The organism is Heyndrickxia acidicola (assembly GCF_001636425.1).
Classification (GTDB): domain Bacteria; phylum Bacillota; class Bacilli; order Bacillales; family Bacillaceae_C; genus Bacillus_AE; species Bacillus_AE acidicola.
In genome coordinates this window covers 3,663,505-3,721,175 of record NZ_KV440953.1, presented here as the reverse complement: position 1 = coordinate 3,721,175, position 57,671 = coordinate 3,663,505, and the positions used below count along the sequence as shown (strand labels likewise).

The 57,671-nt window shown below is 42.1% G+C and carries 53 protein-coding genes and 1 riboswitch (1 of these 54 running past the window's edge); of the genes, 18 read left to right on the top strand and 35 right to left on the bottom strand.

Annotation, left to right across the window (positions count from 1 at the left end):
- Window positions 1-18: 18 nt before the first annotated feature.
- A complete protein-coding gene (locus tag A5N88_RS17420; RefSeq protein WP_066268287.1) occupies window positions 19-300 on the top strand; it encodes a hypothetical protein in 282 nt (93 codons plus the stop codon).
- Window positions 301-518: 218 nt separating this feature from the next.
- Here A5N88_RS17420 and A5N88_RS17415 read toward each other — a convergent pair whose 3' ends face one another.
- Window positions 519-824 (bottom strand): hypothetical protein, encoded by a 306-nt coding sequence (locus A5N88_RS17415; protein ID WP_066268286.1) that lies wholly within the window; start codon window positions 822-824, stop codon window positions 519-521.
- Between the two features lie 13 nt (window positions 825-837).
- Window positions 838-2,115, bottom strand: a complete 1,278-nt coding sequence (locus tag A5N88_RS17410) for an ArsB/NhaD family transporter (protein ID WP_066268285.1) — start codon at window positions 2,113-2,115, stop codon at window positions 838-840.
- 213 nt (window positions 2,116-2,328) lie between these two features.
- On the opposite strand from A5N88_RS17410, the gene A5N88_RS17405 reads away from it, so the two are divergent.
- Entirely contained in the window at window positions 2,329-2,673 is a 345-nt protein-coding gene (locus A5N88_RS17405) for a hypothetical protein (RefSeq protein WP_066268283.1), read from the top strand.
- Between the two features lie 107 nt (window positions 2,674-2,780).
- Here the strand turns inward: A5N88_RS17405 and A5N88_RS17400 are convergent, their stop codons facing one another.
- The 3 genes from A5N88_RS17400 to A5N88_RS17390 all read right to left on the bottom strand — a co-directional run bounded on the left by A5N88_RS17400 (window position 2,781) and on the right by A5N88_RS17390 (window position 4,099).
- A complete protein-coding gene (locus A5N88_RS17400; RefSeq protein WP_066268280.1) occupies window positions 2,781-3,101 on the bottom strand; it encodes a nucleoside triphosphate pyrophosphohydrolase in 321 nt (106 codons plus the stop codon).
- 349 nt (window positions 3,102-3,450) lie between these two features.
- Window positions 3,451-3,666, bottom strand: a complete 216-nt coding sequence (locus tag A5N88_RS17395; RefSeq protein WP_066268278.1) for a hypothetical protein — start codon at window positions 3,664-3,666, stop codon at window positions 3,451-3,453.
- Window positions 3,667-3,913: 247 nt separating this feature from the next.
- Window positions 3,914-4,099, bottom strand: coding sequence for a hypothetical protein (locus A5N88_RS17390; RefSeq protein ID WP_157090706.1), 186 nt, complete (start codon window positions 4,097-4,099; stop codon window positions 3,914-3,916).
- A 186-nt stretch (window positions 4,100-4,285) separates the two neighbouring features.
- Here A5N88_RS17390 and A5N88_RS17385 point away from each other — a divergent pair, with 186 nt between their 5' ends.
- Window positions 4,286-5,155 carry a polysaccharide deacetylase family protein gene (locus A5N88_RS17385; protein WP_066268276.1) on the top strand — a complete coding sequence of 290 codons (870 nt, stop codon included), beginning with the start codon at window positions 4,286-4,288 and terminating at the stop codon, window positions 5,153-5,155.
- A gap of 114 nt (window positions 5,156-5,269) precedes the next feature.
- Here A5N88_RS17385 and A5N88_RS17380 read toward each other — a convergent pair whose 3' ends face one another.
- Both A5N88_RS17380 and A5N88_RS17375 read right to left on the bottom strand, forming a co-directional pair.
- A complete protein-coding gene (locus tag A5N88_RS17380; protein ID WP_066268274.1) occupies window positions 5,270-7,444 on the bottom strand; it encodes an alpha-L-rhamnosidase-related protein in 2,175 nt (724 codons plus the stop codon).
- Between the two features lie 423 nt (window positions 7,445-7,867).
- Entirely contained in the window at window positions 7,868-8,383 is a 516-nt protein-coding gene (locus A5N88_RS17375; protein WP_066268272.1) for a DUF6886 family protein, read from the bottom strand.
- Window positions 8,384-8,669: 286 nt separating this feature from the next.
- Between A5N88_RS17375 and A5N88_RS17370 the strand changes: the two genes are divergently transcribed.
- Window positions 8,670-9,506 (top strand): STAS domain-containing protein, encoded by an 837-nt coding sequence (locus tag A5N88_RS17370; protein ID WP_066268270.1) that lies wholly within the window; start codon window positions 8,670-8,672, stop codon window positions 9,504-9,506.
- 382 nt (window positions 9,507-9,888) lie between these two features.
- Here A5N88_RS17370 and A5N88_RS17365 read toward each other — a convergent pair whose 3' ends face one another.
- Complete coding sequence (locus A5N88_RS17365) at window positions 9,889-10,713, bottom strand: MBL fold metallo-hydrolase (protein WP_066268268.1); 825 nt, start codon at window positions 10,711-10,713, stop codon at window positions 9,889-9,891.
- A 459-nt stretch (window positions 10,714-11,172) separates the two neighbouring features.
- On the opposite strand from A5N88_RS17365, the gene A5N88_RS17360 reads away from it, so the two are divergent.
- Together A5N88_RS17360 and A5N88_RS25585 are read left to right on the top strand one after the other, a co-directional pair.
- Window positions 11,173-11,814: an aspartyl-phosphate phosphatase Spo0E family protein gene (locus tag A5N88_RS17360; RefSeq protein WP_066268265.1), complete on the top strand. Its 642-nt coding sequence runs from the start codon at window positions 11,173-11,175 to the stop codon at window positions 11,812-11,814.
- A gap of 255 nt (window positions 11,815-12,069) precedes the next feature.
- Complete coding sequence (locus tag A5N88_RS25585; protein ID WP_198160314.1) at window positions 12,070-12,414, top strand: DUF4181 domain-containing protein; 345 nt, start codon at window positions 12,070-12,072, stop codon at window positions 12,412-12,414.
- Between the two features lie 426 nt (window positions 12,415-12,840).
- Here A5N88_RS25585 and A5N88_RS17350 read toward each other — a convergent pair whose 3' ends face one another.
- The 3 genes from A5N88_RS17350 to A5N88_RS17340 all read right to left on the bottom strand — a co-directional run bounded on the left by A5N88_RS17350 (window position 12,841) and on the right by A5N88_RS17340 (window position 15,247).
- Window positions 12,841-14,061 (bottom strand): MFS transporter, encoded by a 1,221-nt coding sequence (locus A5N88_RS17350; protein WP_066268263.1) that lies wholly within the window; start codon window positions 14,059-14,061, stop codon window positions 12,841-12,843.
- 283 nt (window positions 14,062-14,344) lie between these two features.
- Window positions 14,345-14,482, bottom strand: a complete 138-nt coding sequence (locus tag A5N88_RS25020; RefSeq protein WP_157090704.1) for a hypothetical protein — start codon at window positions 14,480-14,482, stop codon at window positions 14,345-14,347.
- Between the two features lie 279 nt (window positions 14,483-14,761).
- A complete protein-coding gene (locus A5N88_RS17340; RefSeq protein ID WP_066268259.1) occupies window positions 14,762-15,247 on the bottom strand; it encodes a DUF2231 domain-containing protein in 486 nt (161 codons plus the stop codon).
- Window positions 15,248-15,712: 465 nt separating this feature from the next.
- Between A5N88_RS17340 and A5N88_RS24455 the strand changes: the two genes are divergently transcribed.
- Window positions 15,713-16,042 (top strand): cyclic-phosphate processing receiver domain-containing protein, encoded by a 330-nt coding sequence (locus tag A5N88_RS24455; RefSeq protein WP_083953195.1) that lies wholly within the window; start codon window positions 15,713-15,715, stop codon window positions 16,040-16,042.
- A gap of 237 nt (window positions 16,043-16,279) precedes the next feature.
- Here A5N88_RS24455 and A5N88_RS17330 read toward each other — a convergent pair whose 3' ends face one another.
- Complete coding sequence (locus A5N88_RS17330; protein WP_066268253.1) at window positions 16,280-18,514, bottom strand: MMPL family transporter; 2,235 nt, start codon at window positions 18,512-18,514, stop codon at window positions 16,280-16,282.
- 159 nt (window positions 18,515-18,673) lie between these two features.
- On the opposite strand from A5N88_RS17330, the gene A5N88_RS17325 reads away from it, so the two are divergent.
- The gene (locus A5N88_RS17325) at window positions 18,674-19,312 is read left to right on the top strand and encodes a TetR/AcrR family transcriptional regulator (RefSeq protein WP_066268252.1); all 639 of its coding nucleotides are present in this window, start codon (window positions 18,674-18,676) and stop codon (window positions 19,310-19,312) included.
- 124 nt (window positions 19,313-19,436) lie between these two features.
- On the opposite strand, the gene A5N88_RS17320 is transcribed toward A5N88_RS17325, so the two are convergent.
- The 3 genes from A5N88_RS17320 to A5N88_RS17310 all read right to left on the bottom strand — a co-directional run bounded on the left by A5N88_RS17320 (window position 19,437) and on the right by A5N88_RS17310 (window position 21,837).
- Window positions 19,437-20,222, bottom strand: coding sequence for a glucose 1-dehydrogenase (locus A5N88_RS17320; protein WP_066268251.1), 786 nt, complete (start codon window positions 20,220-20,222; stop codon window positions 19,437-19,439).
- Window positions 20,223-20,235: 13 nt separating this feature from the next.
- Window positions 20,236-21,093 (bottom strand): GRP family sugar transporter, encoded by an 858-nt coding sequence (locus A5N88_RS17315; protein WP_066268250.1) that lies wholly within the window; start codon window positions 21,091-21,093, stop codon window positions 20,236-20,238.
- Between the two features lie 150 nt (window positions 21,094-21,243).
- Entirely contained in the window at window positions 21,244-21,837 is a 594-nt protein-coding gene (locus tag A5N88_RS17310; RefSeq protein WP_066268248.1) for a transposase, read from the bottom strand.
- 763 nt (window positions 21,838-22,600) lie between these two features.
- Here A5N88_RS17310 and A5N88_RS17305 point away from each other — a divergent pair.
- The 3 genes from A5N88_RS17305 (at window position 22,601) to A5N88_RS17295 (ending at window position 25,307) form a co-directional block, all read left to right on the top strand.
- The gene (locus A5N88_RS17305) at window positions 22,601-22,786 is read left to right on the top strand and encodes a CsbD family protein (RefSeq protein WP_066268246.1); all 186 of its coding nucleotides are present in this window, start codon (window positions 22,601-22,603) and stop codon (window positions 22,784-22,786) included.
- 286 nt (window positions 22,787-23,072) lie between these two features.
- The gene (locus A5N88_RS17300; RefSeq protein WP_066268244.1) at window positions 23,073-24,371 is read left to right on the top strand and encodes a lysine N(6)-hydroxylase/L-ornithine N(5)-oxygenase family protein; all 1,299 of its coding nucleotides are present in this window, start codon (window positions 23,073-23,075) and stop codon (window positions 24,369-24,371) included.
- A 222-nt stretch (window positions 24,372-24,593) separates the two neighbouring features.
- Window positions 24,594-25,307 carry a TspO/MBR family protein gene (locus tag A5N88_RS17295; RefSeq protein ID WP_066268243.1) on the top strand — a complete coding sequence of 238 codons (714 nt, stop codon included), beginning with the start codon at window positions 24,594-24,596 and terminating at the stop codon, window positions 25,305-25,307.
- 169 nt (window positions 25,308-25,476) lie between these two features.
- On the opposite strand, the gene A5N88_RS17290 is transcribed toward A5N88_RS17295, so the two are convergent.
- A complete protein-coding gene (locus A5N88_RS17290) occupies window positions 25,477-26,586 on the bottom strand; it encodes a citrate synthase/methylcitrate synthase (protein WP_066268241.1) in 1,110 nt (369 codons plus the stop codon).
- A gap of 143 nt (window positions 26,587-26,729) precedes the next feature.
- On the opposite strand from A5N88_RS17290, the gene A5N88_RS17285 reads away from it, so the two are divergent.
- Window positions 26,730-27,608 (top strand): LysR family transcriptional regulator, encoded by an 879-nt coding sequence (locus A5N88_RS17285; RefSeq protein ID WP_066268240.1) that lies wholly within the window; start codon window positions 26,730-26,732, stop codon window positions 27,606-27,608.
- 129 nt (window positions 27,609-27,737) lie between these two features.
- Here A5N88_RS17285 and metH read toward each other — a convergent pair whose 3' ends face one another.
- Both metH and A5N88_RS17275 read right to left on the bottom strand, forming a co-directional pair.
- Window positions 27,738-31,178, bottom strand: a complete 3,441-nt coding sequence (metH, locus tag A5N88_RS17280; protein ID WP_066268238.1) for a methionine synthase — start codon at window positions 31,176-31,178, stop codon at window positions 27,738-27,740.
- The gene (locus A5N88_RS17275; RefSeq protein ID WP_066268237.1) at window positions 31,159-33,000 is read right to left on the bottom strand and encodes a bifunctional homocysteine S-methyltransferase/methylenetetrahydrofolate reductase; all 1,842 of its coding nucleotides are present in this window, start codon (window positions 32,998-33,000) and stop codon (window positions 31,159-31,161) included. Before A5N88_RS17275 ends, metH begins: the two co-directional genes overlap by 20 nt.
- 185 nt (window positions 33,001-33,185) lie before the next feature.
- A riboswitch (SAM riboswitch) is annotated at window positions 33,186-33,291 on the bottom strand.
- A gap of 318 nt (window positions 33,292-33,609) precedes the next feature.
- Here A5N88_RS17275 and A5N88_RS17270 point away from each other — a divergent pair.
- On the top strand, window positions 33,610-34,074 hold the full coding sequence (locus A5N88_RS17270) for a GNAT family N-acetyltransferase (RefSeq protein ID WP_066268235.1): 465 nt from the start codon (window positions 33,610-33,612) through the stop codon (window positions 34,072-34,074).
- 464 nt (window positions 34,075-34,538) lie between these two features.
- Here A5N88_RS17270 and A5N88_RS17265 read toward each other — a convergent pair whose 3' ends face one another.
- The 3 genes from A5N88_RS17265 to A5N88_RS17260 form a co-directional block, all read right to left on the bottom strand.
- Window positions 34,539-35,600, bottom strand: coding sequence for an LCP family protein (locus tag A5N88_RS17265; protein ID WP_066268233.1), 1,062 nt, complete (start codon window positions 35,598-35,600; stop codon window positions 34,539-34,541).
- A 576-nt stretch (window positions 35,601-36,176) separates the two neighbouring features.
- Window positions 36,177-36,317, bottom strand: coding sequence for a hypothetical protein (locus A5N88_RS25015; RefSeq protein WP_157090703.1), 141 nt, complete (start codon window positions 36,315-36,317; stop codon window positions 36,177-36,179).
- A complete protein-coding gene (locus A5N88_RS17260; protein ID WP_066268229.1) occupies window positions 36,318-36,686 on the bottom strand; it encodes a cupin domain-containing protein in 369 nt (122 codons plus the stop codon).
- 175 nt (window positions 36,687-36,861) lie between these two features.
- Here A5N88_RS17260 and A5N88_RS17255 point away from each other — a divergent pair, with 175 nt between their 5' ends.
- The gene (locus A5N88_RS17255) at window positions 36,862-37,371 is read left to right on the top strand and encodes a hypothetical protein (protein WP_198160313.1); all 510 of its coding nucleotides are present in this window, start codon (window positions 36,862-36,864) and stop codon (window positions 37,369-37,371) included.
- A 222-nt stretch (window positions 37,372-37,593) separates the two neighbouring features.
- On the opposite strand, the gene A5N88_RS17250 is transcribed toward A5N88_RS17255, so the two are convergent.
- From A5N88_RS17250 to A5N88_RS17240, 3 genes are all read right to left on the bottom strand, one after another.
- The gene (locus A5N88_RS17250; RefSeq protein ID WP_066268225.1) at window positions 37,594-38,172 is read right to left on the bottom strand and encodes a YdcF family protein; all 579 of its coding nucleotides are present in this window, start codon (window positions 38,170-38,172) and stop codon (window positions 37,594-37,596) included.
- 456 nt (window positions 38,173-38,628) lie between these two features.
- Window positions 38,629-39,225 (bottom strand): undecaprenyl phosphate transporter UptA, encoded by a 597-nt coding sequence (gene uptA, locus A5N88_RS17245; RefSeq protein ID WP_066268219.1) that lies wholly within the window; start codon window positions 39,223-39,225, stop codon window positions 38,629-38,631.
- A gap of 91 nt (window positions 39,226-39,316) precedes the next feature.
- Window positions 39,317-40,591 carry a VTT domain-containing protein gene (locus A5N88_RS17240; RefSeq protein ID WP_066268218.1) on the bottom strand — a complete coding sequence of 425 codons (1,275 nt, stop codon included), beginning with the start codon at window positions 40,589-40,591 and terminating at the stop codon, window positions 39,317-39,319.
- A gap of 275 nt (window positions 40,592-40,866) precedes the next feature.
- On the opposite strand from A5N88_RS17240, the gene A5N88_RS17235 reads away from it, so the two are divergent.
- Window positions 40,867-41,223, top strand: a complete 357-nt coding sequence (locus tag A5N88_RS17235; protein ID WP_066268216.1) for a GNAT family N-acetyltransferase — start codon at window positions 40,867-40,869, stop codon at window positions 41,221-41,223.
- A 205-nt stretch (window positions 41,224-41,428) separates the two neighbouring features.
- On the opposite strand, the gene A5N88_RS17230 is transcribed toward A5N88_RS17235, so the two are convergent.
- The 6 genes from A5N88_RS17230 to A5N88_RS17205 form a co-directional block, all read right to left on the bottom strand.
- Complete coding sequence (locus tag A5N88_RS17230; RefSeq protein ID WP_066270647.1) at window positions 41,429-41,893, bottom strand: DinB family protein; 465 nt, start codon at window positions 41,891-41,893, stop codon at window positions 41,429-41,431.
- Between the two features lie 25 nt (window positions 41,894-41,918).
- On the bottom strand, window positions 41,919-42,182 hold the full coding sequence (locus A5N88_RS17225; protein WP_066268215.1) for a DnaA N-terminal domain-containing protein: 264 nt from the start codon (window positions 42,180-42,182) through the stop codon (window positions 41,919-41,921).
- Between the two features lie 608 nt (window positions 42,183-42,790).
- A complete protein-coding gene (locus tag A5N88_RS17220) occupies window positions 42,791-43,366 on the bottom strand; it encodes a PadR family transcriptional regulator (RefSeq protein WP_066268214.1) in 576 nt (191 codons plus the stop codon).
- Between the two features lie 405 nt (window positions 43,367-43,771).
- The gene (locus A5N88_RS17215; RefSeq protein ID WP_083953191.1) at window positions 43,772-44,314 is read right to left on the bottom strand and encodes a GNAT family N-acetyltransferase; all 543 of its coding nucleotides are present in this window, start codon (window positions 44,312-44,314) and stop codon (window positions 43,772-43,774) included.
- 587 nt (window positions 44,315-44,901) lie between these two features.
- Entirely contained in the window at window positions 44,902-45,570 is a 669-nt protein-coding gene (locus A5N88_RS17210; RefSeq protein ID WP_066268212.1) for a response regulator transcription factor, read from the bottom strand.
- Entirely contained in the window at window positions 45,567-46,688 is a 1,122-nt protein-coding gene (locus A5N88_RS17205) for a sensor histidine kinase (RefSeq protein WP_066268209.1), read from the bottom strand. Before A5N88_RS17205 ends, A5N88_RS17210 begins: the two co-directional genes overlap by 4 nt.
- A 122-nt stretch (window positions 46,689-46,810) precedes the next feature.
- Between A5N88_RS17205 and A5N88_RS17200 the strand changes: the two genes are divergently transcribed.
- From A5N88_RS17200 to A5N88_RS17190, 3 genes are all read left to right on the top strand, one after another.
- Complete coding sequence (locus A5N88_RS17200) at window positions 46,811-47,401, top strand: nitroreductase family protein (protein ID WP_198160312.1); 591 nt, start codon at window positions 46,811-46,813, stop codon at window positions 47,399-47,401.
- A complete protein-coding gene (locus A5N88_RS17195) occupies window positions 47,388-48,017 on the top strand; it encodes a CPBP family glutamic-type intramembrane protease (RefSeq protein ID WP_066268205.1) in 630 nt (209 codons plus the stop codon). The genes A5N88_RS17200 and A5N88_RS17195 overlap by 14 nt, the downstream gene beginning before the upstream one ends.
- A 141-nt stretch (window positions 48,018-48,158) precedes the next feature.
- Window positions 48,159-48,578 (top strand): VOC family protein, encoded by a 420-nt coding sequence (locus A5N88_RS17190; protein ID WP_066268203.1) that lies wholly within the window; start codon window positions 48,159-48,161, stop codon window positions 48,576-48,578.
- A 309-nt stretch (window positions 48,579-48,887) separates the two neighbouring features.
- On the opposite strand, the gene A5N88_RS17185 is transcribed toward A5N88_RS17190, so the two are convergent.
- From A5N88_RS17185 to A5N88_RS17165, 5 genes are all read right to left on the bottom strand, one after another.
- Complete coding sequence (locus A5N88_RS17185) at window positions 48,888-50,030, bottom strand: mannitol-1-phosphate 5-dehydrogenase (protein WP_066268201.1); 1,143 nt, start codon at window positions 50,028-50,030, stop codon at window positions 48,888-48,890.
- Window positions 50,031-50,035: 5 nt separating this feature from the next.
- On the bottom strand, window positions 50,036-52,126 hold the full coding sequence (locus tag A5N88_RS17180) for a BglG family transcription antiterminator (RefSeq protein WP_066268200.1): 2,091 nt from the start codon (window positions 52,124-52,126) through the stop codon (window positions 50,036-50,038).
- Between the two features lie 84 nt (window positions 52,127-52,210).
- A complete protein-coding gene (locus A5N88_RS17175) occupies window positions 52,211-54,121 on the bottom strand; it encodes a PTS mannitol transporter subunit IICBA (RefSeq protein ID WP_066268199.1) in 1,911 nt (636 codons plus the stop codon).
- Between the two features lie 251 nt (window positions 54,122-54,372).
- The gene (locus A5N88_RS17170) at window positions 54,373-55,167 is read right to left on the bottom strand and encodes a formate/nitrite transporter family protein (RefSeq protein WP_066268195.1); all 795 of its coding nucleotides are present in this window, start codon (window positions 55,165-55,167) and stop codon (window positions 54,373-54,375) included.
- 499 nt (window positions 55,168-55,666) lie between these two features.
- Window positions 55,667-57,671, bottom strand: the 3' portion of a protein-coding gene (locus tag A5N88_RS17165; RefSeq protein ID WP_066268193.1) for a DUF4084 domain-containing protein. The gene runs 356 nt beyond the window's last position; the window shows 2,005 of its 2,361 coding nt (coding positions 357-2,361); the start codon falls outside the window, past its right edge; its stop codon occupies window positions 55,667-55,669.

The following is a 57,671-nucleotide window of genomic DNA, read 5'->3' as shown; positions in this document are numbered from 1 at the left end:
AATAAAGGGGGGATTATTATGGTCATTGTTTCCTTTTTGAATGATCAAACTTTACATATTAAAAAGGATACAATCCTAAACGGTTATAAAGTTACTTTTGATGATTCTAAAAAAGAATATTGTCTTGAAAAGGTTTATAGCAATTCCATTAATGGAGGGGCATCAAAATTGTCCACTGAAAATCCTATGATAGGTATTGCAGGCTTCATTGGATCTGTGGATTATTTTTCAGTCGGCAATGATCCAGATAATGCTATTTTATTTAAATCTACATCAATAAAATCGATACAAAATCGATAGCAAAAAAACGTAGCCGCGAGGTATCGACCCCCGAAAGTTAGAGTGAAGAATCTAACTTTCGGGGGTCGATACCACCTGTTGCTACGTTTTTTTGTAAAGTTTATATTATCGTATCCCAATGTTGGTCAGACATATAATAGAAAGAGTAACTCCTTTGTTTCCTGAACATGTCCTAGAGGTCGTAAGCAAGATGCCTTCTTGGAGGGCATAGACATTCTTCACATTGTACCCCCTTCATTTTTCTCATCGACCCATTCCACTTTGTCCAGAAGCTTCCACTTGAATAACCCCAGAAGCAGGGTAATATAGGCTTCTTTTTTCACAATGATCTGGATGTGGTCTTTAAAGGTATAAAAAAGGATATCCGTAAAGATCTCATCACTTTCAAAAAAATGCCTCAGCTCCCGCAGATCTTTTATGATTTCCGAATTCTTCACCCTAATTTCAAATTCTATATCTTCATCGCGCCGATTTTCTTGTAAGTCGATTTTATCAGCCGCAACTGAGTATTTGAGCCTTGTCATACCTCTCCTCCTGTCATAGATACCTTACATAAATATACACCATGGAAATGACGATAGAGACCAGCATTAATGGAAAACCAATTAGCAAATATTTTACGAAGGAAATTTTATAGCCTTCTTTGCCGGCAAGTCCCGCTACAACCAGGTTCGCACTGGCTCCGATTAACGTGCCGTTTCCCCCAAGACAGGCGCCTAAAGATAAGCTCCACCACAACGGTTCTAGATGCTGGACGCCTAATTCACCCATTTGCTTGATTAACGGGATCATCGTTGCGACAAAAGGAATATTGTCCACAAAGGCCGATGCAATCGCGCTTAAGGATAAGACAAGGAACGCGCTTGCTGTCTGGTTCCCCCCTGTTAACCCCACAGCGTAAGAAGCGACTTGCTTTATCACGCCAGTTTCCACAAGTCCCGAGATTAGGACAAACAAGCCGATGAAGAAAAAAATCGTTGTCCATTCCACCTTAGCCAGCGATTTCTCCAGATAGCCTTCGCCTGATAATAAAAGCAGCAGAAAGGCCCCCATTAAAGCAATCGCAGCTGTTTCAACATGTATGATTTGATGCAGAAAAAACCCTGCTATCGTTAACAGCATGACACTCAGCGATTTAATCATGAGAGACGGATTGCTAATTTCATCTTTCTCGTTTAAATCTAAAATTCTCTCTCTGACCCGTTCATCCACTTTTAACTGCTTGCGGTAAATAGCCATAAGCAGCAGAATCGTTACAACTGCAATGATCAGTATGATCGGCGTTAAATTCGTAATAAATTTTCCAAATGTAAGCGACGGAACCGCACTTCCTATCATAATATTAGGCGGATCCCCAATCATAGTAGCCGTCCCACCGATGTTGGACATCAAAATTTCTGATATCAAAAATGGCATGGGCGTCACATTCAGCTGTCTTGTGATACTGAACGTAATCGGAACTATCAGGAGAACCGTTGTAACGTTATCTAAAAAAGCAGATCCAATCACCGTAATAAGAGAGAGAGCTGCGAGAATGGCCAGAGGCTTGCCCTTCACTTTTTTGGCAGACCATATGGCTACATATTTAAAAATTCCCGTTTCTGCCGTAATGCTGACAATCATCATCATGCCAGCCAGCAGTCCCAATGTATTAAAGTCTATGTGCGCAATGGCTGTTTCTTGTTTAACGATCCCAAGCAATACCAGACTGCCGCCGCCGAGCATGGCAATAATGGTTCTATGAATTTTTTCAGAAATAATGAATCCGTATGTAATGATGAAAATCCCTATTGCGAGTAATGCCTCATCCCCCAATTTTACGCCTCCTTTTTCTACCATTGTAACCTAAAACAGGCGCTTCATTCGAAAGACCTGTACACGGAGAAATAGGCATTGGGTATTTACAATGATACTTTTACTCCCTTAAAACTTCACTAATTATTCTAAATAAACAAAAAATATCTTTTCCAACTCTAATACGACCTGATATACTATGTGGTAAGTCTATCATGTGAGGGGGATATCTATTTGGATAAAAAATTTTGGGTTTCAACCTTTATTACGTTAAGTATGGCTACAATTTTTCTTGCCCTATGCTTACTCAGGTTCAGCCTTCAAACTTCAGCCGGAACGATGATCATCTCATCCATAGCCATCCTGCTGGTTTCAAGCAATCTTATTTATTTTAAAATAATCAAATCAAGCAATTTGTTCAATCAATATCTTGAAATAACAAATAATATCAGTTACTTTATATTGTCTTTTATTTTTTATGTCGCTACCAACAACGAATTGCTCGTATTTCTCTTTGTGATTATGGGATTTGGGAGCGCTCTCATCTATAAAAAAGATGCACCTAAAAAGACCTTTTAGAAATGGGAATATACATATAAAAGATGGCCATTAGCCACCGTTTCACGGACATTAAAAGACTCGCACAGAGTCTTTTTTTGTGCTGGTTCATAGTGCAGGACGCTCCTCTATTCGGCTTCCACCAAAAACAACCGTTTTTCAAAACCGCCGCGCTCCTGGACTTTCTTTTTTCTGATTGCTTCCAGCTCTTCAAAACCGCTTCCATGCGCATGAGTCAAAGCATGCAGCACCTCTAGCAGATCACATAGCTCTTCCATCGCCTGATTATCACTCGCTGATTCCAAATATTCCTTCCACTCTTCCTCTGCTTTTGCTTTCAATTCCTGTAGAAAAGCTGCAGAGTCCAGTTCTCTGACCGTTGCTTTTCCACCATTGCTTTCAATGATTTCCGGAATTCTGTCGCGAACAAGCTTATTGTATATTGCCACTCTCTTCCGCCTCGCTTCACATCTATTTAATCCTATCGTAACGCTTGCAGGAGTAAAATCATAGTTTTTACTTTGAATTTCGCTTCAATTCCCTTCAAGTTGAGTACCCATTTCACGCTAGGCGGACCTTACGGGCGAAATTCAATTGAATGCGAGCGAAAACAGTAACCTTACGAGCGTTTTAGGCAAAAAGACCTACCTTTACTCCACTAAAGGGGTCAGACCCCTTCCGTGCGTTACTGCATTAAAGCAGCATCCATACAAAAAAGCCATACCACCTGAAGGGATACGGCCCGTGCAATCAAGATATATGTCCAGCGGCTGATAATACATACGGTTTAAAACCTAATTAAACGATGGTTTTGTTCTCCATGTCCTCGATAATTTCATCGATGGTATTGGAAAAATCGATGGTTTTTCTTGCTACATGAATGCTGAGATCAAGGAGTTCCTTATATTTTTCCATAGGCACACTCTTAACATTGCTGTTGTCATTCAGCTGAAGCCCGATATCATGCAGCCTGACTAAGATTTCCTCAATGGTTCCTTTCTCAAATTCAATCACATTTATTCCCCCGGTAGTCTTATTAGTGTATCTTTATATTTTATGGATCTTCTCCAAAAACTATAACTGACAGAAAATACAATCTACTGTAGAGTATATTATGACAAACGTACCTTGTTTAGTAAAGATACAATAATATCCAATTTTTCAAACTTGAGCTGCTGAGACGATCCCTACATCATGTCAGCTGATTACTAAATACAAGACACCTTTTTTCTGCAACCGTGTCTTTTAAAGTCGACATTTATTACGAAAGATTCTCCCGCCGCAGCATATTATCCATAACAAAGGATGCTAAAACAAGCATAAAAGATATCACCAGGTAGATAGCACCAAAAAACAACAGATTCCTTTCTACCATTAGCATAGTCCCCAGCAGGGCTTTATGAACGGCAATCCCTCTAAAAAATAACACTACCAGAGCTGACAGCAATAAAATTCCCCTTTCCACTATTAGTCAGCTAATGCCGCCATACTTTTCCCCTCTGCTGAGACGTACCAGAGCTTCCTCTCTCCTCCCCATCCCTGCCAAAATCCGACACATTTCAAAGTAAACCCTGTTATTTCCAAATAATCTAGGGTATAGTGATAAAAAAAAGGCTTAGGAGGGATGCAGTACATGAAAGTTAGCATGAAAAAAAATGGGGAAATCCTCTTAATCCTAGTTTTCTTTCTATTGCTGATTACTGTTATTGCGATTTTCCACCATTCAAAGACTGAGAAAAGTGCTTCAAGTAACCTGACGCCAACCAAAACACATACAAATGGAAGCAAAACTCCACAAACGGGCAAGAGTGGATCAGCTGATGGAAGCAACACCCAACAAGGCCAGGCAGGCACAGAGCAAACAAAGCCGGATGGCCGTACCATTTATCTGACATTTGATGACGGCCCAACAAAATATACTCCTCAAATTCTTTCTATATTGAATAAAGATCATGCTCGGGCCACTTTTTTCATGTTAAAACATAACATGGACCGTTATCCCAATGCCCTTCAGGAAATGAAAAACTTTGGCTTCGGAATGGGATGCCACGGGGTGACTCATAAACTTAGACTATTTTATGCAAGCCCTAAAAGTGCAAAAGGTGAAATGACAGAGTGCTCCGACACATTAAAGCAATACACCGGCGAACAGGCTCAGGTCATCCGCGTTCCTTACGGGAGTTTTCCTTTTCTAAGCCCTAAGGAAAGACAGGCACTGAACGGAGCAGGCTTTTCAATCTGGGATTGGAATATTGACAGCAAGGACTGGGCTACCTCCGATCCTAAAGCGGTCGTCAAAAATATCGAAATGCAGCTGAACAGAAAACCCGGTTTTAAAACTCCGGTCATCTTGATGCACGATAAAAAAGATACTGCAGCAGCATTGCCGTACATCATTGAGGAGCTTAAAAAGAAGCATTATCAATTCGGCGTTTTAAGCAAGCAGCTTGCACCTGTTGAATTTCAGCATGCTAAGAAGCCCTATACCTTTAAAAAAACATAGTCAATTGAATGGAGCCGGCGAGGCTTCTTTTTTTTATAGATGTAATACACAATTCCCGTTATTAAACTTCATTTATAATCTCTCATAGATGAAGAGATTATGATAAAAAATCATTCAATTTATCAAACAAGTTTCTGTTGCACCATGAAAAGTCCAACCAGTTTCTTTAGAATGTACAATGACGGAATAACCGTTTTCGGATTTTATATCTCGTTCTACAAGTACGTCCAATTCATTTGTGCCAATCATTAACTTTTGGACTCTAGCTCTTTCCCAATTAGTTGGCAGCTGAGGCTCAAACGTTACTTCTTTAACAGCGGCATTAGGCCTAATACCTATAAAGCCGCAAATAATTGGGCTAAGTAAAGCGTAAGATGTCCAAGCTTGTACAAAGCATCCATAGTCGGGGGACATTTCAGAAATGGACCCAGGAAGATACATACCAAACGTTTTCATTACATTTTGTATTTGTTGATAGGCTGCATCGGTTTGATGATAACGTAAGTTTGCATTAACTTGGACTGCTGTTGAGATTGTCATCATACGATTCTGTTCTAATCCGGATAAATACATACCATATTCTCCAGTAAACTCTTTGCCATTCAATCGCTTAAGTGCCTGTAACGCTGATCCAGTTTCAGATAATCCCATTTCAAGAGGAGTGTTAATCACCCAATTTTTAAAACACCATGCCGTATCATCTTCACTTTCCGCCATTCCATTTGTGATTAGCTCTTCTTTCATTCCTTCGTAATAAGGAATTAAGTGCAAATCATTCCCCAGCCTGGCCTGATGAATAAAATCATCTAAGCGCGGGTACAAGTCCTTGCCTGGGATCCGTATATCCGCATAAAGCCCTTCTTTTTCCAACCACATTTCTTCTGTTATCTTTTTTGTTAATTGTTCCCCTAAATCCTTATATTTCCTTGCTTGTATTTCCTCACCGAAAAGCTCAGCCATTTCAGCAGCATTTTCCAACGCTACTGCAGTATATACAGCAGTGTCAATCAGCTCGCCATTCAAACCCAGGATCTCCATGATGCCATATCCCTCTGGAAACAAATCTTTATCTGTATCCATCTCTTCCAAAAGCCAACGTAACCCGTTTTTTATTTCATCAAAATGACTGCGGAGCCATTCTCTATTCCCGGTCCATTTGTATGTATCGTACACAGCACGAATAAAATGTGAAGTTTCTTGTGTATTACCCGGATTTCCTACAATACCAAATGTATTAATTTCGTGGACAATACGTCCATTTCCATTCTTCCTTAATGACGCTTCAGCTACAACATCCAACGTATCTTCTGCAAGTTTATGAAAACCTGCTGGAACACAACCCGCAAGAGAGTATGCACTATCACAGCCAAACCACCATGGGTATTCTGGTATTCCTGCTGCCAGCCCGCGTCCCACACTAGGAACATCAATCGTTAGCCACTCCATATGGCATTTTACCCAAGCATATTGTTTTGCTAATTCTTCATCAGGAATATCGATAGCCGCTCTATCTAAGATACCTTGATAGTGTTTCTTTTTATGCTCAAAATGTTTTTCAACATTCTTCATGTTGTTTATCGTTTCATAGGTTTCTTTTTCAGATTTTATGGAACCAGCTATATGTACAGTGAATACATAGGATTCCCCAGGTTCAACGGTTGTTCGAAAATTCCATTTCGCTCCAACCCCCTCCCCGTACGTTTGTTCATACCCTTCAATTTGCTCATCAATTTCTATGATTGCGTGAGGGCAATGAGCATAAACTCGTGCAAACCAATTATGATCGCTGTCTTTTACAACAACACAATCATTATCTATCCACGCTTCATCTTTCCCTGGAATAATATTCTCTGTTTCAGAGTACCAAACCGGGCGAAGATCTGACCTAACTACAAAATCTCCTTCAATCAATACTGGATAGTCTTCCTTATTTTCTAAAATATATCGTACAATCAACCCGGGTGTTTCCTGAGGGGCCAATTGAAACCTTGTTATCACGAGTTCATGAGCCTGATAAATATGTTCATTATAAAAAGGGTGATTTCGAAATATCGAAGCTTGTTTTAACCATTCAAACTGTCTGCCGTCTACTTTTAAACCCATCCAAAATCCATCCAAAATTTTAATTGGATGCATCCATATTCCGCCCATTTCATTCTCAATATGATGCCCAAAAGCAGGGAATCCCCCATTCTGAGCCCCAATTAAATGCATACGGGTTCCAGGTGTTAAAAACGAACGTTCATCAGGATTCTTTATTTCTTCTATTAAATCAGTTATTTTTAACATTTCAGATCATCCTTTCATTACGGTCATAAACAGACACCATTAAGCTTCAGTATGGCAACAGTCATTAATGAGGTAAGAGTTACAAAACTCACTCCCCCAAAATGACTTTTCTATCTTTCTGCGATTTTCCTTCAATCAAGTTCTAGCATATGATTAAAACCGTTTTAAAGCAGGTGAAATCCCTATATTTAAAACGGTTTCATTTTCAAACAAAGTATATTCCAAAACGTTTCGGAACGTCAAACTATTTTTATATGAAAATTCAGTTTTTAATTTATGAAGTTTAATAGCTATAATCAAAAAATAATTTCTGCAATGCTCCCTCAAAACCCTCACTTTTCAATCACCTGTTGAGAAACCTTTAACCGAAAGGTCTCTTAAAGTGAACAAAGCTCTTCTCACCATCCATCCAATTCTCCATAACTACCGTTTACTTGCATTCTGAAAGCGAATAATGGAAAAGTTATCTAACGTCGAGGAAATAATTTCATCCCGAAGCGGGTTCAAATCCGGTGTGATCCGAAGCTCCACATCCGCCCTTGTAAGGCAATCCAACAAATTCTCCAGAGGTTCCACAGCAAGAGGTACCGCAGTAAACCTTGAAATATAGTAGCCGGCAATAGCATCATAAAGCTCAAAGCCTGCAGAATCAAATGTATATTGATACAGAGTGGTTTGTTGAATGCGGCTAATCCACCTTGATTCAACTGCTATCACTTTGCTGGCACTTGTTTGTGAAAAAAATAGCCTCTCATCCTCTTTGCTAAGTTTGTCAGATTTTGAAAAAACAACACGGGGACAATCTCTTGGAAAAAAATAATGAGGTGCATGCTCCTCATCGATTGCCCATACAACAGGGGGCATTTCGCTTTTAGTAGGATGGGGTAATGGAACAAACTTTTTAATAGAAGGATCTTCACTAAAATGATAAAGCAGCATGTCCTATCTCCTTTTAATCGTCTGGTAATTTACCTATTCTTACATTCTGTACTTCTCCCAATATTCCTTTTTGTTCCAAGAACCTCATAAACTGTTTTCGTATGAATGCTGCTTTACGTTCGGACAGCTTTTCCCAAGCCAACAACGTTTTGGTTTTACTAGGAAATGATTTTTTTACATTGATATACTACTAATTTACTAGTAAAATTTTAAAGGGAATGACAATTAACTATTAAGATATAAATGTTTCGTTTACCACATTAATATAAAAATGATGGAGGATACTATGGACAAGGAACTACAGCTTTTAGGTGAAATGATTATTAGCCAAAAAGACGCCATCGCCATGGAAGTGCATACGGACAGAATGGCAGGAGTCCCTATGACGGAAGAAGAAAGTAATGAATTTCAAAAATTTGTGCCTTCTTTATTAAAAACGAGAGCCGATTTTATTCAACTGTTTGGCCGTGCCTTAATTGATGTAAACCCTAAAAAAACTGATGAAGCCATTTTGAAATGGGGCAAGGAAAACGGTGAGAGCTTTTTCAAATTAGGCGTCCCCTTAGATGAGGCTTTAAAAGATGCAAGCTTTTATCGAACTTATATATGGAAGGCTGTAGAAAAAGAGGCACTGGCAAACGATGTATCCCTCCCCACTGTCTTTCGGGCGATTTCCATCATTGATCCTCTGCTGGATAAGGCAGCTTATTATTTCAGTCTTGCCTATGTAGAATACCATCAAAAAACGTTAGAAAACGCCAAAAGTGCATTTATCGAGCTATCGGTTCCCGTTATTCCTTTAACCAAAGGCGTTGGAGTGCTGCCGCTAATTGGCAATATTGACACTGAAAGAGCTCAGCTCTTAATGGAAGAAACCTTAAGCAACTCTAGCAAATTAAATTTAAATCATCTTATCTTTGATTTATCCGGAGTTCTGATCGTGGATACAATGGTCGCTCAGCAGCTGTTCCAGGTATTCGATGCCCTTAAACTCACCGGTGTCGAAACCATCCTAACGGGAATTCGCCCGGAGGTTGCGCAAACCATGGTTTCACTCGGCTTAGCACTGCAGGGCATCACAATAAAAAGCAATCTAGAGCAGGCATTAAAATTTATAGGGTAGAAAAGCGGAAGCGCCTTGTTCATCGGCGTACGGATTCCCTAGTCTTCGACTGAGATAAAGGAAACACTGCGAAGTCACTTTTGAGCTGATGTTGACTTATCGCAGGGAGAAGACGAAGAAATCCGATAGCCGATAGGCGCTGGAGCTAGACAGTGAAAAGCGGAAGCGCCTTGTTCATCGGCGTAGAGATTCCGTAGTCTTCCACTGAGATAAAGGAAACACGACGAAGTCACTTTTGAGCTGATATTGACTTATCGCAGGGAAGGGTTATATTGGACGATAAGTGCTGGAGCGGACAGAGATTACAAATTTTATATTCTCAAAAAAACCATCAGGAATGAAAGCCCGATGGTTTTTTAGCAGCTGCAGTAAATCGAGTGATTCAGGTATGAAACAGCGTTCCGCTTAAGGCAGCCACATACCTTTCGGCTGATTTTTGGACAGCTTCCCCAGCGTCTTTTTGCACGATGCGATGAAAGGCGTTATACAGCCGGTCAAACTTCAGCTTTCCGGCAGCATTGGCTATCTCCTGTACCTTAGATGCTTGCAAAGGGATGAGATTAGGGTAGCTGTACATAAAACTGACCCATTGTCGGTCGGCCACCACTTGAATAATGTCTCCTGACAGCAGGACTCCTTTTTGATCATTTCCTTCTTTCCATTCCAGTACGGCCCCGCCTTTAAAATGACCGCCAAAACGATGGAGAATCATTCCTTTTTCCAGCTCAAGCCTGTCTCCTGACCAGTATATAATCCGGTCACTTGGCCTGGTTACCCACGCTTTGTCGTCTTCATGTATGTAGATAGGCGCGTCAAACACCTCTGCCCATTCCACCTGGGTGGAGTAATAATGGGGATGCGACAAGGCAATGGCTTGGATTCCGCCAAGCTCTTTCACCTTATCAATCGTTGTATCGTCCAGATACGTGATACAGTCCCACAAAACATTAAACCCTTCTGACTGAACAAGAAAGGCTGTTTGCCCTATGGCAAAGGACGGTTTGGTCGTCAAACTGTACAACCCTTTTTCATCTTCTACTATTTCATTCTTGTATTCTCTTGATTCACGCATGCTTTCCATAGTCGTCCAAACCTGTCCCGAAGGATGTACGTATTGCCGTTCGTCTGAGCAAATAACACATCTATCCGGTTCCGTTTCGGATTTCGCATACTGAACCCCGCAGGTTTTACAAATAAAGCAGTTCATCTTTTTCTCTCCTTTATTTCTTATTTTCTTCCTTTGCAAAATTCGTCTCCATGCACTTTCTTTGATCCAGCTGTGTCCTTGAGCCTTCAAGTAATATTGGGTGCAAATACAATTGTGGGCTTTTACGGACATGGGTTGAGTTCTGGTCTTCCTGCTGGTTGATTTCCGCTATAGACACTCGCTTCAATCAACTTTGGTTTCAAATCATCATAGGCTTTAACTGAAACATTAGTAGTGCTCTAATCATCCTGCAGGTTGATTTATACACAAGGCACTCGTTCTACAGGCAGCTCGTGAGCCCCCTAGCGCTGCCTGAAGAGTCTCTCGCAAACATTCCCGTAACATTAATCTTTTACTTAGCCATCCAAAAAACCGTATATTCAAAATATTCCACTTACAGTATAATGATGAGTAAAAACAACTTGAGAACTGGCCTCTCATATTAGAAGGATGGTAAGCATGATGAAGAACATTATTGAAGATAAACGTCAGCAATTATATGAAGCAATCGGACTTAGCCATTTGACCTCTGAAGAAACACTGCGTGCGAGCCGAGAGCTGGAAAGGTTTATGAATTTTCATTTCCGGGTGCGTAACAGTCCCGCCAAAGGAACAGTGCGGAAAGCTGCGGTTCATTCGAATGCCATCACCAGCATTTTGGAAGTGGCTTCAAGAGAAAAACTCGAGCTCCCTTTTGAATTTAATCCGGACCTCCTTCGTCATGCTGAGTGGTATTCTATTGATGTCATACATACTTTACTGCTTGCTGTTTCTGAAAAATATGGAAATGAGGCTGTTGAAAGCATAGGAGAAATAGTTCCTGAACGCTGCATTTTTCCCCAAACAGTTCAAAGCTTTGAAGAATCCCTGCAGCAGTTAAATCGTATTTTCCATCTTAATCATAAAAGCTCTGCATACATAGGCGAGTACCTGCCATACACGGATGTAAAAAATGAAATGACCGTTTTCTGCCACACCCCTCATTATCCTGCTGCCTTTAACCGGGGCATTCTTGCAGGCTTTGCTAAAAAGTTTAATCATTCTATAAAACTGAAAGAACTCGATTTGGCAAACGGCGGCCAATTTAAGATTAATGGATAGCCCTCAAAGCATATAGGCAGGCACTTGCTGTCTTTTTATGCTCTGCAAAGCCTCTGTCCATACCTGTTTCTGTACATTGAACACATCGTCTATATGCCTGGCCAATTTAAGGACTTTTATCCGGCATTTCGGTGTACCCAGCAGGCAGCAGAGCATAGAGTGACAGAAGAATTTCCTGCTTATTCAAGCATATACTTTCCTAAGCGCTGCAAAATACATTCGGGGAAGGATTCACCAGGGGAAAGGGGCAGCATCATGACATTTATTATTATATTTGTCTATATTGCTATTACTGCTTTGGGAGAGCTTTGGCTTGGGAAAATCCTGAAGCTTAATAAACACAAGAATTCCTCTTATCGGCTGGATAAAGCCCTCAATTGGATCGAAACCATTTTACTGTTAATGTTTATTGCCATCATGTCCTTTACCCAAAGATTTCAGTTTCATCTCTTCTTATATTTTGGAATATTTGTTATTAGCTTTCGATCCATCCTCGAGTTGCTCTTCAGCAAAAACAAAAACCAATATATTATAAGCCTCTACTCACTGGCAACCTACATCATCTTTATCATCCTCTGCACATGGGTAGGAATCCTTTAACACAATAACGCACAAAAGGGGTCTGACCCCTTTTGTGCGTTAAAGCGCTGATCTAAATAAAAGGGATGCACCGTCTCTTGTGCATCCCTTCCGGACACTTGAGTTAGAAAAAGCATCCGCTTTCATTTTTATTTATATTGCTATGTACTTCCTTCCGCCTGAAGGGAAAGGCCAAAACACCATTTATGCTTTCTTCCTTTGTTTGGAAATCCCATAAAACATGACAACGGATGGAATAAGGCTTAGAACGGATATGGCTGTAAGAAATCCCATAAGCATTTACATCACCCCCTTAAAATACATGGTTTTTTTATCATGTTTCGCTTCTTCTGCTAAAACTATTCTCTTCTTTTCTTTACCGCAACGAGCAGCTCCTTAAACCATTGCAACCCCAGCCTGCAGCCAGCCTCATCCGCGGCTAATTTCTCAGGAAGCAGCCTTCTCCACGCTTTCCTCATCCATAAACGAAAAATACGGAAGGAGGATTCCCAAAACCGATACCAGGCAAATGATGGATCCAATCAAAATATAAAGCGGCCGTATTCCCCAGTGCTCACTAAGGAGACTTCCTGCAGAAACTCCTAATGGAAGGGCGCCTCTTATGATGAACAACCGTACCGAAAACACTTTTCCCATCATCTCATTGGGAACAATTTGCTGGCAAAGCGTCATATTATGGACGCCAAAAATCGCCATTGCCACACCTGCTATGGCTTCTGTCCCAAAGGAGAAATAAATATTTGTATTAAACCCTAAGAAAATATAGGTTAACCCGCCAGTGACAAGCGCCCCAAGCATAAGCATTCTTCTGCTTGCAGATTTCATTTTTCCAATGAGAAGCGCTCCAGCTGCATACCCAAGTGGAAAGCTTGCCATGAAATAACCGTACTGAGCGTACGTCCCAGACAGAACCTTTGTGATATAAGGAAGGGTGACCACCATCGTCACGCCTACGCCAAATTGGACAAAAGCTAAAAAAATTCCCAGCCATACAATCAAACGCTGCTTAAAAAAGTACGTAATGCCTTGACTAAACTGCTGAAGCCAGGTTTTTCGAACAGGCTGTTGAACTCTTCTTTCCTCTATAAATAGCAGCAGTGTTCCGCTTATCAGCAGCATGCTGCATACAAAAATGAGCGTAGGCTTTACTCCGGCCGCCTCGACCGCCATCCCGCCAAGAGCAGGCGCCAGGAAGGTCATGATCCGGACAGTTCCATCAATGGCTGCATTAGCAGACTTAAGCTTCTCTTCAGGAACAATGGAAGGAGTAATCGCTTGATTGGCCGGTGTGTAAAGTGGTGTAATCAGTCCTATCACCATTTGAACCACAAATATATCCCATACATGAAAGCCGCCTGTTGCTAACGCAAGCAGCGGAATGAGGAAAATTACTCCCCTCGCCCATTGTGAGAAAATCATGATCCATTTTCGGCTCCACCGGTCAATAAACGGCCCGATAAACAATTGAAGAATCAGGGAAGGAATCAAATACAACAGCCACATTCCGCCGAGTGCCATCGTGGAGCCGGTCTGCTGATACACTAATATCGAGTTGCAGAACGTCCCAAATGCCCCGCCCAATTCGGATATCCAGTTTCCTGCCCAAACAAAAAGAAATGAACGATTGGTAAAAAGACTTTTGCTCAACCTCTGCCCCTCCTAAAATCCCCCATTATCTTGGTATGACATATTAGACAACAGATCAATCGCGTACCGAATGAATTGAAGGCGTATCAGTTGTCAAGTTGTCGGCTTTCCTCATTTTTCAAAGCTCAAGGAACCATGCGATTCATTTCTACCCGCGCTTTTTTAAAAAAGTTTATTGAGTATACTTCTGTATTGGCTGTAAAAATACCTTTAATTGGCTGAGATCTTTTCCTGGAAAATGGTCAAAAAAAGGATTGCCCAAACCCATTAAAATACTAAGGTTTTATACGCCTGTAGGCTTCCATTCTTCATTTTCCCAAATCTCATACAATGCATCCATTGAAACCAGCTGCCAGGGGTTAACAAAGAAATGTCCATTTATATTAAAAAAAGTAACCTTTTCCCAGATAATAACAAGCATGAAGGAGGAAGCCCTTCTCATTTTTCCACACCAGCACATCTTCTGGTTCCAATGCTCCGTCTGAAAAAGGTATCCATTCGTATTGATGCGTTTTTAATCCCATTCAAAAGCCAGCATTATGCGCCCTATGTGAAATGAGCTAGTTTGTGTCTGCCATGTTCCTTGCTGCCGATTATTCTATATTTTTACTCAACCCTACTTAATTCACTTTCGTTCTTTAGAACTCCTGCCACTAAAAAAAGGATTGCCTCTGCAATCCGTTTTATTTTGACACTCTATTTAATTACCATGATTTCCGAACTTTCCTGGATGCGGGGGATTGACATACTTGCCATGCATTTTAACTCCAACACCCTGGTCGTATACCATTGCACCGCCAAAGTAACCAACAGAAAGAATGGCGATGGCACAGATAATGGAAAGCACACAATAAACAGCCAGCAAGGATTTTAAAAGCTCTTTCCTTTTAATAATAAAGAACAGACGGAAGGCTACTACAACCGCTGCCAGCACCGTTGTTAAATCTGCCAGTGTACTGTGATACTTAAAAAGGTTAGTATTTCCTCTGGCATCCTCCTCAGGGCCTGTCCCTACTGCAATCCAGGCAAAAATAAACGCTGCTGCCCACAGTAAAAAGCCCTGCTTAGGCGAAATTCTTTGTTTTGTGATCGTTAAAAATAAATCATAACCGGCGGCAAGAAGAATGAGGACGATCGGAAAATGAACCATAATGGGATGAATATGCGAGAATACTTCGTTAAACATGATTTCCCCTCCTATTTCGGGCGTCCTTTCATTTGGCCCATGGTGAATAACTCATAATCCACAGGCAAGCTGAAGAGCTTTTTTAAAAATAAACTCTTTTACATATTAAAACAAAACTATCAAAACATTCTACCATGCTATTCTTATACTTTCCTAAGAAACACACTATTACTAGTCACCCTTTTTTCAGCTCAATTAAAGAAATGGTGACTAGCCTTTCGATTAATCTTATCATTCTGTCCGCTGGCGATGTCCTCATTTCAAAAGCTGCAGCGTTCACGATTTTCATAAAAGCTTGGCTCCCAGAGGGACTTTTTTTTAGCAAAAAAATGACTTTCTACCCAACATGCGCTCAGTGCTTAACCTGATCTGCTCTTCGACATGAAGCGGTCCTCTCGTTCGCTAAATATCGCCAGTAAAGTATGTTACACTGGTGTAAATCTAGATTTCAAGAAAGGTAGGACCATGAAAATAAATGTGTTTCTCGATGATATCCGCTCTTGTCCACAAGGCCATATCCTTGTTAAGGACATCGACGCATGTGCCGAGCTTTTGACAAACTTTTCTGTCCATCACCTTTCCCTGGACTATGACCTGGTCGATCAGCAAAAAAACGGTATGACACTTGTACGGTGGATTGTAGAACAGAAGCTGTTCCCTGACCGGATTACCATTCATTCTGCAAATTCTATCGGTGGAAAAGCCATGTATATTTTCTTGAAAGAAGCCCAGGAAAAACTTCTCATGCCAAGATTTATAAAGGTCATTTTGCGTCCTTTGCCCATTAGTCTTTAAAGCTCCTGCATCCACTTCCCAGAAGATTCCCGCTACAATGCAGATTGAAGATTTCCCTCCTGCTAATAAAGATTCTACTATTCCTTTTAACGCAAAGCTCGGTTCAATATGCAGCTTGCAAAAAGACTCCTCAAATCCAGGCAAAATACGGATTTGCCCACTTAAAAAGCGAATGAAGATTTTCTCTTCATTCGCTTTTTTATAGATGCGCGCCAGGACCGTCGAATTGAAAAAATCTTATTCTCTATCTGCCGCTGCCTGAATTTCATCCTGCTTGTTCCATAGCTTTCCTGGCCAGAATGCATAGCGTCCAAGGACGGTTGTGATGGCTGGTACAAGAAGCGGACGAACAACAAACGTATCAAGCAGGACACCAATCGCTGTGACAAGCCCAAATTGCAGCAGCACTTGAATTGGAAGTGTCGCCAGCACCGCAAAGGTTCCGGCAAGAATTAAGCCTGCTGATGTAATAACGCTGCTCGTTTGTGTTACACCATTGGCAATGGCAAGTTTATGCGGCTGGGCGTTCCTATTTTTCCAAATACTCGAGATCATAAAGATATTGTAATCTTCCCCTAAAGCCACTAAGAAAACAAATGCGTAAAGCGGAATAAGTCCCTGGATCGCTGAAATACCGATTCCATAGTGGATCAGAAGCCAGCCTGCGCCCAATGCTGAGAGATACGAAAGTGCCACTGTGGCAATGAGGTACACCATAGCTACAATGGAACGAAGGTAGACAAGCAGCAGTGCGGCAATGATTAAAGTAACCACTGGGACAATCACTTTAAAATCACGGTCTGTTGCATTTTCCGTGTCATACAGATTGGAGGTCTCTCCGCCGATCCAATAATGGCCTTCCGGCTTAACCCCCGCATCATTTAACGCTGCTTTTACCTTATTTTGTATTTTTGGTATATCTTTTACCGATTTATTATCATATGGGTCATCCTTCAGGTTTACATTTAAGGAGATATATTGTTTGTTCTTTGTACTGACAGCAGGATTTGACACTGAATCCACAAATGAAAGTCCGCTGAGAGCTTTTTTAAGATCTGGATTTTTCCCTTCCGTATTGGCGATCACCTGTACCGGTGCCAGTTCTCCCGGAGAGAAATGCTTCGCCATTAGGTCAAAGCCTTCACGTGACGGCATATCCTTCGGAAAAGATGAAATCAGGTTTTGAGTGTACTGTATGCGGGGAACAAAGGCTGCCAGTACCCCAAGTACAATCACACTGATAACAATAACAGTCCAAGGCTTATTTGTAACAAAGACTCCGAGTCTTTTGCTGATTTTCCCATGTGCTTCGCGCCTTTTGATTTTTTTCCCTTTTCTCATTTCCAGTTCCCGGGTCATTTCCTCGGTTCTTGGGATAAATGGGAAGAAGGAAATTCTGCCAAAGATACTTAGCAGGGCCGGCAGAAGCGTTAAGGCGGCAATGCCCATAATGAGAATGACCAAGCTAAATGGTGTTGCAAAGCGCTGGTAGGAGCCGAATTGCGCCAGGAGCAGCGTACACAGGCTCACTACCACGGTAATGGCACTGACCATAATCGCACCGCCGGAATGCTGAATAGCCTGCTGAAGCGCTTTGGTCGGGTTTTTTTCCTCCAAAAGGCATTCCCGGTATTTGGATACTAAGAAGAGACAGTAATCCGTCCCGGCACCGAATAGCAGAACGGTCATGATGGAGACAGCCTGCGAATCAATGGTGATAATGCCTTGCTTTGCGAGCATGCCCAGAATCGGGCCTGTTACACCGTAGGCAAATCCTACTCCAATCAATGGGACAATGGCTAGAATTGGTGAACGATAAAGCAGAATTAATAAAATTAGAACTAAAAGAACTGTTGAAATCAGCAGCGTGACATCCGCTTTGCTGAATAGAGCTGTAGCATCTGTTGCAATTCCAACCGGCCCTGTAAATCGAACATGCAGGCCAGAGCTGCTGAGTTTTTTATCAAAGATTGCTTTGGAAGATCCCTCGTTTTCGATTTGGTTTTGAAGCTTTTTCAAATCGCTGTCCAGCTGTTTGGTACTGGCATTTTTCTTCATAAATACAGGTGTAACAAGTGATGTTCCATCCTTAGATGCCTGGGCCTTTAAGGCTTGCGACGGAATCTTTGCAAATGGCGGAATAAAATTTTGTGCCTTTAAGGGCTGATCCTCAAGCTTTTGATACATCTTGGAGACGAGCTTGTAATCCTGGTCCTCAAGGCCCCCTGAACGGTACCACACTACAAGTAGAGGTGTTCCTGCATTGTTTGGAAAATATTTATCGGCAATTTTTTGTGCCTGAACAGACATATCCGATTTAGGCAAATTCGCTGCACTGTCATCGGTCATTTTTTGTACGCTGGGAAAAACGGCGGATAAGACGCCTGTTAAAAGAATCCACACTGCAAGCGTAATCCACTTCCCTTTCTTGCCTGTTACTGCATGAATCATGCTTAGCAAAAAGCTTTTCATGCTCTTGTTCCCCTCCTTTATTTTCTGTTGCAAATTGGGTATAGTATTAATATATACTGATGAGTTGATTAATTTCATTTTAATTATATATACTGGTCGGTTAATTTTCAAATCCTAACCTCATAAATCGAAAAAAATTTTTAAGGAGAGCGATGGAAGATGGTTAATCAACAACGGGGCCGGGCACCTGGAAGGCCCAAGGCATCCGAGATTCAAACACCGAAAAAGGAATTAATCCTCCAGGTGGCCTCCCGTTTATTTTTAGAGCACGGTTTTCAAAAGGTTTCCATTGATGATGTGGCGAAGGCGGGCGGTATGACGAAAGCAACGGTGTACTATTATTATGGCTCCAAGGCCGAGCTGTTCAAGGAGACGATGGTCGCTATGATGGCCCGGGTTCGCGAGCGGATCAGAATGCTGATTGAGTCTGATAAACCTTTGTATGACCGATTAATGGATGTGACGGTTGCACATTTACATGCGACAACGTCACTTGATTTGGACAGCTTTATGCGGGAGTCAAAATCTTCCCTTTCCGATGAGCAGGTACAGGATATGCTGATTGCTGAGGAGAGAATGTTTGAAAGCATTGAAGCTGCCATTCAGGATGCCATTGACAAAGGGGAAATTCCTCCTGTGGGGGCTAAATTTGCTGCACATGCCTACAATGCCCTTCTCCGAGTCGGAAATTACAAATCCCCTGAAGGAACCCCTCTTTTTCCTTCAACTGAGGAAACCGCAGGCTCCATCCTAAAGCTATTCTGGAATGGGCTGATGGCAGGTCCTTTCACACGCTAAAGCACAGAAGGGGTCTGACCCCTATCGTGCTTCACCGTGTAAAAGGGGTCTGACCCTTTCAATGCTTTAAAGCGAAAAAGCCTGCCTCTTTTTGATCAAAAGAGACAGGCTTTTTCGTGTGATATCAGCCGCGGCCAGCCTGAAATCCAGGGTATTGCGTCATGCCGCCATCTGCAAATAAGGTGAGGCCCGTTACATAGCTTGCTTCTTTGGATGCAAGCCATGCCGCACAGGCTGCAATTTCTTCAGGCTTTCCGATGTAGCCTATTGGAATCAGCTCCAGAACGCCTTTTTTCTTATCAGGGTCTTTAAATTTTTCTGCATTGATTGGTGTATCAATCGCACCTGGCGCAATGCTGTTCACTCTAATTCCACGAGGGGCAAACTCCAGTGCCAGTGTTTCTGTCATCAGCTTCACTCCGCCTTTACTTGCTGCATAGTGAACAAAATGCGGCCAAGGAATGACTTCATGCACAGAGGACATATTGATTATAGCGCCTTTAATATCATGTTCAACCATGTAATCAATCGCTTCACGGCAGCCCAGAAACTGTCCGGTCAAGTTGGTATTAATGACTTTGTTCCAATCATCCAATGACAGCTTTTCTGAAGGGACTTCATTTTCAATTCCTGCATTATTAATCATCACATCCAGAGATCCATACGTTGAAACAGCATGATCTATGAGTCTTTTTATATCCTCTTCTTTAGTGACATCCCCTTGAATGGCACTTGCTTCTCCGCCGGACTTCTCAATAGAATCGATGATTTCCTGCACATTATCCTTACTGCTGTAGTAATTGATTACTACTTTACACTTTTCTTGTCCAAATCGTTCTGCCATTGCTTTTCCAAGTCCTGTTGATGCACCTGTGATGACGACAACTTTGCCTTCTAAATCTTGATACATATTACCAGCTCCTTTATTTTTTCGTTAGTCCTACCATAACGCCGCCCGCAATGATCAGCAGGCATCCGATAATGACACTGATCACCTGTTTTTTTGATGTTTTTTCACCGAGAAGGAAAATGCCTCCCAGTGTAGATATGACAATTCCTGTTTGCGAAAGAGAAAAGCTTGTCGCAACTCCAATGGAGGGAAGTGAAAGCAGCAGTGTAAGATTCCCTGTTGCCCATATCAATCCTGTGAGGAGATTCCGTGCTGCAAACTTGTTAAAAGGATGATGCCGAATTGTTAGGACAATGCCGGATAGAACCATACCGATCGCTTGAGGAAGAATGGCTGACCATCCGTTGATATTAAACCATTTCACAATTACCACATATACCACATATCCAACCGTTGAAACGAGAAGAATCATGAGGCCCTTTTTTAAGTCCTTGCCTCCGTCTTTTTCTTCGGTTTTTTGTCCAAATGAAGTCAGGGCAGCTCCTGCAATGATACATGCCAAAGCCAAAATTCCAACGATTACTTGAGTTTTCGTTTTCCATTCATGGAAAAGAAGTGCGCCAAATATGGTCGTTCCGATTAATTGCAAACCCGTCGACATGGGCACTGTCTTGGCTACCCCAAGAAATTTAACGGTACCATACTGATTTTTCTGGCCTATGGTCCAGAAGATACCGGATATAATACCGACGCTCCATACAAGTGCAGACATATGCGGAGTGGTGAAAATATAAACACCTGCTGCAAAAATAAGTGCACCAAACGTTGTTCCAATCGTTTGGCTGTTAGCATCTCCGCCTAACTTATTGCTGACCAGCACAATACTTCCCCAGGCAATGGCCGCAATAATGGCTAAAAGTATTCCACTCAAACTGATAAACCACCTTTCTAGCTGTACACTACTTACACCTTAATGTTCCCTCAACCTCCCCCATTTTAAACAAGCGATTGATTGCTTTTTTACTGTAAAGCGTAGAAGGGGTCTGACCCCTTCTACGCTTTACAGCACTAAAAAACCATCTTAGTTCACTAAGATAGTTTGGGCTTGGCCCCCTAATGCTTCCACAAATGCTTTATAGTGCTGTCTTGGAGGTTTTTGCGGGTTTGCTGAATGGGGAGCAGAAAAATAAGACAGTGTTTTTTCCATACTGACATAGGGGTTTTTAGTGTCTGCAGCAGCTATATAAGCTGAATAGCTGCTCCAACGGTAATCCTCTGGCCTTTTCACCATGCTGGCCGCCACTGGATTTAAATGGATATAAGAGCTCACCTTAAGGAAGTACGGATAATTTTCAATTATTTCAGCTCCATATCTGCCTTGAAATACGTGTCCATGCGCATCATAACGCTTATTGAAATAAATGGCGTATTGGGAATGAAGATCTTTAATGATGATATCAAGAGGAGTTTTTACCGTTTCAAGCTGAAGATGGAGATGATTGTTCATTAAACAGTAGGCATGAAGTGTGTAGGGGTGTCTGGCGCGGACATCAAGAAGGTATTTTAAATAAGTTTGAAAATCGAGGGTATCCAGAAATATATCCATCTTGCGAACCCCTCTGGCCGTTATGTGGTAGGTCGCACCGGGATACCACACACGCGGTTTTCTTGGCAAATAAACCACCTCGCAGAATGATTAATATATTCAAAAATATTATACAATATCCTATCTGGAATAAAAACTGTTATCTCACCACTCTGCTACATTAACGTACAAAAGGGATCAAACCCCTTTAGCAGACTAAAGCATTCACCTCTCGCCCCAAAGGCCATACTAGCTAAAATTGTTATTTTCGTTGTTGCATAAAGCATGTTCTGCAAATCTTCTTGGCATCTTTTTTACACCATAGAGAGCTTCTATTGTACAAAGGTTTACAAACAGTGCCTTTCCTTTCCAAAACAAGATAAAGGCACATAAAAAATCCTCCCTTCCATTTCGGAAACGAGGTCATTACGCTCAAGCCTCTGTTGAGCCATTTTATTTATGAGCCAAATGAATCCAATATAATGCTATTGCAATACCCGCTACAATAAATGCTGTACTAACGCCAAAAAAGATTAGTTGGTTCCTCTTTCCGTTCATTTTTCAGCTCCTTTACTTCTGCAAGCAGAGTTCACCTTATTATTTATTGATTTTTCTATTAATTCATTTTACCAAACAAAGACAAACCATAAAAGCCGGATTATTGGCATATTCTTTGTTCTTTTATACATTAACGCACGAAAGGGGTCAGACCCCTTTCGTGCGTTAATTGGGTAAATTTTTTTAATGTTTATTTCTTCTATCCCACGGGAATAGGTTATGCAAGGCAGGCGGACATGCCTTAATTTTAAAATGTATTTATGATTTTTAAATATATTGAAGGAGGAATTGTATCATGACAAACAATAATGGTCTTGATGACAAATTGAAAGGGAAAGGCAACCAATTAAAAGGTGAAGTAAAAAAAGGCTACGGCAAAATGACGAATGATGACAGCAAAGTAGCTGAAGGACACGCAGATAATGCAAAAGGAAAAGTCCAGGAAAAGGTTGGACAAGCAAAGGATCTTTTCTCTAAATAAAATACCTGCTTCAGACTGGTTATAGTCTTTAGCACATGCTTTTCTTTACTTGCTAATTGCACTTACCCCTCACCCCCTTTTTATGAGCTGTAAAATGCCTACAACTCAACACCCTTATACTTTACAGCTTCCATAAGGGGGGCTTTTTCTTTTTTTAAGTTTAATTCATAGAACTCTTTTCGCTTTAGTATATTGAGTTAAGGTTTTAGCAGAAGCCTCATCAAATCACTTTTTTTCCATTAAAAAGTCTATACATAAATAAATTTTATTGAAGGATGTGAGAGACATGATCCCTGAAAAAATTTATGACCTCATTGGTGTTGGGATTGGTCCGTCTAACTTAAGCCTAGCTGCCTTGACCGATCCGCTTGAGGAAATCAGTGCACTCTTTTTCGAACAAAAAACACAATTTGACTGGCATCCGGGCATGATGATCGAAGGAACTGATATGCAGGTTTCTTTTCTCGCTGATCTTGTGACCTTTGCCGATCCGACAAGCAACTACTCCTATTTGAACTACTTATTTAAACATAACAGGCTCTATCATTTTTATTTTTATAAACATTTGGAGATTCCAAGAAAAGAATATCAGGCTTATTCCAAATGGGTAGCTGAGCAGCTGGAGCAGTGTCTTTTTGGAAAAAAAGTAATTGAACTCATCGATCATGATGACTGCTATGAAGCAGTGATTGAAGATACACAGACACACGCAACCGAACATTATTTTGCTCGAAATATTGTACTTGGCACCGGCTCTATCCCTATTGTGCCGGATGGGTTTGAGAGTGCACCTTCAGCGGATATCATTCACTCAAGCCAGTACCTTTACTATGAAAAGGAATTAAAAAAATCGGCATCCATTACCGTAATCGGGTCCGGCCAGAGCGCAGCTGAAACCTTCCACAACCTTCTACTTGAACAGGACATATACAAATATCATTTAACCTGGTTCACACGCTCTTCTGGATTTATGCAGCTTGAATCCGGCAAGCTGAGTGAAGAAGTATTTTCGCCTGAGTTCGTGGATTATTATCATGATCTTCCACTGTCAGAAAGGATGAAGATCCTTCCCAAGCTTCATACGCTCCGCAATGGAATCAGTCCGGAAACCTTGAAGTCCATCTATGACTTACTTTACCGCCGTTCCATTGGCGGCCTGGAATTAAAGGTAACCATTCAGCCTTTGATTGAGCTGGTAGGCTATGAAATTGAGGCCGGTTCCTACCGTTTACAATGCAGGCATACACAGGAGGATATCACCTTCCATTACCCTACTGAGAAAGTTGTTTTAGCTACAGGCTACAGGCCAAATGTGCCAGCATGGATTAATCCGCTTAAGGAAAAGATTGTATGGGAGGATGAAAAACGATTTAAAGTTACAAAGGATTATGAGGTTGTATTTAAAAAAGAACGTCCGCACAGGCTCTTTTCTCTCACAAATTTAGAGCATGTTGCTGCAACGGGTGCTGATGATTTAGAGCTTGCCGTTCAGCGCAACCAAAGAATTATTAACAAAATCTCCGGACAGGAGCATTACCCCGTTCCATCCCATACCGTTTTCCAGCAATTTTCAATCCAGCGGTAAAAATTGAAATCGATTGCCTAGTACGAGCATACTATGTAGCAATCGATTTTATTTTTTTATAGAGCATTATTTTTCAGGCTTTGTTCCATGTTAAGGCTATTGAGAGCGTAATTGCATGACCGTTTAAGCTGATCCTGCAGATGAAGATGCAGAAATCCTTTAAGAAAAGACTTTTAAACCCCGGACACACTAATACTTAGATCGAAGGGATGATTTCGCGAGATGCTCTTTTTTTTCAATCTTCTGGCGTATCTTTTAGTCATTGTGGTAAATGGTTTGGCCATTTATCTGCCGCTTAATGGACAGACTACACAGGAAATTTCAAATAGGATTCCCGTCCTGTTTACACCTGCAGGATATGTATTCAGTATTTGGGGAGTCATTTACCTGCTGCTAGCTGTGTGGGTGTTTCGAATGCTTTTAAAAAAGTACCGGAAATCAGAGATTTACAGAAAAACAAGCCCGCTTTTCATTTTGAGCTGTATTCTAAACTGCGCCTGGATTTTCCTCTGGCAATATAATTATTTTGTTATATGCGTGTTGGTTATCATCGGACTGCTTGTTACATTGGCCGCCATATATAGGAGAATAAACAGGATTGGAGATACTTTTTGGGGACGGGTGCCTTACTCTGTATACCTTGGTTGGGTGAGTGTAGCGACTATAGCAAATTTGAGCTATACCCTGGCATACCTTAGATTGCTTATCCTCGGTACTCCTGATGTGATTTGGACATTGCTTATGCTTTTAGTCGGAGCTGTCATTGCCATTCAATTTCGATATCGAAATCAAGATTGGGTTTATCCACTGGTCTTTGTCTGGGCCTACATCGGAATTTTCGTCAAAGACCTGCACTCATCGGCCATAGTAGCCTATACCGCCATGGTACTTGCAGTCATCATTTTCTTAGCAGCTGTTATTGGGCGAAAAAAATAATAATTTAGTGCACTAACGCAAAGAAGGGGTCTGACCCCTTCTTTGCGTTAGTGCGTGAAAGTAATGACAATCCCATTCCCCTTAAGGACAGGCATCCCTCTATACCATCGATATTGCTTTATTGGGTTAATGCGTTAAATCAGTGCAAGGGTCAGACCCCCTTAGTGCTTTAGTGCGATGCAGCCGTTTTGTCCGCGGGAAATTTGCCAATGTATTCTGATTCCGGACGGAAGAGGACATTGTGGTCAGCCTGCTCAAGAACATGGGCAGCCCAGCCGACAATCCTGCTGGCAGTAAAGGTTGGAGTAAATAACTCATCGTCCATATTAATGGTCCGCATGACCGCTGCTGCATAGAACTCCACATTCGTATACAGCTTACGTCCTGGCTTGTATTCCTCTAACAAACGGTTGCCAGTTTCCTCAACGTGCAAAGCCAATGCCAGCCATGGATCCTCACTTCCAATTTCCAGCGCCTTCTGCCTTAATGCAATGGCTCTTGGGTCCTTGGTTTTATAAACACGGTGCCCAAATCCCATTAGGCGTTCACCCTTCTCCAATTTTCTCCGCAGCCACGGTTCCGCCTTTTCCTTTTCTCCAATTTCATTCAGCATTTTCGTAACATCTGAAGGCGCTCCCCCATGCAAGGGACCTTTCATTGTTCCAATAGCTGATGTAATCGCAGACACCATCTCCGACTCCGTTGAGGCTGTCACCCTCGCTGAAAATGTTGAGGCATTCATGCCGTGCTCAAGTGTTAACACCATATAGGTTTCAAGCGCTTTTACATGGACATCAGAAGGCTCTTCTCCCGTTAACATATACAAATAGTTTTTCACATGGCCAAATTGATCGTTTGGTTCAACTTCTTCAAGCCCCTCAAGTGCTCTTTTCCGATAAGCAATAATGGTAGGTACCTTGGCTGTCAGTTCAATGGCTTCCCCGATTTTCGGCTTCCAGGAAAATCTCGAAACGCCGAGTGCCGATATTGCTGTCCTTATGACAGACATCATCTCCATGTCACGCGGAAGTTGATCTATAATGGTTTTAACATAATCAGGAAGCTCTCTGCCCGCTTTGAGCTCTTTATCTAAAACGTTCAGATCATTTTCATTCGGCAGCTTCCCATACCATAATAAATAGGCTGCTTCCTCAAATGTATAGTGAAGTGCAATGTCCTTCGCTTCATATCCCCTGTATATGAGCTCTCCTTTTTCACCGTTAATGTAGCTGATGGCTGTTTCCGCTGCGATAACTCCTTTTAATCCGTGCTGAATCATAGTAAACCCTCCATGTTCGTTTTAATTTGATTCTGGGAGTACCAAAGCTCCTTGTTGACCTTATTATAAGTGATATAATTGATAAAAAATATTGAATATTCTCTATTGATTCGATTAACAATTTTAATTAAGGAGCGTTGAAAATGGATCTAAAATGGCTTACGACCTTTTTAATCGCTGCAAAGCATGAAAATTTTCGTAAAACGGCAGAGGAACTTTACATTTCGCAGCCTACGGTTACCATTCACATGAAGCTTTTGGAAGAGGAAGTCGGAAGTCCTCTTTTTGAACGAAACGGAAGAAAAATCGGCCTTTCCGAGGAAGGACGAAGGTTTTTGCCCCATGCAAGGCAAATCCTTGCCCAATATGAAGAAAGCATGGCTGATTTAAACCGGTTCCGTCAGGGCTATGCACAAAAATTGACGCTTGCCATTTCCCCGCTTATTGCCGAGTCCATTATGCCATTTGTGTTAAAAAAGTATATGACCCTGAATCCTGAGCTCGAAATTTCTATTGAGGTATGCCAATCCAACCTTATTGCCGACATGGTATTAAATGGAGAGGTGGATCTGGGGCTTTCCAGGCAGCACGTCTCTAATTCGGATCTTATTTGCCGAACCATGTATGAAGATCCGGTGGTATTAATTGTGCCGCATGACGGCAGGGACAGCGAAATGGCTCCTCCTCTTGATGGCGATGAGCAATTGTCAAAGCACAAATTGATTACCCATAATCATCCAGAATACTGGGATCACCTGCTCCGTTCCTTGCAGGCGCGCATTCACTCCCTCCATACCATGACGGTGTCTGAGGTTCATGTTACAAAGCGTTTTATCATTGAAGGCCTTGGTATCTCTTTTCTGCCTTCCTCCACTGTCAGACGTGAGCTCCTGGAGGGCAGGCTGCTTGAGGCACCATGTCCTTTTCTTGAGCTGCCCATTGCCAGAACCTATGCCATCCTGAAATATGAGCACCCAAAGGAAACCCAATTCCTTAACTTCCTCGCGCAATTCAGGTTCTAAACAAAGGACGCTGACTTGCTTTAACGTACGAAAGGGGTCTGACCCCTGATCTGCTTTAACGCATGAAAGGGAGCACCACCTAAGGTACTCCCTTTCTTTATTCGTCTAGTAAGGCCTGGTGTTTCATGCTCATAGTACATTAAAGTACCTGGCTTCGGGATGGGCAAAGACGATGGCTGTAACGGCAGCTTCCGGTTCCATCATGTAGCCATCAGTCAGCTCCAGCCCGATTTGAGCAGGGTTTAGCAGCCGGAAAAGCCGGGCCTGGTCCTCCAAATTTGGACAAGCCGGATATCCGAAGGAAAACCTCTGGCCCTGGTACTTTGCCGCAAACCTTTCCTTCATCGTAAATTCAGCAGGATCCGGAAAGCCCCATTGGTCCCTCATAAGCTGGTGAATCCTTTCTGCAAAGCCTTCTGCCGTTTCCAGCGCCATCGCCTGTAATGCATGGCTCTCAAAATAGCGTCCTTCCTCCTTTAAACGTTGTGCCTCAAGGCGAATATTTTTTCCTGCCACCACAGCAAACATGCCCACATAATCCATTTCACCGCTCTCAACTGAACGCAAGTAATCAGCCAGACAAAGGAACGGCTCCGATTCCTGACGGGGGAAAGTAAACCGTTCTATTACTTTGCTCGTGTCCAAAGGATCATAAATCAGCACATCATTTCCCTGTGACTGAGCCGGAAAAAATTGATAGACGGCAGAGGGCTCAATCCACTTTTCATTTTTCGCCCTCGCCATCAGCTCATCGACCTGCTCGGTCAGTTTCCATGCCTTCTCATCCTTTTTTGCGAGCAGACTGGTTAACTTCCCCTTTAACCCCAAATGATGCCCGATCAGCATTTGCCGGTTGATATAAGGTTCAATATGGCTGACCTCGTAATTGCGCAAAACATGCTGTTTCACATCCTGGGGTTGAAAAATCTGTGAATCCCTTGAAACTGCAGATCGAACCACTGCCTTACTTTCAGGTCTCTTTACTTCCTGAGCGATTTTCCGCTGCTTTTCCTGGCTTTCCAGCTGCTCTCGTAAAAGAACCTCCCTCTCCAGCTCATTCTGAAGACGGTTTGCCAAAGACAGTCCATCCATTGCATCTTTTGCATACAGCACAAGCCCTTCATACTCAGGGGCAATTTTATTTAAAGTGAATTTTCGGGAAAGAGCCGCCCCTCCTACTAAAATAGGAATGGAAATCCCTGCCTCCCTTAGGTCCTGCGCGGTGAGAACCATTTGCTGCGCAGACTTTACAAGCAGCCCGGACAACCCGATGATATCCGGCTGTACCCTCCTCACTTCCTGGATCAGCTCAGCAGGTGACACCTTGATTCCAAGGTCGATTACTTCAAAACCGTTATTGCTTAATATAATTTCTACTAGATTTTTGCCGATATCATGGACATCGCCCTTTACTGTTGCCAAAAGGACCTTCCCTTTCGAACTGGTTTCCTGATTTTTTTCCATATAGGGCTCTAAAAATGCTACTGCCGCCTTCATTACCTCAGCACTCTGCAGCACCTCCGCCACAATGAGCTGATTATCATTAAATAAACGCCCTACCTCTGCCATTCCCGCCATTAAAGGGCCGTTAATAATGGCAAGCGGAGTTGGATATTCTTCAAGGGCTTCTTCCAAATCAGGCAGCAGGCCTTCCTTCGTTCCCTCCACCACATAGTTCGCCAGCCTCTCCGGAAGCGGGAGAGTTTCAGCAGCTGCCTTCACTTCCTGTTTCTTTTCTCTATAAAAATCAGTAAATCTAGCTAGAGCTTCATCGCTTGTTTCAAATAAAAGCTCCTCTGCCATCCGGACTTCCTCTTCCGGGATAGAAGCAAACCGCTCCAATTTTTCCGTATTTACAATGGCATAATCGAGCCCTGCCTTTGTACAATGGTACAAAAACACAGAATTCAGCACTTCCCGTCCTGCGTTCGGCAAACCGAAGGAAACGTTGCTGACCCCAAGTATCGTCTGGCATTCTGGAAAATGTTCTTTTATCAGACGGATCCCTTCGACTGTTTCCTTTGCAGCTCTAAAATATTGCTGGTCACCCGTTCCAGCTGGAAAAACCAAAGCATCAAAGATCAAGTCTCCAGGCGCAAGTCCATATTTACCGACAAGAAGCTCATAGGACCTCTGCGCCACTTCACGCTTGCGTTCAGCCGTAACCGCCATTCCCTCTTCATCAATGGTTCCGACCACAACCGCTGCGCCGTATTGATGCACAAGCGAGGCCACTTTTTCAAAACGTTCTTGCCCGTTCTCAAGATTGATTGAGTTAATAATGTTTTTTCCCTGTGTATAGGTTAAAGCCCGCTCAATCACCGCATCGTCCGTTGAATCAATCATCAGCGGTACCTTCACCTTTTTTACAGCTACCTGAATAAACGCATCTATGTCCTCAATCTCTTCGCGGTCTGGATCAGCAAGGCAGATATCAATGATATGGGCGCCATTTTTCACCTGTGTTCGAGCGATCTCGCTTGCCTCTTCTATTTTCCCCTCTGCAATCAGCCGTTTAAATTTTCGGGATCCAATGACATTGGTTCTTTCTCCTACAAAAATAGGCCGGATGCTCGGGTCCTCATAAATAAATGGCTCAATACCGGCTACTGCATGCGGATGTCCCTTTTGCGGCGTTCTCGGATGAATATCCCTAAGCGCCTCATCTAGTGCTTGAATATGAGCTGGAGTGGTGCCGCAGCAGCCCCCTGCAATATTGATCCACCCTTTTTCTGCAAAACCGCGAAGCTTTTGAGCAAGTGATGCAGGGCTCTCATGGTAATGGCCTTCTTCATCCGGGAGCCCTGCATTGGGATAGCAGCTCACCGCAGTCGAAGCAAGGCCGGAAAGCGTCCTGATGTGCTCAGCCATGAACTCCGGCCCTGTTGCACAGTTAATTCCAACCGAAACAGGGTTCATGTGTTCAACCGATATGTAAAAAGCCTCAATGTTCTGCCCGGCAAGAGTTGTGCCCATCGGTTCAATGGTTCCCGATATTAAAAGGGGGACCTTGAATTCAAGCTCTTTAAACGCTGCTTCTATCCCGAGAAAGGCAGCTTTTACATTCAACAGGTCCTGAGAGGTCTCAATGAGCAGTACATCCGCACCGCCCTTTATCAGCCCTCTTGCCTGTTCAAAATAAGCCTCTTTCAGTTGTTGAAAAGTAGCTCCTCCGGTCACAGAAAGTGTTTTCGTTGTGGGTCCCATTGAGCCTGCCACAAAACGGGGACGCTCGCAGGTTGAAAAACGCTCCGCTGCCCTTTTTGCAATTTTAGCAGCGTCCCGATTCAATTTTTCCGCAAGATGTCCCAGTCCATATTCATCCAGTACAATGCTGGTCGCTCCAAACGTATTCGTTTCAATAATATCGGCACCTGCCCGAAGGTATTCTTCATGGACATGCTGAATGACATGGGGGGCCGTCAGCGTCAGGTATTCATTACAGCCCTCATACTCTTCCCCTCCAAAATCAGAGGCTGTAAGATTGCAGGCCTGAAGCATGGTTCCCATTGCCCCATCCAATATCAAAATCTTCTTCTCTAGCTGCTCCTCAAATAACCTTTGTGCCATGGGTGACAGTCTCCTTTGAATGAATGTATTGGGTGCACTCAACCGTTAGGTCATAGCGGTCAAAAGGGGTGATTAAGTAGATTCCGTTAAAATAGTTCATCGCTGTATCAATCAGATTTTTTGAAATGGCCATGCTTTCCCTTGCGGCCTGTGCCGAGTCATGCTTTGCCCTCTCCATGACTCCGAGAATCTTATCCGAAAGCGTAATGCCCGGAACCTCGTTGTGAAGAAAGCTGGCATTCCGATAGCTTGTAAGCGGCATGATGCCAATATAAATTGGTGCATCTAAATGTTTGGTTGCTTCATAGACTTCAATGATTTTTTCCTCGCTAAAAAGCGGCTGTGTAATAAAATAATCTGCTCCGCTTCTGATTTTCCGCTCCAGGCGGAGGACAGCTTTATCCAGGTTGCGAACATTCGGATTAAAGGCTGCCGCTACAGAAAACGAGGTTTTTCTTTGCAGCGATTTGCCGGAATACGATATTCCTTCGTTAAACTGCTTGATCATTTGCATTAAATCCATGGAAGACAAATCGTACACCGAGGTCGCTCCGGGAAAATCACCGATTTTAGAAGGATCGCCCGTTACCGCCAGTATTTGATTGATTCCAAGTGCATCCAGCCCCATTAAATGAGATTGAAGCCCAATCAGATTGCGGTCTCTGCAGGTAATATGAACAAGCGGCCGGATTTGTTCCCTTTCTTTTAAAAGCGCAGCCATCGCAATATTGCTGATCCGCGGCGACGCAAGTGAATTATCCGCCATGGTTAAGGCATCAATTCCGGCCTCCTTTAAAGCCCTTGCTCCTTCAAAAAAGCGATCTGTCAACAAATGCTTGGGTGTATCCAATTCAACGATGACCGACGTTCTTTCCTTTGCAATCTGATGGATGGGCGGCTCGATTCCACTTGAACTCGAAAGCTCGATTCGTGCTCTCGGAACTTTAGGTGTCTTTTCTTTTATAGGCGTCAGCCCTTTTACACCTTCAGCCACTGCTTGGATATGCTCAGGTGTGGTACCGCAGCAGCCCCCAATCAGCCGGACACCCTCCTCCACCAGCTGTATCGCGCTATCCTTGAAATAACGAGCGTTATCCCTAAAGGTTACCCTGCCGTCCTCGTAATCCAGTAAACTCGCATTAGGATAGGCAGACAGATAGGCTTTTTCCGGCAAGGGGATTTCTTCAAAGGATTGTATCATGTGATGAGGGCCGAGACGGCAATTGAGACCGATAATATCTGCCCCCAACCCTTCAAGCTGGTTAAGCGCTTCGGTCACATGCCGCCCGTTCTGGAGAACGCCTGGTTCATGCAGGGAAACCTGGGCAATTACCGGTACTGCTGCCTCCTTCTTGGCAATTTCCACTACGGAATAAAGCTCCTCCACATCGAAATAGGTTTCGAGAAGAATCCCGTCAACTCCCTCATTTAGCAGGTGAAAAAGCTGTTCTCTAAAGCAGCGCTTAATCTCTGCATCCGGTATCTCCAATTTCCGAACACCCCTGTAGCCGCCCATGGATCCCAGAATGAATGTATTGTTTCCAGCGGCCTGTTTGGCAATCCGCACCGCTTCCGTATTGATTTCTTTCACCTTTTCTTCCAGTCCATACTGTTCCAGCTTAAAATAATTGGCACTGTAGGTATTGGTTTGAATGACCTCTGCACCGGCCTGTATATATGCCCTGTGAATATTCACTATCTTTTCAGGATGAATCAGGTTGAACTCTTCATAACACGTATCCACCCCATGCGAATAAAGTAGTGTTCCCATCGCTCCGTCAGCTACCAGAATCCGTTTTTCCAGGGTTTTCAGTAAATCCATGCTCCTATCACTCCTTCATTGTTTTTCTTGCTGATCCTTAAACTGTTTTTCTCTAGGCGAATTTTGAGAGCATCTAATCCAATTTTTTGCAAGAGATTATTGTTCCTGCTCATTCGGTCATTTTTATAAGACCTAAAAATAAAAAGACCTTCTTTAAGAAGAAGGCCTTTAGAATCGTCACATTCTTCTTATCGTCCAGGCTTACACCTGCTGGAATTAGCACCGGGTCAATATAATTGACTGGTTGCTGAGGCATCGCTGGGCCAGTCCCTCCGCCTCTCTTGATAAGATACAACTATGTAATTTTATATTTCGAAAAATTAATTCTTATTATACAATTTACAACATTCCTTCTATAACATCAACCCTTTTCTTTAAAAGCGGACGCTGTTTCTGCATAGATTGCTGCTTTGCGTACAATAGATTAAAGCGTGGGAAATTAATAAGAATAGAACCTGTTATTCTCATCCTGTTTTCGTGATTATCCAATTTATCTCAGAATAAAGTTATTTTTCAGAAAAATATTTCATTTTCCTAAAAAAACCTCTCCTTGTCTCCTCTATTTGTATGTATAATAGTAAAAAAGTCTATCATGCAGGGGGTATGGTAATGATTAAGATTTTAGATATAACAGATGTAGAGGCAGCCGAAAGCGTTTTACGCATCCAACTGCCTGCATATAATATAGAAGCGAAGCTATTAAATTTCTACGACATACCTCCGTTGCATGAGACTGTCAACTCTTTGCTAGAAAGCCGCGAAACCTTTTTTGGCTTTTATCAAGAGGATGAATTGGCCGGGGTCATATCGATTAGCTTTGAGGACAACCATTTAGTCATATGCAGATTGATTGTCCATCCTCTTCATTTTAGAAAGGGAATTGGCAGCGCTTTATTGCAGCACGTCGTTGATTCCTACCCTGAAGCGTCCTGCTTCAAAGTCAGCACAGGAGAAAAAAATGAGCCCGCTGTTCGGTTATATCATAGCTTCGGGTTTCAAAAAACCGGCAAAAGCGAAATAGCTCCAGATGTGTATATTTCTCATTTCATGGTGGAAAAAAGCTTGGAGACCTGATATAAAAATGATGATCTCCTTTAATTCCTGCCTTCGATAAAAGGCAGGTTTTTTAATGTTTTAAAAGGCTTTCTCTCTACTTATTTGTAACCTTTATCCGTTTTAGAGACCCTGAATCTTCAATCATTATGTTTTTCCTTTGCCAGTACCGTGTAAATAACAAACAGGAATGGATTTAAAACCACCTACAAACGCCCCTTGCCTTTCAGACAAAAAAATCGGGTAAAACATCCCATTAATCGGGCAAACTTGAAAGATAATCGGGTAAAAACTCGATAGAATCGGGTAAAATGTGCGGATAATCGGGTAAAACAGGTCCAAATGCCCAGATGGATTACTTTATTCCACTAAAGGGGTCAGACCCCTTTTTTGCTTTAACGCACTAAAACCACTCATCAAACCTACAAAAAAACGGCCAGTCCATTTATTTTAAAAATTGGACTAGCCGTTTTTAATTATATGAATTATTGCCCGGTGTTATCGGTCGAATTCGACTGACTGGATGGATCTGATTGATTGGATGAACCCGACTGGCTAAATGTAGATGTTGTATCATCCGTGGTTGTATCAGCAGACTGTCCTGTTGTTAAATCTTCTCCCAAGAATGCACTGAGCGCCTCGCGGTTCTTTTCCTTATCAATTTCCAGCACATCTCCATCATACGAGCTCCGCGCATTTTGATAAGTCCCTTTTACCGGTATCGTCATGGTTTTTATTTTCATTCCAGGATGAAGCAAGAGATCAGTCAAGACTCCCATTCTGTCACTTGTGTTCATATTAGTCGCCACATATGGCGCAATCGTTCCAAGCAGCTTCGGTGCTTTAGCAATTCCGCTAATACTTAGGACTTGCGATTTAATTGCCTTTAATACTTCCTGCTGACGGGCTACTCGTCCAAAGTCTCCTTGTGAATCATGGCGGAAACGGGAGAAGCCAAGAAGTTCTTTTCCGTGAAGCTTTTGCGTCCCTTTATGCAAAGTGACACCAATATTTTTGGACATATCATGAGGGACAGTAACCTCAATGCCATCAGGAGCAAGAGTATCAATGACTTTCACAAATCCATTAAAATCAACAATTGCATAGTATTGAACATCGATTCCAAGGTTTTGCTTGAGGGTTTGCCTTAAAAGCTCCGGTCCGCCCAGGAAGTAGGCTGTATTGATTTTATACGGCTTATACCCGGGAATATCGGCGAAAATATCACGCATGACCGATACAAGCTTGACCGTTTTTTTATTCGGATCGTATTGAGCAATCATAATTGAGTCGGTTCTGGAGGCTTTTTGTCCGCCCCTTGCATCTACTCCAAGCAGCAGTACGTTGGTTCTGCCATACTGGTCCTTTTGGCCATTGAACTTTACATTGTCCATTTTTAAACGGTCAGATTCAGCCGTTTGATTAACACCTTGATAATATTGAATAGCGGAATATCCGATAACGGCAATAATCAGGATGATTAAGGATAAAAGCAGTTTTCTTTTTCTGCTCTTTCGTTTTTTCTTCTTTCTAATTCTTGAGTCCATAACATACCTCTTCATTTTTTATAGTCTTTCGTGAAGTCCACGCTAAGATATGAAGCGAGCTTTTTCAGCTCCAAGATAACAGCTTTTTATAGACACTGTTATCGATATTCTATAATAAATAAGGGAAAATTAATATAGATATTGCAGATTAACGGCGAAAATAGTCTAAAAATAATACCCACATCTGGCAAATGTGTCATAGGATTTTTCAGATAAATACAAGAGATTTCTGAACAATTTTCCATATGAAAAATGGGTAAAAAGATTAGATGTAGCTAATATTAAGCACTTAGTCATTCTATTTTCATATCCATCTAAATTTTATTGCAGGTGTATCGACCCATGGTTGCTTGCAGGAGGCAGGTGTATTACAGTAAACTCCTGCCACTTTTCCGATACGTGATTAGTATTTGTAGGATTTCATTATTTATAAGATAAATTAAAGGCCGTCCTTCCTTTTTTAAAAAGGCTCTGTTATCTGCCTGTTGATTTCCGCTGCAGTTTCTCACATTCAGCGGGCGGCAGGGGAGCCTGCTTGCCGCATGCTCCTACGGGGTCTCTTCTAAACCCGCTTTTCTAATCAGGAGTCTCACGGCAGCAGCTCCAATCAATATGGGTATAAAAATCAACATTAAGCTTTAACAGAACCTTCATAAAAAAGGCATCTTCCAATGGAAATGGCCGCCATGGAGATGCTTTATCTGCTCTGCTATTCAATCATTTTCCCTTCAACTCTTCAAGCATAAGGCATTCGGGATTCAATTGATCCCCTTCAATTATCATCACTTTCATTCCATTGACTGTCCCAGACTCATGTTCTTCCCCTTTTCTCCAGAAAGCAGACTCACCAGCTTTTAGTAATATTTTCTCTGTTTCATTTGTCCGGACCCAGCCCTCTCCCTCTACAATCAAAAATAACTGGTCACATGTCGCAGGGTGCATGCCAAGTATACCGCCGGGCTCAAAATCCATTCGAACGACCTGGGCAGGATGCTCCATTTTCATAATAGGATTCAGCGTAACCTTTTCGCTGTTGAACACTTCAATTTTCCGTGACCGCTCCCTGCTCAAAATGTAATGCTTCATTCTCCTATCCCCCCTCAAGGTAAATACTAACAAAAGCTAACCAAAAGAAAAACACTTTCGTGCATTAACGCGAAGAAGGGGTCAGACCCCTTTAGTGCTTTAGCGCAGTAACTTAACCAAATTTTAGTAATATTTTACCGGGATTTGGAGACTGTAAGAAATGGAGGTGCCTGAAGTGAAAAATTCACGGTTTTTATTATTATTAATGATGATTATCCCTTGGTCTTCCCTTCTGTTTTTGGGGAAAAAGACAATAAAAAGGTTTCTCCCTGCGGCTATTTTCACTAGTTTTATTGTCAAACTGGAGAATATTATTGCCTTTCGCCGCAGATGGTGGTGGTTTTACACCCAGGTACATTCAAAAGCCAAAGGCGATATGTCCTTTATTTTAGGGCCTTATCTTTTCACTACTTTTTGGATCATGAAGTGGACCTACGGAAAATTCTTTCTCTATCTTGTGGTGAATACCATCATGCACTTCATTTTCGCTTATCCCGTGGTAAACATGCTAAAACGCTTTGGAATCGTATCCTTTGTTAGGATAAATCCATTACAATATGTATCCATCCTGTTTTCTAGAGCGCTGCTTTTATATGGCTTTCAATATATAAAAGAAAAATATCCGATTGTTAAATACATCAAGCAACGATTCCAAAAGAAAAAGGAAGAAGAAAAAACGATGTAAAGGCTCTTCCCTCTTTAAATCGTCAGTTCTGCTTCATTTAACGTTATATTACCCAGCACGCAAAAAAAAAGCACCCTCTTGGTAACGGGTTCTGTTTTGAAGTACAAAACTCGAAAAAGCAAGTTAAATAGCATACCAAATAGCATTGAAAAAACACCGTTAAGGGAACCCAGTTTATCAAGGTTTCCTTCGTTTTTTAAGCCGTTTTCATAAAGATTGTTGCTAATGTCTTTCTAGAGTAATTGCAATCACTTCACGTAACGTTTCCTTTGGGTTGGTCATAGGTGGAATTTGTCCAACATATCCGCTTGTATTCATACCTAGTTCACGAGCATAGAGTTGGGCACGTTCCTGATGATAGAAGTCCGTCACAATGATTGCTGTATGCATCCCTTGTTTCTGCATAATCTGTTTTGCGTTGAACAAATTTTCCCAAGTGTTTTTGGATTTATTATCTAGGTACATAACTGCCGAAGGTACTCCTTTACTCTCCAAATACCGTTGGCTCGCTTCCGCTTCGGCTATAGACTCACCTACACCTTGTCCTCCAGTTAGGATAAATGATGAAGCATAATGTTGGCGATAGAGAGTGAGTGCCGAGGTAAGGCGTTCCTGTAAAACGGGACTCGGTTGATCTTTACCCACAACTGCTGCTCCAAGTACGATAATTGCGTCAGATTTTACAGGTTTTATTGAACGTCCATATGAATTGATTTGTTCATATTTCCAAACAACATATAGCGTGATTAAAACGAGGAACACTCCCGCAATTATTACTACGTTTCGAAAACGAACACGCAAATTATGTCACTCCTTTTTCGGTGCTTATTAAACCATCAATAGAAAGAGTTATGCTTTTTTCCAACGTTTAAGAGTTGGTAATAAAGTTGTCAGTTCTTTTCCTGCTTTTTCTTCGCCCATTGATTGAAGTATAGCACGCAGTTCAAGTACATTTCTTCACAATATCTATTATTAATGTAACATAAATACTAAAAATGGAGATGAATTCGCACTTAAAAAAGCGGTCCATTTAGTGCAGTTACAGAAACTTGTGTAACGTTACTATTTTATGTGCGAATTACTATACCAAAAACACTCAATTTTCATTTAAAATGCCTTTATATCAATAAAAAAGGGACATCCAATTCATATGCGATTTGATGCCCCATTTCTTATGCTTTTTATGAACTTGTACTCGAAAACAGAACCCGTTACTCTCTTGGATGCTTTTTTCATCGAGTTACAAACCTGCAGTCGTTATATTTTTTTCTTGCGCCGCGAAATACTGAAAATTACATATCCAATAATTACAAGGAATCCTATAATCATTAAAGGCTCCAGTAACGGCTTGGCATACGTATCTACCTTGCTCCAGTTCGCAGCCAGCTTATCTCCCAAATAAATAAACAAAATGGACCAGATGACACTCGCAAGAACCGTATAGCCAATGAACTTGGCATACGACATTTTGGCAATACCGGCCGGGATGGAAATCGCCTGTCTTAATACAGGAACAAAACGGGCTGTAAACACCACACCTGCACCATAACGCTTAAACCATTCATCGGCCAAATCAATATGTTTTTCATGAATAAAAAGGTACTTCCCATATTTTCTTAAAAACGGACGGCCGCCATATGCTCCAATCCAATACAGGATCAGCTGGGCAATCAGCGCTCCGATCGTCCCTGCAATAACCGCTCCGGCAAAATTCACTTCTCCCTTTGACACTAAATACCCTGCATAGGCTAAAACAATCTCACTCGGAATAATTTCAACCATTAATCCTAAGGCAATTCCAAAGTACCCAAGACTTACAAGGGTTGTTAATAAATGATGGACAATACCAGACATCCTCTTCCTCCTACATCTTACTTCTTATATTTTCATGCGGACAGGAAAGCAGCTTTGCCTTCATGCCGCAGGACATTCAAAAATCATCTATCTATAGCAGGCGAAACAGCTCGAGCAGCAGTATATTTAATCCGAGCCAGACTCCGCCGAAAGTAAAGCCTGCCGCAATATCACTGGGCTGCTGAAGGCCAAAAAAGACATGGCTTGCCCCAATCAAGAGCAAACAGACAACAAGCAGTACATCCGCCAGTGTATGGATCCATATTCTTTGAGAATGCCGCACAAGCATATAGACGGCAAATCCGTATACAATCAAAATCATTATGGAGCCATCGCTTGGAAAGCTGGTGACATAATCCAAAGTGATAAAATGATTGGCCTCTACTTGATGAAACACCCTTCTAAGTGTTTCTTCGTAAAGCTCTCCCCCCATGGTGAGAATAAATAGAGTTAAAATCTCATGAGTTTTGTCTTTTCCTCTTAAAAGAATCCACATAATTGTGAGAATAATCACCGTCATTAGGGCTTTTTGCGTTCCAAGCTGAAGGAACAAATCCATCACCCAGCTCCATTGCCGATCAAACATCAATGGAACGAAGACATTCACTACTCCATTAAAATCCTGAAATTCATTTCCGACAAAGAACTGTATCATTTTAATCATCAGGACAGCAAACCCTAATGTCACAATAGCCGTTCCCGCAATCACAAATTCTGTTCGTATTCTGGTTTTAAAAATACTGAACACCCAAAGAACAAGTGCATAGGCGATGGATTTGATTTGCAGGCTGTATTTTCGATAGACATATACAGCAGCCACACCAAGGGCAATAATGACAATGCCGATGCCCATATACTTTATAGCAGAATTGTGGAATTGATCCCACTTTGGTCCAAGTAATTTTCCAATCGAGATAAACGTCCCCGTCCAAAAAAAAGCACCTGCATAGGCATAGATGGCATACGCACGAAAATTCCCTCTTGTGATACCGGAAAAATAACCTGTAATATGACGGATGCCGGGAATAAAATAGGCTATAATCAGCACTTTATTCCCATATCGATTAAACCAGGAGGAGGTTCTTTCCATTTGTTTTGGCCCCAAATGGAACAAGCTGCCATACTTTTTTATAAAAGGACCGCCCAGTATGCTTCCGATCCAATAAGACAGGGTCATTCCCATTGACGTCCCAAAGCCGGCAGCAAAAATGGCTAAGAACCAATTCAAATGATGCTGATACACCAAGTACCCCGTATAGCTCATCAGGATTTCTCCCGGAACTGGCAAAGCGATCATTTCTAGCAGCAAAGCAACAAATAAGACAATGTAACCATAATGATCAACATAGGATGTGATCGACTCCAATCGCCAAACCTCCCCCTTTCTGCCTCCCGTGCTGTGTTTTATTCAAAGCTTTGAATTCTTATTCCATCAAAGGCATTTCTATGTAAAAAGAGCCTTTTCTTATTATAGCCAATTCCCACCTGCCATTTCCATTTTTCACACCGGCAGCTTTTCAGGTTCTCATGTCTATTTTATACTAACAACTATAAGGACGGTGGCAAAATGAATAAAGTTCATAGTCTCGTGAAAAATGGCGCTTTCTCTATCAGACTCACGACTCATTCCGTCTGCCTCTGATGGCAAAATGGCTTGCTAATGAAGCCATCACTGCTTTTTATGGCCCAAGAATGAGTGCACAGGAAGTAGCTCGTAAATACACGCCCCGTATAGAAGGAAGCATTCCTGTTATTCCTTGTATAGCTGAAACAGCCGATGGACCTATTGGATTTGTCCAATATTATATGCTGAATAGCTCAGAGAGGATGGAATATGGTTATGATAAAAGCAATCCTGCCTTTGGAATGGACCAATTAATTGGAAATCCCGCAATATGGGGAAAAGGGATGGGGACACTCCTGGTAACAACGATGTCTTGCTTCCTATTTACTGAAAAAAAACGCACAGATGATTGCTATGGACCCACAATGCGATAATAGGCGTGCGATAAGCTGCTATGAAAAGTGCGGGTTCAAAAAAGGAAAGCTTTTGCCCAACAATCGTGTATTAATGGACAATCTCAAATAGCTTCAGTTTTTTAGACATCACTTTTCCAAGGAGTTTCCGTCCTCCATTCTATACAACATAACTGTATTTTAAATTAAAAAGGAAGGATTGCATGTATCCCCCCTTGAAGCACAGTTATTCTTCACTTTTTACATTAGCCGGCGGCCCTAGCTGCCTGATATGGTGCTCATCATGTTCAGCTTCGCTTTGTGTATATTCCTCCAGCGACAAGACCTTGCCTCCAATGGTAAAAGCCGTGGACAGGTCCTTATCTTCCAAGTAGTGAATCAGCCTCTCCCTTTGGTTGATTGCCTCCCCAATAAGCTGTTTAAGAGCGATTCCGGAATGCGCGTAATCCCATGCCTTTTGATTCAGCTCTTCCACATCGTCGCTGCTTAATCTGCTTAATGCTGCTCCTTTTACCATGAAAGGAAGTCTTTCCTCCAGGAAGAACTGGTCCCAAAAAAGAATATGGGCAATCATAGCTGCCTTCGACCATTTCCCTTCTGCTAAAGGGGCAAAATACTCATCTGCTTGATCGGTATTGATTTTTTCCAGTGCCTGCGGCCAGCTGGATAACCGTTCGATCGGATCGTCCATTTTCTCTTCCACACTTTCTGTAGATTTATTGCTGATAGGCTTTTGCATTTTTATTCGTGATGGTAATAGACATGCTTCTTTTAAATACCTTCTCGGCAGCTTTTTCTATTTCATGGAGATAATGCTTGCGGATCCAGTCAGCAGCAAATTCATTGGATGCCTGCACCACTAATTTTTTTTCTTCTACTGTAATTAGATTGGAGTGCTTAAACCATGTGTTGTACGCATTCGGCCCTAATTTATTCTTCATCTGGCTTACGATATCATCCCATAGCTCCTGATTCTCCATGCTTTCTCCTCCTTGCTTCTCAATTCTTTTCTCAAGTTTGTTGTATACGTCCATCCTCGAAAGGTCTCTCTTACTACTTCTTTCCACTGGTACTATATCCCTTCTAGTCTGTAAAATTCCTTTTTGATGAAGGCTCTTTTCGAAAACTTTGTTGCTATTTAACACAAAAAATAATGAAATTCACAGGCTCTGTAGTAAATCTGTGAATTTCTTACGAAAAGATGCCACGAAGACAGACAACATACGGAATGATGCCTTGTACGTAAAGCAACAATCTATGCGAAAACAGCCTTGATGAAAAATGCCAAAAATAAGTTTTATATCTAGTGCAGCATTCTCCCTGTCGGCTTAGGCTGTAGGAGTCTCTTGTCCTAAAGTTTCACTCACCATTGGCTTCAAATTCATATTCACCTTAACATAGATATTGGTAATGCTCTGATTCTCCTTACCTCACCGAGTGCTCGTTCTCTGCTTCAATCACCATTGGGTCAATATCAATCTGGAACTTTAACAGACTAAACAAAAAAGGTTTGCAAGCAGGCTTCAATTCCTGTATTAAAAGCCGATTTTAGCCTTTATGCAGCTTATGTATTCATTCTTTTGTTCTCTTACCGAACCTCTTCTTTTACTGGTGATTTACTTTTTTCCAACCGGTGAATACAATCATCACACCATTCAATAATACCTTTAACCGCTCTATAGCTATAATCTAACGTTAAAGAACGATAGAGTGTTTCCGTTTCTTCCTGACATTGGGCAGCTGCATCTATCTTTAAATGCTCAAAGAACATTGAAATTTCAAGCATTTTCTGCTTATGCTGTTTCACCTGTTCAATACTTTCTTCTAAAGGAATACTCTGGCTGAAAAAAAGCTTGAGCAGAAATTCATTTTTGACTGGAGGATGGCTTACGATGGGTTTCATCAGCCATTCGGTTAATACCTGGCGGCCTCTGTCAGTGATGGAGTATATATTCTTATTGGGCTTCCCAACCTGCACCTCCGTTTTAACTGTTGCAAGATTTTCCTCTACCAGTCTCTTTAAATTCGGATATATTTGGCCGTAGCTTTCACACCAAAAATGGCTGAGCCACTTTTCAATGGTTTGTTTTATTTCATATCCTGTCGCCGGCCCTAAAAGAAGAACCCCCAACAAAGCATAGAAGCTTTTATTTTCCCTCGACATTGTTCCTCCTCCATCTCTATCTGTACATCTTTTTGTTGTTTTTATTCTAGTATAATATTTGCAAGATAACATATCCATATATTCCGAATTTTTCACCAAAACTTATAAAGAAAACATGAAAATCGCAAGTCAGCTTAGGCGACAAGCATAAGACAAAACTCAGCTTTAAAGTTACCTTTTAACCATCTAGACAGCTTGTCTTATACCCCCGAACCATTGATTAGGAAGGTTTGGCTTGTAACCTTCCAACTGGAGATAAACAAGAAAAATTTCCACATGTTTAGCATTTTATTATTTTCAATACGAGACTTACAAGCGTGCCTAGTAAATGATGCAGTACACCTTACCATTATAGAAAATCTCCGCGCAATGCTTCGCGGAGATTTGTTATAGACGAATATGTTTTTAAGTACTTATCGTTTTATAAACATGTCTGCGAAAAGGCTCAAATTGGCGTTTTTTATAAAAAGCTTCTGCTCCTTCATTCCCTACCCAATAGTCCAGCTCTACTCTATCGGCCTTATATTTTTTCGCTAATTCTTCAACTTCGTCCATAAGCCTGCTGCCATACCCCATATGACGCATTGCTCCCTCCACGCTAATTTGGTGGACATAAATGGAACGGCTGCCTTTTTTAGAAGCGTTTTCCTGACGATCCTTTACTTCTATCCATGCATAGCCCATAGGCCGCTCCTGGTCTTCTATTACAAGAAAAAAATAGTCTGTTTTATTGATGATCGCTTTAAAGAACTCCTTCGTTTTTGCTTCGTCATAGCCAAAAAAAAGATCCGGAAAAAGCTTCGCATGCAGCTCCTGAACTGGTTTATTTAATTTTGCTACAAGTTCATAGTCTTTCGTTTCATACACTCGCATAAGATTGTCCCTTTCTCTATAAACAAGACCGTTTTCACGTATATTTTTCCATTTTATAGTTGTATTCTTCATCATACACCGCTCTCATCAAATAATCTACTGATTTTTCCAAAAACTCAAAAATATCGGTATCCCACTCTTTTACTTTACTACACTAAAGGGGTCAGACCCCTTTAGTACTGCACTGCACAAAAGCTCATCACAAATAAGAAGCCGGCATTTTTCATGCCGGTTGGGACGGCGGCAAAGCCGCCTCTGGTGAGTTATCCAAGATGCTTGAGATATGCAGATAAAAGAATAGCTGCTGCTGCAATAAACAAAACGGTTAATACAATTTTTGTGCTTCTTCTCATAATTAAAACTCCCAGGACGTTAGTTTTTTTCTTTCCATTAGCCCGTTTTAAAAGATATGAAACGTAGCTTCTAATTATTTTATTCCCAAATCTCCCAAGTTTATAAACGTCTTTTCTTATGAATTCTTAAAATGGTGCTATTGTACGGTCAGATTCATAGCCATTAGCTGCTTTTTTCATGGCATGACTTTATTTCATTGTCTCCGGTCATTTTGCCGATGATTTCCACTTCAGGCGCCCGCCTTCCGCTGCTATCACCATTGGTCAGTACCAACAATGAACCTTTATTAGCCCCTGTAGCTCACTTTTTTAGAGAATCCCTTTCCCGAGCGCATATCGAATGGCTTCAGCCCGATTGCTGACACCGATTTTCATATAAAGCTGGGATACATAGTTTTTAATTGTCCCCTGTGTTAGGAAGAGCGCTTTAGCCATTTCTGTATTCGTTTGATTTTGACTGATTCTTCTTAAGATCTCCCATTCCCGTGGAGTGAGGTGAACCTCGCCTGTTCTCACCTGCCTGCCTGCTATTTGAGAAGAGCGGATTCTTGCACTTACTTGTATTTCTGGTGCATAAAGGCGCCATTCAGGACTCCATTCTTGCAGATCAAATCTGTCCGAAAGAATGAGCCGAATAGCTTTAATTAATAGACCGGGAGGAATATCCTTCAGAAAGCAGCATTCTGCCCCAGCATGGATGGCATCCAGTATCCATTCATCATGGTCAAAGGTCGTTAAAACAATAATCGTACACTCATTGGATAATGAACCGATATGCATGGTCGCTGCAACACCATCCATCTCCGGCATACGAAGGTCCATCAGCACAACATCCACGGCCTTTTCCATTACAGCCCTTACTGCTTCATTGCCTGTTGCGGCTTGCCATGCAACCTCCATATCCTTTTCAAGTCCCAGAACAATAGAAAGACTTTCCCGAACCAGCGCCTGGTCCTCTGCAATGCCAATACGAATCAAAGTTTCTCCTCCTTAACAGCATCATATCCCTTAAAAGGCACGATTAAATGAACGGTTGTTCCACGAGAGGGCACCCCCTCTATCAGAAGCTTCCCTCCTAAGCCCATCGCCAGCTCCTGAAGGGATTTTAGTCCGATTCCCTTCGTTTCACTTAAAAAACTAGCTCCATTATCCCTTATATAGAGAGAAATCCCATCCTCTTTTTCTTGGAACCAAATTGCCATTTTAGTAGCTTTTCCATGCCGAATTCCATTCGTTACGGCTTCCATCATTGTTCTGGCGACTGCTTCACCTGTTTCATCAGGCTGGTTAAAAGCGTTCCAGTCAATGGGAGAAAGCTGAAGCTGTATCTCGACATTTGTCAGCTCTTCCATTTGCTTAAGGGACTCTATTCCATACCTTAACCATTGCTCTGCTGTTCTCTCCCCCTCATCCCAGCTTCGTACCAGCCTTCTCATTTCCTGCAATCCCAAGCCGGCTGCTTCTCTGGCTTTTTTCAAATATACATGATTCTCTGGTTGTGGAAGTGCCAGAGCAACATCAATCGCCCGGATGACAGCCGTCCAGTATTGCCCTGTCGTATCATGAAGCTGGCGGCTGATTCTTACTCTTTCACGATCACTTGCTGCCTGCTCCTGATCGAAAACGGACAAGGCAACCAGCCTTCTTGCCAGCTCACGTTCCCTTATCAGTTCACCGATTACAGAGCTGTAAAGAAGGATACCTGTTATCACAATCATCGCAATCCACGGAAGATCTATTGGATAAATCCAGAAGTAGAAAAGGGCTCCCGCTAATGAGAAAAAGTATACGCCCAGCCTGTCTGCATAGGATAAATGAATGGCTGAACGCGTAATCGGAGAAATCAATGCACAAAACAGGATGCTGTTTGGAATGACTATGATCCATAGACCCACACCTGCTAATTCCAGCCACACCCCCAGCCGCATTCTGCCGGCCTTCTCATCGGGCTTTTTCCATATATCCCAAACACCAAACATACATACCATTGCAGAAAGCAAAAGTTGCCAGAGTGTCAGCCCTCCCCGAAAATAGATAACATATCCAACTGGCAATGCGTAATTCACCAGCCGAAGCAGCACAAATAACCGATTCATCTCATCCCTCATTTTTTTCATGACTTTCTTATGACTTAAGTGGATATGTTTGTGACTCCATTCCTATGTATACTACTTCCATAATAAAAGAAATGAAAAATATTGGAAAGGAAGAAATGAACATGGACAATGAAATTACTAGCCTGGCAATGGAGATAACCGAAAGAAAAAGTGTTGTGAATTGGACCCTTCAAACCGTAAGTGATGAAGCATGGCGGCTGCTGCTCGAAGCAGCAAGGCAGGCACCCTCTTCATGGAATCACCAGCCGGCAAGATATATATTATTAAAAGAGAAAAACAGAATGAAACAATTATGCAGCGCCTTCCACCGTACCAATAAGTGGGCAGAAAAAGCTGCAGGATTCGTTGTGCAGGCGGCCAATCCGGACGATGATGACCGTGTTTCAGGGAAGGATTATTATTTATATGACTGCGGGTTAGCTATGATGAGCCTCGTTTACCAGGCTCAAATCATGGGAATAAGCTGCAGGCAAATGATTGGCTGGGACGAAAAGGAAGTTAAGAATCTGCTGCAAGTTCCGGAATCTTATCGGATTGTCGTAATTACAGCCTTTGGCTACCCCTCTTCCTCTGTTTTCAGCACAGGAATGGAGGCGGCCAAACGCCGTTTGACCCAGCAGGACAAACGATATAAGCCTGAGCATATTGCCTTTTGGCATACCTGGGGAGGCGAAAGCTTTGAAAACTGCTAATGCATTTACACCCTTCTTTAGATTTTCGCCACAGGCAAGAAAAAAATTAAATCTGGCACGGCTGTCCCTAGATATTACGGGTCTAGCTGCAATCTATACGTTTGGCTCCCTTGTAACTGCCAAGGATCAATGGATTCTTTCCATTTATTCCGTTTGTGCCTGGATAACCATTTTAACCATCAATCCTTCTCACCTGCCTGAGGCATCCGCCACGAGGAAAATGCAAAAAGCAGCATGGATCTATTTTTTAAAACTGTCGCCTTTATTTGCTGCTTCCTTTGTGTTGACCGTTCTCTGTAAAAAGGTGAACCCTTTGATGCACCCTGTCTCAATTGGCATGATAGCCGGCACCCTCATAAATGCCGTGCTGTATGAAGTGTATTTTCGAAATATCCTTCAAGTGTTTTTTCGAAAATGGGGATGGCCAGTATTCTTCGCTATCCCAGGTCAAAGTCTGCTATTCGCTCTCGGATTCTTTGTTAAAAGCCATTCCCTTCCTGTCATGCTCTGCGCCTTTGTGATCGGGCTTTTAACAGGCTTTATCAGCCGCAAAACCCGGAGCAGTCAAGCCAATATTGCTGTCATGGCCGTGATGTTCTGGATTCTCACATCATAAAGATTTCTTCCAGAAACACGATTTGTTGCCTGCAGGCCGTAAGCAGTGAATGATAAGCCTTATCCCGCTCTTGCACTTTTGCGCAGAATAAACAGCCGCCTGTGATACAATAAATGAAACACGCAGCTAGGAGAGATTGTATTGGAAAAAACATTGGACCATATTGGAATTGCAGTACGTCATCTAGAGGATAGCATTCATTTTTACGAACATGTCTTAAACGGAACTCTTATTGACAGGTACCGAAGCGAGGTTCCTGGCGTGGAAAGTGATGTGGCGATTATGGAGGTCAACGGCAGCCGCATTGAGCTGCTGGCCCCTACTAACAATACGACTTCCCCGATCGCACGGTTTATCAGGCAAAAAGGAAAGGGTGTCCATCATTTGGCATACCGGGTCGATAACCTTGATGAAGCATTAATAGAGCTGGATAAACAAGGAATTCGGACACTGGAGGGAAGCCTCCGAATCAATAAGCACGGAAGGCGATTAATCTATTTAAACCCTGCAGATACCGAAGGAACCATCATTGAGTACTGTGATTATCCTGAAGAACACTGATTCTTGCCGATCGGTGTTTTTTGCGAGTGAAGGTTCGCTGCTGACTCTCGGGCATTTATCTTAAAACGCCTGGATGAGGCTTTTGCAACATTCCATCCCAAAATCGCATCATTCTCCAGCTACCACCCTCCTCCGCCTAAGAAAAACGCAACCTCCTTGCTCATCGGCGTACGGATTTCAGAGTCTTAACGGAAATAAAGGCAGTTCACGAGCTGATTTCGACGTATCGCAGGCAGATGACTTAGAAATCCGTTAAAAGTTCCAAAAAAAAATCCCCCCGAATACAAATTCAGGGGGAAACATTTCAACTTATTTCTTTAATTGATCGTAATGGCGGACAATTTCGTTTGTAATGTCACTATTTTCGTCCAGCCCGCTTACTTCACTCAATGCTGCACGAATCCCTTTTTCTTTGATTAGGGATTGGAGCTTAACAGCTTCCTCATCGCCATTGAAATCAAACATCAAGGCAGAAGCCATCGCCTTTGCAAGGTTTGTATAGGAAAGTCCTGCTTTTTGCGCTTGGACAGCCGGGCGTACAAGGCGGTCATTTGGTCCAAGCTTGCGGAGCGGCGAACGTCCAACACGAGTTACACCGTCATTCAGGTAAGCATTTTTGAAACGATTAATAATTTTGTTGATATACTGCTGATGCTCCTCAGCATTTAAGCCGTATTCCTTAATGAGGTAGGCACCTGTTTCACCAAGTGTTGCTTGTACCTGCTTCACAATTTCTTCGTCCTGGAGCGTTTGATCGATTGTCTCTTTTCCTTCTAAGTATCCTAGATAAGCAATAACAGCATGTCCTGTGTTAACGGTAAAAAGCTTTCTTTCAATGAAAGGGGCCAAATCCGGAACAATTTTCATGCCTTCTACTGGAGGAATGGTTTCTGTTGTTTCCACAACCCACTCATAATATGGCTCAACCAGTACGTCTAAGGAGCCTTGGTTATTCTGGATTGGCACGATACGGTCAACTGCGGAATTAAAGAAGTAAACCTGCCCTTCCAGCTTCGCTTTTGTGTCCTCATCAAGGCTTTCTAAAATATAGCCTTTTAAAAGCTCGGTTGCAGAAATTTGATTTTCACATGCAATGACGTAAAGCTTTTCGCTGTTGGATTTTATTCTCTCAGCAATTCCTTTAGCCATTAACGGAGCGATACGAGGAAGGATATTCGGTCCGATCGCTGTCGTCAGATAAGTGGCATTTTTAATGGCTTCCATTACTTCATTTTCCTGTGTCAGGTTATTCAGGCCTGACACATTGTCAATCGTCATAGATTCATGGGCATCCGTTGCCAAGTTTACTTGGTACTGTTTTTCTTCATTTAATTTAGAAATAATTTGATCTGCAATATCCACAAACGTTACATGATAGCCGGATTGTGAAAATAATGCTCCGATAAACCCTCTGCCGATGTTTCCTGCTCCAAAATGTACTGCTTGTTTCATTCTTATCATTCCTTTATTAAATTAGTATGGAGATATTCCAGAAAGATGGATTCAAGCCTTTCCAAAATCATCTCTTCATTCGATGATGAAAAAATCATAATCGCTTCATTATTTTCTATCAGGCTGGTGCTGACCAGACTTACAATTTCCTGCTCTCTTGCACTTAATTCTTCTGGGGCAAGCATTAGCAGCAGACTCTTCATATACATGTTTTTTCCGTCCATGCCTTTTACAAGACAAGGATTTTCTAAATGAGAGATTTGAAAAACGAGTTGTTTAACGTGTTCACTCCGGCAATGAAATAATCCCATGCTGGTGCCGGGAATTCCAAGCCCGCCTTTTCTTTCCCGCTCTTTAAGCGTCTCCATTACGTCCTGGCCATTCGTTAACAGCTTATCCTCTTCTGCCTGCCTGACCATTTCTGAAAGCGTCTGTTCATGGCTTTGTAAATGATGCAGGCGGTATACTCTAAAGTTGGTCAGCAAGGAGGCCATGCTCTGCTGTGTATCATTTAACTCCTGAAGAACTTCCGTAATCGGCCGCTTCGCTGTTTTAGGTGCAGAAGGCTCTTTTTGCGTCGACTTAATATAATGCTTATTTTGAGTGAGAGCCTCAATATTTTTTCTTAAAAAATCCCGGATGTTCGTTATATCTTCCTCACTCAAAAGAGGTGTGACGAGAATATAATCCATATCTATAAACGGCAGCCTAACGGTAGAAATAATGACATCATAGCGGTCATAATTTCCTTCCTGCATTTCTTTTATGGACTTCACTTCAACAGAATCAATCTCAACAATCTCTTTCTTGATTCTGCTTGCCAGCATTTTTGACGTTCCAATTCCGGTAGGACAAACAACCAAAGCGTGAATCGGCAGATCCTCTTCCCTCATGACCAGCGCCGAGCCAAAGTGAAGCACAATAAACGCAATCTCATCATCCGGAAAAAAACCAAATTCTTCAAATTCCTTTTCCACACCATTCTTAATGGCCATAAACAGAACAGGATACTTGCGTTTGATTTCTTCTGTTAAGGGGTTAAATAGCCCCATTTGCTGCTTAATCCTGAATAGCGATGGCTCCATATGTGCCAACAGCCCCTGGAACAAAGAAAAATCCTTCGTTAAATCCACATGCAGCTGAGTGGAAACATATTGGATTAATTTCTTAATTCTTTGCCCCAGCACCACACTATCATACGGCACCGCATCGGCTGCCTGCAGCTTTGACCCTTTAAGAATGACAGCCAAATAATGAATATCTTCATGTGAAAAGGGTATGGAAAAATTCTCTTTAAGAGCTCCGCAAATATCTGCCACTAATTGATATTCATCCCTTACGTCGCTTCGGCTGCTGTTTTCCTCTTCCAGAAAAAATCCTTCTTCCGCCCGTTGCATCGTAATACAGAGATGGACAATGAACCCAATGTAGTCACTGTCAGCAAGACGCGCCATTCCTGTGTTGATGCTTGCATTCACTGCTTTGTCAATTTGATGAAGATACGACGGGGAAAAAAAGTACAGCACCTTTTCATTTGAACAATTCCCTTTTTCCAGTAAAAATAAGCTTTCAATTAGCTCCTCATTGAAATACAGCAGAAAGAAGCCTGCCAATGCTTTTCGCTTATCCAATTCCTTCCCTGTAATTTCAACGCCTACTCCCCTCTTCCTTGTCAGCTTGACATGGAAATTAGCCAGCCAGTCTGCCAATTCATCGAGATAGGCTGTGAGGGTCGTAATACTGACACCTAGCTGAAAAGCCAATCCTTGTATTTTATAGGACTCTTCCTTTTGCAGCAATGCCAATAAAAGCTGAAGCTTTCTTTCTTGAGGCGGCAGATCTACCGGATGGATCCCCATTAAATGCTGGATCAGCTTAAAGATTTTTTCATTTTTCCCTTCAATGACCAGCCCATCATTCGGATTACGGATTAGTTGAAGATCGAAATCCTTTAGAATTTTTTCGATTGACTTTAAATCACGCTGAATGGTCCGAACACTTACATTCAGAAAAGTAGCGATGGACAAAGCCGTGTGTCTTCCGGATGTCTTGATAATTAATTCGATAATGGCCTTTTCCCTGGAGGTAATAAACATACTATCAACCCATTTCTATTTATAGACCCGAGAAATAGTGAATAGAAAAGCGTCATTCATACGCTTTTCTATTCTGCAAAATGATTATTTACTATTTAGTATGTCCATTAATTCTCTGGTTGTTTTAGCAGCAACCATCTTCTCGATATTTTCCATTTCTGAACATGTTACAGCAATGCCTGACAAAATTTCAAGATGTGTGCCGTCTTTACCGGCAATACCGAAAATTAATCGGACCTTTTGGCCGTCAAAGTCAACGCCATTTGGCACCTGCAGGACCGTAAAGCCTGATTGAAGTACATCCTTTTTCGCTTCTTCTGTACCATGTGGAATGGCTACATCATTACCCATATACGTAGAGGTCATTTGATCTCTCGCAATCATGGCTTCAATATAGCTTTCCTTCACATAGCCTGAGTCCGCCAAGGCTCTTCCGGCAAAGCGAATGGCTTCTTCCTTGCTGGAGAATTCCTGGTTAAGGAAAATATTCTTCTCAAGCAGAAGTCCTTGATCGGCATTTCCGTTTTGATCAGGATGCGGTGTGTTATCTTCCGCCTCTTCGACCACTTCATGAACCTCAGCTTTATCGCCGCCGTTTTTCAGCTGGCCGATTAACCTGTCATACTCAGGGCTTGATAAGAAATTGTCCACTGACACATGGTAAGCGCCAGGAATTTTGTTTTTAGCACGCGGTGTAAGTTCTTCCTGTGTAACAACGATTTGTGCATCTGAAGGAATGTTTGAAATCGCGGTATTTGTAACCGAGATATGATTCAAACCAGCTTCTTTTACTTTTTTGCGGAGAAGGGATGCTCCCATTGCGCTTGATCCCATACCTGCGTCACAGGCAAAAACAATTTTATTTACTTGATCAGGAAGGGCTCCCGGATTGGATGCTAATGCACCAGCGACTGAGCTTTTCTTTCCTTTCATTTGTTCCATTTTTGCTGCTGCTTCAGAGATATCGCCTTCTTTATCTTTTGAGGTTTTTAAAATGATTGCAGAGATAACAAAAGACACAACCGCTGCTACGATAACACCAGCTAACACTCCAAAGTAACCGCCTTTAGGTGTCATGGCCAGAACAGCTATGATACTTCCCGGTGATGCCGGAGCAACCAGGCCCGCATGGAAGACGGAAAGTGTGAATACACCGGAAACTCCGCCTGCGATGACAGCAAGAATAAGAAGTGGTTTCATTAATACATATGGGAAGTAGATTTCATGAATCCCGCCAAGAAATTGAATAATCGCTGCACCAGGAGCGGATTGCTTCGCATTTCCTTTACCGAAGAAGCAGTATGCCAAAAGCAGCCCGATACCAGGACCAGGGTTTGCTTCAAGCAAGAACAAAATCGATTTTCCTGCGGTTTTTGCTTGTTCAATTCCTAAAGGCACCAGAATTCCATTTCCTATTGCGTTATTTAAGAACAGAACTTTAGCTGGTTCAATAAAGATATTGGCTAAAGGAATTAAGTGATGTTTAACTAAGAAATTAACACCGGAAGCCAGCAGATTACTTAAGGCTTCAACTGCAGGTCCGATTCCAAAATAAGCAAGGCCTGCTAAGATAGCACCAACAATCCCTGCCGTAAAGTTATTGATAAGCATTTCAAAGCCTTGACGAATCTTATCCTGAAATAATCGATCCACCTGCTTAATCAAATAACCGCCAAGCGGCCCGATAATCATTGCTCCCAAAAACATTGGAACATTGGTACCGACAATAACACCCATTGTCGCAATCGCACCTACCACTGCTCCACGGTCGCCATGGACAAGCTTACCGCCTGAATATCCAATCAGAAGCGGCAATAAATAGGTAACCATCGGTCCTACAAGCGTAGCAAGATGTTTATTAGGCAGCCAGCCAGTAGGTATAAATAAAGCAGTAATAAGTCCCCAGGCAATAAACGCCCCGATGTTTGGCATAATCATGGAGCTTAAAGAGTTGCCGAACTTTTGCACAGCTACTTTTATATTAGATTGAGCCATATGCGCTCTTCCTTTCATATATAATTTACACTATTAATGCTACGGCACAGAGAGCCCTTTCACAACAAAGAAGAAAACTAACTTTGTCGCGTCAACCGAGACAAAGGTATTGTTTCTCCTTCTGGTCATTTTATGCCAATCAATTCCCATTTAAAGGGAATCCCAAGGGCCATTACTCCCCGTTTGAAACTACGAATACACTCACAAAAAAGAGCGGAGTTCCCCGTAAGAATCTCCGCTAATTTTTATCCTTATATCCTGCCTGCACGATCCGCTTCCAGATCGTTCTTATACGCCAGCCAATAGGCCATTGCAACAAAGATGCATCCGCCAATCGCATTGCCTATAAAAACAGGAATGAAGTTCATAATGTAATCCCCCCAGCCCAGCTTGCCCGCAAAAATGGCAGCAGGTATAACAAACATATTGGCTACTACGTGCTGGAATCCTATGGCGACAAAGCCCATAATGGGAAACCAGATTCCAAGAATTTTGCCGCTCATATCTTCAGCCCCATAAGCAAGCCAGACCGCAAGCCCCACAAGCCAGTTACAGCCCACCGCAGAGACAAGGCTTTCCCAGAAGTTTTCTCCCACTTTTGCCTGTGCGATCGCTACCGTTTTTGTAAGAAAAGGGCCGGTTTCCGTCAAACCGACTACATGTCCAAAAAAATAAGCAACAAATAATGCCCCTATAAAGTTAGTGATTGTAATGATGATCCAGTTGTATACCAGCTTTTTGGCTGAAACTCTTCTCATAAAAACAGCAAGCGGAACTGCCATCATGTTTCCTGTTAAAAGCTCCCCTCCTGCAAGGACAATTAAAACAAGACCCAAAGGGAATACCGCTGCCCCAAGGAATGTCCCGAATGAGCCCCAGGCTTTCGGAAGATCAGCCGATACTCTAATATCCAATAAAAAACCAATAGAAATAAATGCACCTGCAAGAAAACCAAGTACAGTCATACTGCGAAGCGGCAGGCTCGCCTTCCTAACCCCTGCATCCACTGTTGCCTGAGCGATTTGCTGCGGACTGTGAAATGCCATTTTTCTCCCTCCTTTGCATTGAACCCTTTACTCCATTCCCTTTAAAATAATAGGTTTAACTATTTTTTTAAAAATTCCCACAAATCCTTTCTATCCTATCTTTCTTAACATGCTTATGCAGCAGCACTTTGTTCTTCCTGCCGGTTGATTTACGCTAAAGGCACTCGCTTTCTGCGCCGCGGTCGGTTCGGGCAGTTGGGGCGCTTCCTCATCGCTGCTAAGGAGGCAAGTAACGTTTTTTTTAAAACCAGAGCAGACAAAAAAGAAGCCAAAAACCTATACAGTGGGTCTTCAGCTTCTTTTTTTTATTTAATTTTATTTTTGAGCGGATTACGCGTCTAGCTTATCGGCGTCATAATTTCTAGTCTTAGAAAACTTTGATATCGGTAACACGCAGAAGTCGTTCACACGGGATGTTGACTTATTGCAGTCAGGAAACGTAAAAATCCGATATCCGTTTGGCGCTGAAGCTAGACAGTGTATAAAAAAGCGGCTTTTCTCATATTACGGGTACAACTGGATCTCCCAATAGTTTCTTTTCAAGGTCCTGGGGCTTTAAAGGCTTGCTGAAGAGGTAGCCTTGGGCGTAAAAACAGCCAAGGGTTTGCAAAATTTCCATCTGTGAAGCCTCTTCAACACCTTCTGCTATTACGGACGCTTTTATCGTTTCAGCAAGCCCGATAATGGTTGAGACAATCTGCCTGTCTTCGTAGCTTTCAGCAATGTGGTCAATAAAAGACTTATCAATCTTCAGTGTACTAATAGGAAATCGGTTCAAATAATTTAAAGAGGAATATCCCGTACCGAAATCATCAATGGCTATTCTGATTCCCAGCTCTCTTAACTGATTAAGGACTTTATACACCATCTCTGCATCCAATATCGCAACACTTTCGGTTATTTCAAAAATAAGCAGCTCTCCCCTTGCCTTAGTTACTGCTAGGATATGGTTTACTCTTTTTATAAAGTCGGCCTGCTTGAACTGTGTAACCGATATATTGATGGATAAGTGGAGACGATGGCCCTTTTCATACCAAATGACAGCTTGTCTGCACGCTTGCTCTAATACCCAGTAGCCAATGTCAGTAATCTGTCCGGTCTCTTCGGCAATTGGAATGAACTCCAGCGGCGGAATATAGCCATGCTCGGGATGCTCCCACCTCAGAAGGGCTTCTGCCCCGACAATTCGGCTGTCTTTGGTAGACACAAGCGGCTGATAAACGAGTTGAAAGGCGTTGTTTTTCAAAGCATCCTCTATCCCTTTTTCCAGCATCATTTGTTTTGATATGCGATTTTTCATATCATTCGTAAAAAATTGATAGGCATTTTTCCCAGCTTCCTTTGCCTGATACATAGCCACGTCGGCCTGTTTCATGAGAGTAGCCGCATCCGTTCCATGATTCGGGAACAGCGAAATCCCTATACTTGTTGATATTCTAATTTCTTCACTTTCCAGCTTCAGGGGGCGATTTATAACCCGCTTAATTTTTTCAGCTTGATCCTTTACCTTCTCTAATGTCACCCCTGGCAAAATCATAATAAATTCATCACCGCCAAGCCGAAAAACTTTCCCGTGATGATGAACAGCCAGCTTTAAACGATTTGCCATCCTGACAAGCAGAAGATCTCCCATGCTGTGCCCCAGTACGTCATTAATTTGTTTAAAACGATCCAAATCCAGCAGCAGCACAGCAATTTGTTCATTTTCCTCTATAGCCTTGTCGATGGCTTCCCGTAAAAACAGTTCAAACAGCCTGCGGTTGGGAAGGCCTGTTAACTGGTCATGGAACGCAATATACTCGAGCTCCCGCGTTCGCTCTCTTACTTTTTCATCCAGCTCAAAGGTTAATTTACGATATTTTTTCAAAATGTCCTCATTTTCCAGCAGCGTGAGAATTTGGCGCAATATAATAAGAACAATGGAGATAGCCAGCCCGATAAAAATGGCATCGAGCTGAACTTTTGTCAGCATAATACAAAACAATAAACCAACAGCAAAGTAGGGTAATACCAGATAAAAATATTCGCTTAACGGCTTTTGATCAACCTGCACGCTTAATCTTCTTTCATGAAGATTTTCTTGCTCCCCGTTAATGGATGACTGGCTATATATAGATGATAGCGTAATTAAAAACAGGGAAATAGACCATAGAGGATCAATTAAATTTCCAGTAGCATAAACTCCGGATAATCCTTCTGTACAATAGTAGGAGTCTGCCAGAACCAAAATCATCATTCCCATTGTAAAATGGAAGCTTAAAGCACCCGCTTTCAATTTCTCTGATGTATAAGTAATAGCAAGAGCCCCGAACAAAAGGCCTAAATCTCCAATAGGGGTAAAAGCAAATCGCAGCACTGAAAGCCAATCGGTTCCTGCATAATGCGCCCAATTCGGTTTCAGTAAAAATTCCCAGCTCAGGGTAGTGGCGACTACCATGACAATCAAGATATCGAACATCATTTTTATTGTTTTTCTATGAGAGCTTAACTGCACCATTTTCACA

Excerpts from the sequence above, each read along its gene's own strand:
- A5N88_RS17420 (WP_066268287.1), top strand. The coding sequence starts at position 19 with ATGGTCATTGTTTCCTTTTTGAATGATCAAACTTTACATATTAAAAAG.
- A5N88_RS17415 (WP_066268286.1), bottom strand. The coding sequence starts at position 824 with ATGACAAGGCTCAAATACTCAGTTGCGGCTGATAAAATCGACTTACAA.
- A5N88_RS17385 (WP_066268276.1), top strand. The coding sequence starts at position 4,286 with ATGAAAGTTAGCATGAAAAAAAATGGGGAAATCCTCTTAATCCTAGTT.
- A5N88_RS17380 (WP_066268274.1), bottom strand. The coding sequence starts at position 7,444 with ATGTTAAAAATAACTGATTTAATAGAAGAAATAAAGAATCCTGATGAA.
- A5N88_RS17375 (WP_066268272.1), bottom strand. The coding sequence starts at position 8,383 with ATGCTGCTTTATCATTTTAGTGAAGATCCTTCTATTAAAAAGTTTGTT.
- A5N88_RS17370 (WP_066268270.1), top strand. The coding sequence starts at position 8,670 with ATGGACAAGGAACTACAGCTTTTAGGTGAAATGATTATTAGCCAAAAA.
- A5N88_RS17365 (WP_066268268.1), bottom strand. The coding sequence starts at position 10,713 with ATGAACTGCTTTATTTGTAAAACCTGCGGGGTTCAGTATGCGAAATCC.
- A5N88_RS17360 (WP_066268265.1), top strand. The coding sequence starts at position 11,173 with ATGATGAAGAACATTATTGAAGATAAACGTCAGCAATTATATGAAGCA.
- A5N88_RS25585 (WP_198160314.1), top strand. The coding sequence starts at position 12,070 with ATGACATTTATTATTATATTTGTCTATATTGCTATTACTGCTTTGGGA.
- A5N88_RS25020 (WP_157090704.1), bottom strand. The coding sequence starts at position 14,482 with ATGCTTGTTATTATCTGGGAAAAGGTTACTTTTTTTAATATAAATGGA.
- A5N88_RS17340 (WP_066268259.1), bottom strand. The coding sequence starts at position 15,247 with ATGTTTAACGAAGTATTCTCGCATATTCATCCCATTATGGTTCATTTT.
- A5N88_RS24455 (WP_083953195.1), top strand. The coding sequence starts at position 15,713 with ATGAAAATAAATGTGTTTCTCGATGATATCCGCTCTTGTCCACAAGGC.
- A5N88_RS17330 (WP_066268253.1), bottom strand. The coding sequence starts at position 18,514 with ATGAAAAGCTTTTTGCTAAGCATGATTCATGCAGTAACAGGCAAGAAA.
- A5N88_RS17325 (WP_066268252.1), top strand. The coding sequence starts at position 18,674 with ATGGTTAATCAACAACGGGGCCGGGCACCTGGAAGGCCCAAGGCATCC.
- A5N88_RS17320 (WP_066268251.1), bottom strand. The coding sequence starts at position 20,222 with ATGTATCAAGATTTAGAAGGCAAAGTTGTCGTCATCACAGGTGCATCA.
- A5N88_RS17305 (WP_066268246.1), top strand. The coding sequence starts at position 22,601 with ATGACAAACAATAATGGTCTTGATGACAAATTGAAAGGGAAAGGCAAC.
- A5N88_RS17300 (WP_066268244.1), top strand. The coding sequence starts at position 23,073 with ATGATCCCTGAAAAAATTTATGACCTCATTGGTGTTGGGATTGGTCCG.
- A5N88_RS17295 (WP_066268243.1), top strand. The coding sequence starts at position 24,594 with ATGCTCTTTTTTTTCAATCTTCTGGCGTATCTTTTAGTCATTGTGGTA.
- A5N88_RS17290 (WP_066268241.1), bottom strand. The coding sequence starts at position 26,586 with ATGATTCAGCACGGATTAAAAGGAGTTATCGCAGCGGAAACAGCCATC.
- A5N88_RS17285 (WP_066268240.1), top strand. The coding sequence starts at position 26,730 with ATGGATCTAAAATGGCTTACGACCTTTTTAATCGCTGCAAAGCATGAA.
- metH (WP_066268238.1), bottom strand. The coding sequence starts at position 31,178 with ATGGCACAAAGGTTATTTGAGGAGCAGCTAGAGAAGAAGATTTTGATA.
- A5N88_RS17275 (WP_066268237.1), bottom strand. The coding sequence starts at position 33,000 with ATGGATTTACTGAAAACCCTGGAAAAACGGATTCTGGTAGCTGACGGA.
- A5N88_RS17270 (WP_066268235.1), top strand. The coding sequence starts at position 33,610 with ATGATTAAGATTTTAGATATAACAGATGTAGAGGCAGCCGAAAGCGTT.
- A5N88_RS17265 (WP_066268233.1), bottom strand. The coding sequence starts at position 35,600 with ATGGACTCAAGAATTAGAAAGAAGAAAAAACGAAAGAGCAGAAAAAGA.
- A5N88_RS17260 (WP_066268229.1), bottom strand. The coding sequence starts at position 36,686 with ATGAAGCATTACATTTTGAGCAGGGAGCGGTCACGGAAAATTGAAGTG.
- uptA (WP_066268219.1), bottom strand. The coding sequence starts at position 39,225 with ATGTCTGGTATTGTCCATCATTTATTAACAACCCTTGTAAGTCTTGGG.
- A5N88_RS17235 (WP_066268216.1), top strand. The coding sequence starts at position 40,867 with ATGGCAAAATGGCTTGCTAATGAAGCCATCACTGCTTTTTATGGCCCA.
- A5N88_RS17230 (WP_066270647.1), bottom strand. The coding sequence starts at position 41,893 with ATGGACGATCCGATCGAACGGTTATCCAGCTGGCCGCAGGCACTGGAA.
- A5N88_RS17225 (WP_066268215.1), bottom strand. The coding sequence starts at position 42,182 with ATGGAGAATCAGGAGCTATGGGATGATATCGTAAGCCAGATGAAGAAT.
- A5N88_RS17220 (WP_066268214.1), bottom strand. The coding sequence starts at position 43,366 with ATGTCGAGGGAAAATAAAAGCTTCTATGCTTTGTTGGGGGTTCTTCTT.
- A5N88_RS17215 (WP_083953191.1), bottom strand. The coding sequence starts at position 44,314 with ATGATGAAGAATACAACTATAAAATGGAAAAATATACGTGAAAACGGT.
- A5N88_RS17205 (WP_066268209.1), bottom strand. The coding sequence starts at position 46,688 with ATGAATCGGTTATTTGTGCTGCTTCGGCTGGTGAATTACGCATTGCCA.
- A5N88_RS17200 (WP_198160312.1), top strand. The coding sequence starts at position 46,811 with ATGGACAATGAAATTACTAGCCTGGCAATGGAGATAACCGAAAGAAAA.
- A5N88_RS17185 (WP_066268201.1), bottom strand. The coding sequence starts at position 50,030 with ATGAAACAAGCAGTACATTTTGGAGCAGGAAACATCGGCAGAGGGTTT.
- A5N88_RS17180 (WP_066268200.1), bottom strand. The coding sequence starts at position 52,126 with ATGTTTATTACCTCCAGGGAAAAGGCCATTATCGAATTAATTATCAAG.
- A5N88_RS17175 (WP_066268199.1), bottom strand. The coding sequence starts at position 54,121 with ATGGCTCAATCTAATATAAAAGTAGCTGTGCAAAAGTTCGGCAACTCT.
- A5N88_RS17170 (WP_066268195.1), bottom strand. The coding sequence starts at position 55,167 with ATGGCATTTCACAGTCCGCAGCAAATCGCTCAGGCAACAGTGGATGCA.